46 protein-coding genes and 2 pseudogenes (1 of these 48 running past the window's edge) are annotated in these 57,671 nt (G+C 48.7%); 41 read left to right on the top strand and 7 right to left on the bottom strand.

Annotation, left to right across the window (positions count from 1 at the left end; all coding sequences use genetic code 11):
* On the top strand, nt 1-978 hold the 3' portion of the coding sequence (locus DW642_RS02730) for a putative polysaccharide biosynthesis protein (protein WP_117509200.1). The gene continues 648 nt to the left of window position 1, outside the view; only the last 978 of its 1,626 coding nucleotides appear in the window; the start codon falls outside the window, past its left edge; its stop codon occupies nt 976-978.
* A 229-nt stretch (nt 979-1,207) separates the two neighbouring features.
* Here the strand turns inward: DW642_RS02730 and DW642_RS02725 are convergent, their stop codons facing one another.
* Nucleotides 1,208-5,461, bottom strand: coding sequence for a 2-hydroxyacyl-CoA dehydratase (locus DW642_RS02725; protein WP_117509199.1), 4,254 nt, complete (start codon nt 5,459-5,461; stop codon nt 1,208-1,210).
* Between the two features lie 258 nt (nt 5,462-5,719).
* Here DW642_RS02725 and tgt point away from each other — a divergent pair, with 258 nt between their 5' ends.
* The 8 genes from tgt to DW642_RS02685 all read left to right on the top strand — a co-directional run bounded on the left by tgt (nt 5,720) and on the right by DW642_RS02685 (nt 14,714).
* Nucleotides 5,720-6,856: a tRNA guanosine(34) transglycosylase Tgt gene (gene tgt / locus DW642_RS02720; RefSeq protein WP_117509419.1), complete on the top strand. Its 1,137-nt coding sequence runs from the start codon at nt 5,720-5,722 to the stop codon at nt 6,854-6,856.
* Nucleotides 6,857-6,979: 123 nt separating this feature from the next.
* Complete coding sequence (gene yajC / locus DW642_RS02715) at nt 6,980-7,324, top strand: preprotein translocase subunit YajC (RefSeq protein WP_117509198.1); 345 nt, start codon at nt 6,980-6,982, stop codon at nt 7,322-7,324.
* Nucleotides 7,296-7,544 (top strand): hypothetical protein, encoded by a 249-nt coding sequence (locus DW642_RS15955; RefSeq protein WP_117509197.1) that lies wholly within the window; start codon nt 7,296-7,298, stop codon nt 7,542-7,544. Before yajC ends, DW642_RS15955 begins: the two co-directional genes overlap by 29 nt.
* A 63-nt stretch (nt 7,545-7,607) precedes the next feature.
* The gene (leuB, locus tag DW642_RS02705) at nt 7,608-8,693 is read left to right on the top strand and encodes a 3-isopropylmalate dehydrogenase (RefSeq protein WP_117509196.1); all 1,086 of its coding nucleotides are present in this window, start codon (nt 7,608-7,610) and stop codon (nt 8,691-8,693) included.
* A gap of 30 nt (nt 8,694-8,723) precedes the next feature.
* Nucleotides 8,724-10,385, top strand: coding sequence for a dihydroxy-acid dehydratase (gene ilvD / locus DW642_RS02700; RefSeq protein ID WP_055228625.1), 1,662 nt, complete (start codon nt 8,724-8,726; stop codon nt 10,383-10,385).
* Between the two features lie 210 nt (nt 10,386-10,595).
* Complete coding sequence (gene ilvB / locus DW642_RS02695; protein ID WP_117509195.1) at nt 10,596-12,284, top strand: biosynthetic-type acetolactate synthase large subunit; 1,689 nt, start codon at nt 10,596-10,598, stop codon at nt 12,282-12,284.
* A gap of 184 nt (nt 12,285-12,468) precedes the next feature.
* Nucleotides 12,469-13,551, top strand: a complete 1,083-nt coding sequence (gene serC, locus DW642_RS02690; RefSeq protein ID WP_117509194.1) for a 3-phosphoserine/phosphohydroxythreonine transaminase — start codon at nt 12,469-12,471, stop codon at nt 13,549-13,551.
* Nucleotides 13,551-14,714, top strand: coding sequence for a phosphoglycerate dehydrogenase (locus DW642_RS02685; protein ID WP_117509193.1), 1,164 nt, complete (start codon nt 13,551-13,553; stop codon nt 14,712-14,714). Before serC ends, DW642_RS02685 begins: the two co-directional genes overlap by 1 nt.
* Nucleotides 14,715-14,996: 282 nt before the next feature.
* Here DW642_RS02685 and cysS read toward each other — a convergent pair whose 3' ends face one another.
* Complete coding sequence (gene cysS, locus DW642_RS02680) at nt 14,997-16,445, bottom strand: cysteine--tRNA ligase (RefSeq protein ID WP_117509192.1); 1,449 nt, start codon at nt 16,443-16,445, stop codon at nt 14,997-14,999.
* 984 nt (nt 16,446-17,429) lie between these two features.
* On the opposite strand from cysS, the gene DW642_RS02675 reads away from it, so the two are divergent.
* From DW642_RS02675 to DW642_RS02650, 6 genes are all read left to right on the top strand, one after another.
* A complete protein-coding gene (locus DW642_RS02675) occupies nt 17,430-19,643 on the top strand; it encodes an ABC transporter substrate-binding protein (protein WP_117509191.1) in 2,214 nt (737 codons plus the stop codon).
* A gap of 119 nt (nt 19,644-19,762) precedes the next feature.
* Nucleotides 19,763-21,334, top strand: a complete 1,572-nt coding sequence (locus DW642_RS02670; protein ID WP_117509190.1) for an ABC transporter permease — start codon at nt 19,763-19,765, stop codon at nt 21,332-21,334.
* 6 nt (nt 21,335-21,340) lie between these two features.
* Complete coding sequence (locus tag DW642_RS02665) at nt 21,341-22,309, top strand: ABC transporter permease (RefSeq protein ID WP_055228618.1); 969 nt, start codon at nt 21,341-21,343, stop codon at nt 22,307-22,309.
* 13 nt (nt 22,310-22,322) lie between these two features.
* Nucleotides 22,323-24,071: an oligopeptide ABC transporter ATP-binding protein OppD gene (oppD, locus tag DW642_RS02660; protein WP_117509189.1), complete on the top strand. Its 1,749-nt coding sequence runs from the start codon at nt 22,323-22,325 to the stop codon at nt 24,069-24,071.
* 12 nt (nt 24,072-24,083) lie between these two features.
* Nucleotides 24,084-25,388 carry an ATP-binding cassette domain-containing protein gene (locus DW642_RS02655; protein WP_270423095.1) on the top strand — a complete coding sequence of 435 codons (1,305 nt, stop codon included), beginning with the start codon at nt 24,084-24,086 and terminating at the stop codon, nt 25,386-25,388.
* Nucleotides 25,389-25,707: 319 nt separating this feature from the next.
* Entirely contained in the window at nt 25,708-26,943 is a 1,236-nt protein-coding gene (locus tag DW642_RS02650; RefSeq protein ID WP_117509188.1) for a hypothetical protein, read from the top strand.
* On the opposite strand, the gene DW642_RS16740 is transcribed toward DW642_RS02650, so the two are convergent.
* The gene (locus tag DW642_RS16740) at nt 26,868-27,122 is read right to left on the bottom strand and encodes a DUF6783 domain-containing protein (RefSeq protein WP_416388104.1); all 255 of its coding nucleotides are present in this window, start codon (nt 27,120-27,122) and stop codon (nt 26,868-26,870) included. The two genes, DW642_RS02650 and DW642_RS16740, sit on opposite strands and share 76 nt — an antisense overlap.
* A 101-nt stretch (nt 27,123-27,223) precedes the next feature.
* Here DW642_RS16740 and glgB point away from each other — a divergent pair, with 101 nt between their 5' ends.
* The 15 genes from glgB to DW642_RS02575 all read left to right on the top strand — a co-directional run bounded on the left by glgB (nt 27,224) and on the right by DW642_RS02575 (nt 43,186).
* The gene (gene glgB, locus DW642_RS02645; protein WP_117509417.1) at nt 27,224-29,938 is read left to right on the top strand and encodes a 1,4-alpha-glucan branching protein GlgB; all 2,715 of its coding nucleotides are present in this window, start codon (nt 27,224-27,226) and stop codon (nt 29,936-29,938) included.
* Between the two features lie 3 nt (nt 29,939-29,941).
* Nucleotides 29,942-30,814 carry a mechanosensitive ion channel family protein gene (locus DW642_RS02640; RefSeq protein WP_055265441.1) on the top strand — a complete coding sequence of 291 codons (873 nt, stop codon included), beginning with the start codon at nt 29,942-29,944 and terminating at the stop codon, nt 30,812-30,814.
* 166 nt (nt 30,815-30,980) lie between these two features.
* A complete protein-coding gene (gene rimP / locus DW642_RS02635; RefSeq protein WP_022462927.1) occupies nt 30,981-31,448 on the top strand; it encodes a ribosome maturation factor RimP in 468 nt (155 codons plus the stop codon).
* 31 nt (nt 31,449-31,479) lie between these two features.
* A complete protein-coding gene (nusA, locus tag DW642_RS02630; protein WP_117509187.1) occupies nt 31,480-32,661 on the top strand; it encodes a transcription termination factor NusA in 1,182 nt (393 codons plus the stop codon).
* Between the two features lie 30 nt (nt 32,662-32,691).
* Nucleotides 32,692-32,970: an RNase P modulator RnpM gene (gene rnpM / locus DW642_RS02625; RefSeq protein WP_022462929.1), complete on the top strand. Its 279-nt coding sequence runs from the start codon at nt 32,692-32,694 to the stop codon at nt 32,968-32,970.
* Nucleotides 32,954-33,265 (top strand): L7Ae/L30e/S12e/Gadd45 family ribosomal protein, encoded by a 312-nt coding sequence (locus DW642_RS02620; RefSeq protein ID WP_055221524.1) that lies wholly within the window; start codon nt 32,954-32,956, stop codon nt 33,263-33,265. The genes rnpM and DW642_RS02620 overlap by 17 nt, the downstream gene beginning before the upstream one ends.
* Nucleotides 33,266-33,360: 95 nt before the next feature.
* Nucleotides 33,361-35,970, top strand: coding sequence for a translation initiation factor IF-2 (gene infB, locus DW642_RS02615; RefSeq protein ID WP_334291847.1), 2,610 nt, complete (start codon nt 33,361-33,363; stop codon nt 35,968-35,970).
* A 15-nt stretch (nt 35,971-35,985) separates the two neighbouring features.
* Complete coding sequence (gene rbfA / locus DW642_RS02610) at nt 35,986-36,372, top strand: 30S ribosome-binding factor RbfA (RefSeq protein ID WP_022462931.1); 387 nt, start codon at nt 35,986-35,988, stop codon at nt 36,370-36,372.
* Nucleotides 36,359-37,342, top strand: coding sequence for a DHH family phosphoesterase (locus DW642_RS02605; protein WP_117509186.1), 984 nt, complete (start codon nt 36,359-36,361; stop codon nt 37,340-37,342). Before rbfA ends, DW642_RS02605 begins: the two co-directional genes overlap by 14 nt.
* Nucleotides 37,343-37,414: 72 nt before the next feature.
* Nucleotides 37,415-38,341, top strand: coding sequence for a tRNA pseudouridine(55) synthase TruB (gene truB, locus DW642_RS02600; protein WP_117509185.1), 927 nt, complete (start codon nt 37,415-37,417; stop codon nt 38,339-38,341).
* Complete coding sequence (locus tag DW642_RS02595) at nt 38,338-39,273, top strand: bifunctional riboflavin kinase/FAD synthetase (protein WP_055265450.1); 936 nt, start codon at nt 38,338-38,340, stop codon at nt 39,271-39,273. Before truB ends, DW642_RS02595 begins: the two co-directional genes overlap by 4 nt.
* A gap of 286 nt (nt 39,274-39,559) precedes the next feature.
* Complete coding sequence (gene rpsO, locus DW642_RS02590) at nt 39,560-39,826, top strand: 30S ribosomal protein S15 (RefSeq protein ID WP_022462935.1); 267 nt, start codon at nt 39,560-39,562, stop codon at nt 39,824-39,826.
* Between the two features lie 208 nt (nt 39,827-40,034).
* Nucleotides 40,035-42,131: a polyribonucleotide nucleotidyltransferase gene (locus DW642_RS02585; protein ID WP_117509184.1), complete on the top strand. Its 2,097-nt coding sequence runs from the start codon at nt 40,035-40,037 to the stop codon at nt 42,129-42,131.
* 100 nt (nt 42,132-42,231) lie between these two features.
* Nucleotides 42,232-42,726, top strand: a complete 495-nt coding sequence (gene nrdG, locus DW642_RS02580; protein WP_055228610.1) for an anaerobic ribonucleoside-triphosphate reductase activating protein — start codon at nt 42,232-42,234, stop codon at nt 42,724-42,726.
* A 25-nt stretch (nt 42,727-42,751) separates the two neighbouring features.
* A complete protein-coding gene (locus DW642_RS02575) occupies nt 42,752-43,186 on the top strand; it encodes a dUTP diphosphatase (protein ID WP_022462938.1) in 435 nt (144 codons plus the stop codon).
* Between the two features lie 139 nt (nt 43,187-43,325).
* Here DW642_RS02575 and DW642_RS02570 read toward each other — a convergent pair whose 3' ends face one another.
* Nucleotides 43,326-44,291, bottom strand: coding sequence for an NYN domain-containing protein (locus DW642_RS02570; RefSeq protein WP_022462939.1), 966 nt, complete (start codon nt 44,289-44,291; stop codon nt 43,326-43,328).
* Nucleotides 44,292-44,549: 258 nt separating this feature from the next.
* On the opposite strand from DW642_RS02570, the gene DW642_RS02565 reads away from it, so the two are divergent.
* Nucleotides 44,550-44,759 carry a helix-turn-helix transcriptional regulator gene (locus tag DW642_RS02565; RefSeq protein WP_055228608.1) on the top strand — a complete coding sequence of 70 codons (210 nt, stop codon included), beginning with the start codon at nt 44,550-44,552 and terminating at the stop codon, nt 44,757-44,759.
* Nucleotides 44,756-45,547, top strand: coding sequence for a DUF3169 family protein (locus DW642_RS02560; protein WP_117509183.1), 792 nt, complete (start codon nt 44,756-44,758; stop codon nt 45,545-45,547). Before DW642_RS02565 ends, DW642_RS02560 begins: the two co-directional genes overlap by 4 nt.
* An 80-nt stretch (nt 45,548-45,627) precedes the next feature.
* Here the strand turns inward: DW642_RS02560 and DW642_RS02555 are convergent, their stop codons facing one another.
* A complete protein-coding gene (locus DW642_RS02555) occupies nt 45,628-46,998 on the bottom strand; it encodes an MATE family efflux transporter (protein ID WP_117509182.1) in 1,371 nt (456 codons plus the stop codon).
* Between the two features lie 554 nt (nt 46,999-47,552).
* Between DW642_RS02555 and DW642_RS02540 the strand changes: the two genes are divergently transcribed.
* The 6 genes and pseudogenes from DW642_RS02540 to DW642_RS02515 all read left to right on the top strand — a co-directional run.
* Complete coding sequence (locus DW642_RS02540) at nt 47,553-47,957, top strand: ATP-binding cassette domain-containing protein (RefSeq protein WP_117509181.1); 405 nt, start codon at nt 47,553-47,555, stop codon at nt 47,955-47,957.
* Nucleotides 47,958-48,111: 154 nt separating this feature from the next.
* Nucleotides 48,112-48,564, top strand: coding sequence for a GtrA family protein (locus DW642_RS02535; RefSeq protein ID WP_117509180.1), 453 nt, complete (start codon nt 48,112-48,114; stop codon nt 48,562-48,564).
* Between the two features lie 76 nt (nt 48,565-48,640).
* Nucleotides 48,641-48,940: a DUF1294 domain-containing protein gene (locus DW642_RS02530; RefSeq protein ID WP_055228600.1), complete on the top strand. Its 300-nt coding sequence runs from the start codon at nt 48,641-48,643 to the stop codon at nt 48,938-48,940.
* Nucleotides 48,941-48,971: 31 nt separating this feature from the next.
* Nucleotides 48,972-50,258, top strand: coding sequence for a DNA polymerase Y family protein (locus DW642_RS02525; RefSeq protein ID WP_117509179.1), 1,287 nt, complete (start codon nt 48,972-48,974; stop codon nt 50,256-50,258).
* A gap of 64 nt (nt 50,259-50,322) precedes the next feature.
* Nucleotides 50,323-52,185, top strand: a complete 1,863-nt coding sequence (locus DW642_RS02520; protein WP_117509178.1) for an AAA family ATPase — start codon at nt 50,323-50,325, stop codon at nt 52,183-52,185.
* A 32-nt stretch (nt 52,186-52,217) separates the two neighbouring features.
* Nucleotides 52,218-52,598 (top strand): annotated as a pseudogene (locus DW642_RS02515) (MFS transporter); the annotation flags it as partial.
* A 198-nt stretch (nt 52,599-52,796) separates the two neighbouring features.
* On the opposite strand, the pseudogene DW642_RS16735 reads toward DW642_RS02515, so the two are convergent.
* Both DW642_RS16735 and DW642_RS16465 read right to left on the bottom strand, forming a co-directional pair.
* Nucleotides 52,797-53,452: pseudogene (locus DW642_RS16735) on the bottom strand (SulP family inorganic anion transporter); the annotation flags it as partial.
* The gene (locus DW642_RS16465; protein WP_330410090.1) at nt 53,424-53,582 is read right to left on the bottom strand and encodes a hypothetical protein; all 159 of its coding nucleotides are present in this window, start codon (nt 53,580-53,582) and stop codon (nt 53,424-53,426) included. The pseudogene DW642_RS16735 and the gene DW642_RS16465, both read right to left, overlap by 29 nt.
* Nucleotides 53,583-53,863: 281 nt before the next feature.
* Between DW642_RS16465 and yfcC the strand changes: the two genes are divergently transcribed.
* From yfcC to DW642_RS02495, 3 genes are all read left to right on the top strand, one after another.
* A complete protein-coding gene (gene yfcC, locus DW642_RS02505; RefSeq protein WP_022462924.1) occupies nt 53,864-55,384 on the top strand; it encodes a putative basic amino acid antiporter YfcC in 1,521 nt (506 codons plus the stop codon).
* A 15-nt stretch (nt 55,385-55,399) separates the two neighbouring features.
* A complete protein-coding gene (iadA, locus tag DW642_RS02500) occupies nt 55,400-56,548 on the top strand; it encodes a beta-aspartyl-peptidase (RefSeq protein ID WP_117509177.1) in 1,149 nt (382 codons plus the stop codon).
* Nucleotides 56,549-56,700: 152 nt separating this feature from the next.
* Entirely contained in the window at nt 56,701-57,600 is a 900-nt protein-coding gene (locus tag DW642_RS02495; protein ID WP_117509176.1) for an endonuclease NucS domain-containing protein, read from the top strand.
* Nucleotides 57,601-57,671: the final 71 nt, after the last annotated feature.

Genomic DNA, 57,671 nt, shown 5'->3' with positions numbered 1-57,671 from the left:
CGGAAAAGCATTCTGCGAAAAGCAGCCAAAGACACACGCCACCGCGAAGAATCCTACCGCGAAATCTTTCAGGTACTCTTTCTGATGGTAACACCGGTCATCTTCACGACCTTTATTTATAACTGTAACGCTTACCTGGACAACTATCTGTTCTTTACCATTCTCGGATGGCACGGCGAAAACCAGAAAGCGCTGAACGCTGCATACGGCGAGTTTTCCAACTATTACGTTACGCTGATTAACGTCCCGCTTGCCATGGCAAGCGCATCCGCATCTGCGATGATGCCGGAGGTGTCTTCCTGCTACGCAACCGGTGACCTCGACGAGGCAAACGACAAAATTCTGGAAACGATCCGCCTGACCATGTTTATTTCCATTCCGGCTGCCGTCGGCCTTGGAGTCCTGGCATTCCCGATTACAGGCGTTTTGTTCCCGTCAAGTTCGAGCCTTTCCGGCAAACTGCTGATGATGGGTGCCGTATCGGTTGTCTTTTCTGCACTGTCTACCATTACCAACAGTGTCCTGCAGTCGATCGGGCAGCAGAAGAAAGCCTTGCACAATGCAGCAATTTCCCTTGGAATGGATCTCGTCGTCCTGGCGCTGATCCTTGCAGTTTTCCCAAAGACAAACATTTATGCCGTTGTCTTTGCAGGAATCCTGTTCTCCCTTAGCATGTGCGTATTGAATAACCTTTCGATCCGCAAACACCTGAATTTCCGCAATGAGTTCAAAAATACCTATGTAAAACCATTGATCGCAGCAGCTATTATGGGTGTTGTAACCTGGATTGTTTATTATGGTCTGTTCGCCATTACGAAGCGTCCATCGATCAGTATGCTGGCCGCAATTCTGATCGCAATCGTCGTATATCTGATTGCTTTTGTGGTTGTAACCGGTACGACGGAAGCAGAAATGCGCCGTATGCCGATGGGAACGAAGCTGGTAAAGGTTCTCCGCATCCTGCGGATTTACCGCTGAAAACAGAAGAGAAAATCCTGCTTTGCGGGATTCTCCGCCTGCGGCGGGCCGCTTTAGCGATAGAATTCCCCGCCGCCGCAGTGCGATCCTGCCCGGAGGGCTTATAACGGGGAATGTCAACGAAATTTCCTGTTATGTAAAAAAAGCTCCTGTCCGGAAAACAGAAAAAACTGTTTTCCGGACAGGAGCTTTTTTAAATATCGGAATAGAAAAATCAGTATGTAACTTCTTATGCGTCTTTCTCTCCGCCAGATTCCTGTTTCAGATTCTTATTTGCGGTAGAAAGCATCAGCTTAATACGGTTCAGCTGGTTAACCTCCGAAGCGCCTGGATCGTAGTCGACTGCCACGATATTTGCCTTCGGATACTCCTTGCGAATGGCTTTAATAACACCTTTACCGACAATATGATTCGGCAGGCACGCAAACGGCTGGATGCAGACGATATTGTAAACGTCGCTGTGGATCAGCTCCATCATCTCGCCTGTCAGGAACCATCCCTCACCTGTCTGGTTACCGCAGGAAACAATCGGAGAAGCATACTTCGCCAGATCCCGTACATCAGCCGGCGGATCAAAGTGTTCGCTCTTCTTGAACTCTGCAACTGCCGCGCTCCGCAGCCAGTTGATCAGCTTAATGCCCGTATTTCCGAGCATCGAAGAGCTCTTCTTGAATCCAAGGTGCTCTACCTTGAAATTCGTATTGTAGAAGCAATAGCAGAAGAAATCGATCAGATCCGGCACAACCGGCTCGGCGCCTTCGCTTTCGAGAAGCTCCGCCAGATGGTTATTGGCCGCCGGAAGGAACTTAACCAGAATCTCGCCGACAATACCGACACGCGGTTTTTTCTCGTCCGTAATCGGAATGTGGTCAAAGTCGCGGATCATCGTGCGGCAGATCTGTTTAAAACGGGTATGACTCAGGTGTTTGGAAGAAATGAAATCAATACAGATTTTCTCCCATTTCCTGTGAATCCGGTCTGTCGTGCCCTTTTTCTGCTCATAAGGACGCATCCGGTAGATACATTTCATCATGATATCACCGAACTCCGCCGCATAGCAGAGACGGATTGCAAGATCCGGTGTAATCTTGAAGCCCGGATTTTCTTCGAGACCGCTCAAGTTAATCGAGATGACCGGAATCTGCGTCATATCGGCCTTCTCCAGTGCACGGCGAATAAATCCGATATAGTTGGAAGCACGGCAGCCGCCGCCGGTCTGGCTCATGATGACGGCTACTTTATTCAGGTCATACTTGCCGGAGAGCAGCGCCTGCATAATCTGTCCGACTACCATCAGAGACGGATAGCAGGCATCGTTGTTTACGTATTTCAGGCCGACGTCGACCGCCTCTTTGTTGTCATTTGGAAGCACTTCCAGATGGTATCCGGCAGCATTGAATGCAGGCTGCAGAATCGAGAAGTGGATCGGTGACATCTGCGGGCAGAGGATCGTGTAATCTTTGCGCATCTCTTTTGTGAAGACCGGCTTCTGGATCGAGGATGGAACAATTTCACGTACCGCCTGTTTGCGGTCATGTGCACGCAGAGCGGCGAGCAGAGAGCGGACACGGATTCTGGCAGCGCCGAGGTTGTTGACCTCATCGATCTTCAGGCAGGTATAAATTTTACCGCTTCTGGTCAGAATCTCATAAACCTCATCGGTGGTAACGGCGTCGAGACCGCAGCCGAACGAGTTCAGCTGGATCAGGTCAAGATCATCGCGTGTCTTTACGTAGTTTGCAGCCGCATACAGACGGGTGTGATACATCCACTGGTCATTGACACGAAGCGGGCGCTCGAGCGGTGCAAGATGGGAAACAGAGTCCTCTGTTAAAACGCACAGACCGTAGGAGTTAATCATATCCGGAATACCGTGATGAATTTCCGGATCGATGTGGTACGGTCTTCCGGCAAGTACGATACCTCTGCGGCCGGTTTCTTTCATATACTGCAGCGTCTCTTCACCTTTTTTCTGCATATCACGTCTTGCAGCGGCGAGCTCCTCCCATCCGGCATGGACAGCGGCGCGGACCTCATCCTCCGGCAGGCCGGAAAATTCTTTTGCCAGGCCGTCGGCGAGAACCTTTTCACTCGTAAATGCGAGGAACGGATTGCGGAATGTGATGGAGTCGTCCTGGAGCTCATCCACGTTGTTTTTGATGTTCTCCGCGTAGGAAGTAACGATCGGGCAGTTGTAGTGGTTGATGGCCTCCGGGAACTCGGTACGCTCGTACGGGATACACGGATAGAAGATGAATTTTACGCCGTGGCGTAAGAGCCAGGTCACATGGCCGTGGGCCAGTTTCGCCGGGTAACACTCGGATTCACTCGGGATCGATTCGATGCCGAGCTCATAAATCTTGCGGCTTGAAGTCGGGGAGAGTACCACGCGGTATTTCAGCTGCGTGAAGAAGGTGTACCAGAACGGATAGTTCTCGAACATATTGAGGACTCTCGGAATGCCGACCTCTCCGCGGATTGCTTCATCCTGCGGCAGCGGCTGGTAGCCGAAGATTCGTTTGTATTTGTATTCGAACAGGTTCGGAATATGATCCTTGTTTTTCTCTTTTCCGATTCCGCGCTCACAGCGGTTTCCGCTGATGTACTGACGGCCGCCGGAGAATTTGTTGATGGTCAGACGGCAGCTGTTCGTACAGCCTTTGCAGTTTGCCATCGTGGTCGAGTATTTCAGCTCATTGATCTTTTCGATGGAGAGCATCGTAGTCTCCTGATCTGCCGAATAGCGCTCTCTTGCGATCAGCGCCGCACCGAACGCACCCATAATGCCGGCGATGTCCGGGCGGATGGCTTCGCAGTTGGCGATCCGCTCAAAGCTTCGAAGAACGGCATCGTTGTAGAATGTACCGCCCTGTACGACGATGTGGCGTCCCAGCTCGGTGGCATCGGAAACTTTAATTACCTTATACAATGCGTTTTTGATGACGGAGCAGGCAAGTCCGGCAGAAATATCAGCAACGGATGCGCCTTCTTTCTGCGCCTGTTTTACCTTGGAATTCATAAATACGGTACAGCGGGTACCAAGATCGATCGGGTGTTTTGCGAACAGTGCTTCGTGTGCAAAATCCTGTACACTGTAGTTCAGGGACTGCGCGAAGGTTTCGATAAAGGAACCGCAGCCGGAGGAACATGCTTCATTGAGCTGTACGCTGTCTACAGTGCCGTTTTTGATCTTGATACATTTCATATCCTGACCGCCGATGTCGAGAATACAGTCGACTTCCGGATCGAAGAATGCTGCGGCATAGTAATGAGAAATCGTTTCAACCTCACCCTCGTCCAGCATCAGCGCAGCTTTGATGAGTGCTTCGCCGTAACCGGTGGAACAGGACCAGGCGATCTGTGCGGAATCCGGCAGTTTGGAGTAGATTTCCTGGATCGCGCGGATCGAGGTGCCGAGCGGATTTCCGTGGTTGTTGCTGTAGAAGGAATACAGAAGAGCGCCATCCTCACCAACGAGCGCGGCTTTTGTGGTTGTGGAACCGGCATCGATTCCGAGATAGCAGTTTCCTTCGTAAGTGGAAAGATCAGCCGTTACAACATTGTTGACGCTCTGGCGGGCCAGGAATGCATCGTACTCCTCCTTGTCTTTAAACAGCGGTTCGAGACGGGCAACCTCAAAATCGATGGCTACTTTTTCTTCGAGCCGTTTTTTCAGCGCGAGAAGAGAAACCTCGGTCTTTCCCTCTGCATTCATTGCAGAACCGATGGCTGCAAACAGATGAGAGTTGTCCGGCACGATCGCGTGCTCGTCATCCAGTTTTAAGGTGCGGACGAACGCTGTCTTTAATTCCGAGAGGAAGTGCAGCGGGCCGCCAAGGAAGGCAACGTGGCCGCGGATTGGTTTACCGCAGGCAAGACCGGAAATGGTCTGGTTGACGACTGCCTGGAAAATAGAAGCGGCAAGATCCTCTTTTGTTGCACCGTCGTTGATGAGCGGCTGGATATCCGTTTTTGCGAATACACCGCAGCGGGCAGCGATCGGGTAGATGGCCTGGTAATGTTTCGCGTACTCATTCAGGCCGGTTGCATCGGTCTGCAGAAGAGAAGCCATCTGGTCGATGAACGAACCGGTACCGCCGGCGCAGATACCGTTCATACGCTGTTCGACATTGCCGCCTTCAAAATAGATGATTTTGGCATCCTCGCCGCCGAGCTCGATGGCAACGTCGGTCTGCGGAGCCAGTGCTTTTAACGATGTGGAAACTGCGATAACCTCCTGCGTGAACGGAATGCCAAGATGGTTGGCAAGCGCGAGTCCGCCGGAACCGGTGATGACGGGCTGCAGGGTCAGTTCGCCCAGTTTTTCGTGGGCTTCCCCGAGCAGATGGGCAAGTGTTTCCTGGATGTTTGCAAAATGGCGCTCGTAATCGGCAAAGAGAAGCTGGTTCTCTTCGTTGAGGATCGCAATTTTAACAGTAGTGGAACCGATGTCGATTCCAAGAGTATATTTTTTATCAGTCATGAATCAAACTCCTTTTATAATAAGAAACAATCTCAACACATTATACGACAAAAAATAAGGAAATACAATTGGAAAAAAGGCGATGTCTTATGAAAAAAGTATAAAGTCCTTGTGAAAAATGGAGAAAGCGGGAAAGAAAAAAGAGAGAAAAAAGAAAATTCAGGCATTGTCAAAAACAGATTTTGCCTGTATACTAAAAATAGTATGCCCTGCATGAAAACAGGAGGCAGGGATCATTGAGAAAGGATGAAAAGCGTTATGTATAAAATTCTGAAAATGGAAGGAAGAGCGAAGCGCGCCCATATGGAAACCGTGCACGGCAATATCGAAACGCCGGTATTCATGAATGTCGGAACTGCAGCAGCAATCAAGGGAGCTGTTTCCACCGAAGATCTCCAGCAGATCGGCACGCAGGTAGAACTTTCCAATACGTATCACCTCCATGTGCGCCCGGGAGATGAAGTCGTAAAGAAGATGGGCGGACTCCACAAATTCATGGTCTGGGACAAACCGATCCTGACCGATTCCGGCGGATTCCAGGTGTTTTCTCTGGCAGGCCTTCGGAAAATCAAGGAGGAGGGTGTCTATTTCCACTCGCACGTAGATGGAAGAAAGATCTTTATGGGACCGGAGGAGAGTATGCAGATCCAGTCCAACCTGGCTTCAACCATCGCGATGGCTTTCGACGAGTGCCCGTCGAGTGTGGCAGAGCGCCGTTATGTGCAGAATTCTGTCGACCGCACGGCGAGATGGCTGCAGCGATGCAAAAATAAGATGCAGGAGCTGAACCAGCGGGAAGACACGATCAACAAACATCAGCTTCTGTTCGGAATCAACCAGGGTGCGATTTATGAGGATATCCGCATTGACCATGCAAAACGGATTTCCGAGATGAATCTCGATGGCTATGCAGTCGGCGGTCTGGCAGTAGGAGAGAGCCACGAGGAGATGTACCATATTCTCGACGAAGTCGTTCCGTACCTGCCGAAAGACAAACCGACGTATCTGATGGGCGTTGGAACGCCGGCAAACATTCTGGAAGGCGTAGAGCGCGGCATCGATTTCTTCGACTGCGTATATCCGAGCCGGAACGGACGCCACGGCCACGTTTACACAAACCATGGAAAAATGAACCTGTTCAATCAGAAATACGAGCTGGATCCGCGTCCGATCGAGGAAGGCTGCCAGTGCCCGGCGTGCCGTCACTACAGCAGAGCCTACATCCGTCATCTGCTGAAAGCAAAAGAGATGCTCGGCATGCGGCTCTGTGTTCTGCACAACCTGTATTTCTATAACAATATGATGACAGAAATCCGGACCGCGCTGGACGAGGGCAATTTTGCTTCCTACAAACGGGCAAAACTCGCAGGATTTGAGGAATACGACAAAAAGTAATTGGGAAAGTATGAAATCTTTGGAAAATATCCGAAAAAGACTTGCCCATCGGTTCCGGATTGTGTATTATGATAGGTGTGTCTAAAGAACGGGATGTACTCTCGAATAACAGGAGGAAAGAAAATGTTTTTAGCAACAACAACAGCAGCAAACAGCGGTGTGATGAGCACTGGTATGTTAATTATGTGGCTGGTCATCATGTTCGGTATGATGTATTTCTTAATGATCCGCCCGCAGAAGAAAGAGCAGAAAAAACTGCAGGCAATGCTGAATGACCTCGCAGTCGGCGATGCAGTCATCACAACAAGCGGTTTCTACGGCGTAGTCATCGATATCACAGACGACGATGTCATCGTAGAGTTCGGAAACAACAAAAACTGCCGTATCCCGATGCGCAAAACAGCCATCACAGAGGTTGAAAAACCGGAGACAGCAGTCGTTGAAGAGAAAACAGAAAAGAAAAAATAATTTCACACGGCGAAAAGCCAGGAAAAACGCAGGTATTCAAAAAGAACGAATGCCTGCGTTTTTTTCGCCCCCGAAACTTCTTCGGCGGAACACGGCGAAAACGGGGAAAAATGCCGCGTATTTTTCTTTTAAATGGCAAAAAAGCAAAAAGATTATTGCGTTTCGTCCGATGCAAAGAAATTTCGTGTTGAAATTACCGGAAAAATGGCGTATAATTTAGAAATGCTATAGACGCAGAGAAAATAGAACGGTTTTTCAGCCGGAAGAAAAGAGGGAGAAAAATATGGAATACCGTATTGGATTAATTCACGGTGACGGAATCGGACCGGAAATTGTAAAGGAAGCAAAAAAAGTTCTGGACGCTGTCTGCGAGAAATATGGACATAAGTTTGAATATACCAACCTTCTGCTGGGCGGAGCCTCCATTGATGTGCACGGCGTGCCGCTGACAGATGAAACCATAGAAGAAGCAAAGAAATGCGACGCTGTCCTGATGGGCTCCATCGGAGGAGATGCAAAAACATCCCCATGGTACAAATTAAGCCCGGACAAGCGCCCGGAGGCAGGACTCTTAAAAATCCGGAAATCGTTAGGCCTGTTTGCAAACCTGCGTCCGGCTTACCTGTATCAGGAATTGAAAGATGCCTGCCCGTTAAAAGAAGAGATCATCGGCGAGGGCTTCGACATGCTGATTATGCGTGAACTGACCGGCGGCCTGTACTTTGGAGAGCGCAGCACTGTAGAAGAAAACGGCATCCGGAAAGCAACCGATACGCTGACCTACAGCGAGACCGAAATCCGCCGCATTGCAATCCGTGCATTCGACATCGCCATGAAGAGAAAGAAAAAAGTAACGAGCGTAGATAAAGCAAACGTTCTCGATTCCTCCCGTCTGTGGAGATCCGTGGTAGAGGATGTTGCAAAAGATTACCCGGAAGTTACCTTAGAGCATATGCTGGTCGACAACTGTGCGATGCAGATCGTCCACAATCCGTGCCAGTTTGACGTCGTTCTGACCGAGAACATGTTCGGAGATATTCTTTCCGATGAGGCAAGTATGGTAGCAGGCTCGATCGGAATGCTTTCTTCCGCCAGCCTGAAAGAGACAAAATTTGGTCTGTACGAGCCAAGCCACGGCTCTGCACCGGACATCGCAGGAAAGAACATCGCAAACCCGATTGCAACGGTTCTGTCCGCAGCCATGATGCTCCGCTATTCCCTGGATCTCGATCAGGAGGCAGAGGCAGTCGAAAATGCTGTACAGAAAATTTTAAAAGACGGATACCGGACCGTAGACATTATGTCTGAGGGATGTACCCAGGTATCTACATCCGAAATGGGAGATCTGCTGGTAAAAGCACTGGCATAAAACTGTAAGATAAGAAAAGAGGAAAAAATCATGAGAAGTGATGCTGTAAAAAAAGGAATCGCACAGGCACCACAGCGTTCTCTGATGCGTGCGCTGGGTCTGACCGAAGAAGAAATGAAAAAACCGCTCGTAGGAATCGTAAGCTCCTACAATGAGATTGTACCGGGCCACATGAACCTGGATAAAATTACAGAGGCTGTAAAAATGGGCGTTGCCATGGCAGGCGGAACACCAATCGTATTCCCGGCCATTGCAGTCTGTGACGGTATCGCCATGGGACACATCGGAATGAAATATTCCCTCGTTACCCGTGACCTGATCGCCGATTCCACCGAGTGTATGGCAATGGCACATCAGTTTGATGCCCTGGTATGTATCCCGAACTGTGATAAAAACGTACCTGGTCTTCTGATGGCAGCAGCAAGAGTCAATGTTCCGACCGTATTTGTCAGCGGCGGCCCGATGCTTGCCGGCCACGTAAAAGGCGAGAAGAGAAGTCTTTCGAGCATGTTCGAGGCAGTCGGCTCCTACGCTGCCGGAACCATGACAGAGGAAGACGTCTATGATTTCGAGTGCAATGCGTGCCCGACCTGCGGTTCCTGCTCCGGTATGTACACCGCAAACAGCATGAACTGCCTGACCGAGGTTCTCGGTATGGGCTTAAAAGGCAACGGAACGATTCCGGCGGTATACTCCGAGCGTCTGCGCCTGGCAAAGAGAGCCGGTATGCAGGTTATGGAGCTGTTAAAACAGGATATCCGTCCAAGAGACATCATGACAAAAGAAGCGTTCCTGAACGCTTTGACGGTTGATATGGCACTTGGATGCTCCACCAACAGTATGCTTCACCTTCCGGCGATTGCGCATGAGGCGGGCGTAGAACTGAATCCGGAAATGGCAAATGCCATCAGTGAGAAGACTCCGAACCTCTGTCATCTGGCTCCGGCAGGATACCACTATATCGAGGAGCTGAACGAGGCAGGCGGTGTTTATGCCGTTATGAATGAGCTGAACAAGCTGAATCTGCTGCACACAGAGTGTATGACAGTAACCGGAAAGACCGTAGGAGAGAACATCAAAGGATGTGTCAATAAAAATCCTGAGATCATCCGCCCGGTTGAGAATCCATACAGCAAGACAGGCGGTATCGCCGTTCTGAAAGGAAACCTGGCACCGGATACCGCAGTTGTCAAACGTTCTGCTGTTGTTCCGGAGATGCAGGTTCACGAAGGTCCGGCCAGAGTCTTCGACTGTGAGGAGGATGCCATCGAGGCAATCCGCGGCGGCAAGATCGTGGCAGGTGATGTTGTTGTGATCCGCTATGAGGGACCAAAGGGTGGTCCTGGTATGCGTGAAATGCTGAATCCGACTTCTGCCATTGCAGGTATGGGACTTGGTTCTTCCGTAGCCCTGATCACAGATGGCCGTTTTTCCGGCGCATCCCGCGGTGCATCCATCGGTCATGTCAGCCCGGAGGCAGCAGAAGGCGGTCCGATCGCGCTCGTTGAGGAAGGCGATCTCATCCGTATCAATATTCCGGAGCATAAGCTGGAAGTTGTCGTATCGGACGAAGAGCTGGCACGCAGAAAAGCTGCATGGACTCCGAGAGAGCCGAAAGTAACCACAGGTTATCTGAAACGCTACGCCAAGATGGTTTCCAGTGCAAATAAGGGAGCTATTCTGGAGTTCTAATTCAGAAAAACTATGAGAAACACGCTCTGCGAGTTTCTCATAGTTATCGCGGCAGTCGCCAAGGTCTCGTGCAAGCACGGACTTTGGCTCGTTGCCCGCGTAAATCATAAAATCATATCAGCCGTCCGAACGCGCTTTTTCTCGGATGGCTGATTTCATAAACAGATTTCATACACAAAGCGAAAAACATAAGGAAGGAATCATACAGACATGGAATTAACTGGATCACAGATTGTTATCGAGTGCCTGAAGGAGCAGGGTGTGGATACCGTGTTCGGCTATCCGGGCGGAACCATTTTAAATATCTATGATGAACTTTACCGTCATCCGGAAATCCACCATATCCTGACCTCACACGAACAGGGTGCTGCGCATGCGGCAGACGGATATGCGCGTGCTACCGGAAAAACAGGCGTCTGCATGGCTACAAGCGGCCCGGGCGCAACGAATCTTGTCACCGGAATTGCAACCGCCTACATGGATTCTACACCGATGGTAGCGATTACCTGCAACGTAGGAAAGGCACTGCTTGGAAAAGACAGCTTTCAGGAGATTGACATTGCGGGTGTCGCAATGCCGATCACAAAATACAGTGTGATTGTAAAAGATATCACCGTTCTTGCAGATACGCTGCGCCGTGCGTTTACGATCGCAAAGAGCGGAAGACCGGGCCCGGTTCTGGTCGATATTACAAAAGATGTCACAGCGGCAACGTATGAGTATGAGCCGAAGACTCCGGAAAAAATTGAACCGTTTACTGAGAGAATTACAGAAGAAGGCCTGGATCACGTCGTATCCCTGATTCAGGAGTCGAAACGCCCGTATATTTTCGTGGGCGGCGGCAGTATCATCTCCGGCTCGTCCGAGGAAGTGCGCGAACTGGCACACCGCATCCAGGCACCGGTCTGCGACACCCTGATGGGAAAAGGTGCGTTCCCGGGAACGGATGAGCTGTACACCGGCATGCTCGGTATGCACGGAACGAAAACATCGAACTACGGCGTGACAAAGTGCGATCTGCTGATCGTGCTCGGCGCAAGATTCTCCGACCGCGTCACCGGAAATGCCGCAAAATTTGCCAATAACGCAAAAATCGTTCAGATCGATGTGGATGCGGCAGAAATCAACAAGAATGTTGTTGTCGAGTCGAGCATCATCGGAGACGTCAAAGAGGTCTTAAAACGGCTGAATGCGAAGCTGGAGCCGATGCACCATGATGAGTGGATTGCAAAGATCAGGGAAATGAAAGAAAAATACCCGTTAAAGCATGAAGAGGGGCTTACCGGACCGTATGTGATCGAGGAGATCTATAAGGCAACGGACGGACAGGCAATTATCACAACGGATGTCGGCCAGCACCAGATGTGGGCGGCACAGTATTACCGCTATACGAAGCCGAGAACGCTTCTGACATCAGGCGGTCTTGGAACGATGGGCTTTGGTCTTGGAGCAGCGATGGGTGCAAAAATGGGACGCCCGGACAAGGTTGTCATCAACATCGCAGGAGACGGCTGCTTCCGTATGAACATGAACGAGCTGGCAACCCTTTCCAGACATAACATTCCGGTCATTGAGGTTGTTGTCAATAACCACGTGCTCGGTATGGTGCGCCAGTGGCAGACTCTGTTCTACGGAAAGCGGTATTCCAACACGGTTCTGCAGGATCAGGCAGACTTTGTGAAGGTTGCCGAGGCGCTCGGTGTAAAGGGAATCCGTGTGACAAAAAAAGAGGAGATGGGTCCGGCGATCCGTGCAGCAATCGAGAGCGGAAAACCGGCGCTGATCGATGTGTGGATTGACTGTGATGAGAAGGTATTCCCGATGGTTCCGGCCGGAGCACCGATCGAGGATGTTTTCGATGCGGAGGATCTGGCAAAAAAGGAGCAAGAAAAGGATTGACAGATTTCTGACAAAGGGGTATCATAGTTTCAACGTGGTAAAGCAATACCGTATTACCATATGAATTGCAGACTTGTAAGAAAAGATGTAAAGGAAATACATAAGATTACAATGGAAACCACCGGTATAGAAACGGTGGTTTCCAAGTAATATAAAGCAGTAAGAGAAACAGGAGGACAAAAAAATGAGCAGAGTCTATAATTTTTCCGCAGGACCGGCGGTTCTGCCAGAGGAAGTGTTGAAAGAAGCCCAGGAGGAAATGCTGGATTACCGTGGATGCGGCATGTCCGTCATGGAGATGAGCCACCGTTCCAAAGTATTCCAGAACATCATCGATGAGGCAGAAGCAGATCTTCGTGACCTGATGGGAATCCCGTCAAATTACAAAGTTCTGTTTCTTCAGGGCGGTGCCTCCCTGCAGTTTTCCATGATTCCGATGAACCTGATGAAAAACGGTGTCGCTGATTACATCGTAACGGGCCAGTGGGCAAAGAAAGCATACGCAGAAGCACAGAAATACGGAAAGGCAAACAAAATTGCCTCCTCTGAGGATAAAACATTTTCCTACATCCCGGACTGCAGCGATCTTCCGATCAGCCCGGATGCCGATTATGTTTATATCTGTGAAAACAACACCATTTACGGAACCAAATACAAAAAACTGCCGAATACCAAGGGCAAAACCCTGGTGGCAGATGTCTCCTCCTGTTTCCTCTCCGAACCTGTTAATGTCTCCGATTACGGCATCATCTACGGCGGTGTCCAGAAAAACATCGGACCTGCCGGAATGGTCATCTCCATTGTCCGTGACGATCTGATTACCGACAATGTCCTGCCGGGAGCACCGACCATGATGAAATTCAAAACGCATGCAGACGCAGGCTCTCTGTATAACACGCCGAACTGCTACTGCATCTACATGTGCGGCAAAGTGTTCAAATGGCTGAAGAAAATGGGCGGACTGGAAGTCATGAAACAGCGCAACGAAGAAAAAGCAAAACTGCTGTATGATTTCCTGGATCAGAGCAAGCTCTTCAAAGGAACCGTTGTACCGGAAGACCGTTCTCTAATGAACGTTCCGTTTATCACCGGAAATGCAGATCTGGATGCCAAATTCGTCAAAGAGTCCAAAGAAGCCGGACTTGAGAACCTGAAAGGTCACCGTACCGTCGGCGGTATGCGTGCAAGTATCTACAATGCAATGCCGAAAGAAGGTGTAGAAGCACTCGTAGCCTTCATGAAAAAGTTCGAGGAGGAAAATCTCTAATGTTTCAGTATCATTGCTTAAATCCGATTGCAGGCGTAGGCCTTGTAAATTTTAATGAAAACTATCAGCAGAGTGAAAGCCTGGAGGGAGCCGATGCGGTTCTCGTCAGAAGTGCAGCCATGCACGGTATGGAGCTGCCGAAAAGTCTTCTTGCCGTAGCAAGAGCAGGAGCCGGTGTCAACAACATTCCGCTTGCCGACTGCGCAGAGCAGGGTATCGTTGTATTCAACACACCGGGAGCCAATGCAAATGGCGTCAAAGAGCTGGTGCTTGCCGGCATGCTGCTTGCATCCCGCGATATCGCAGGCGGTATTGAGTGGGTGAAGAGCGACAAAGAAGACGGCGACATTGCAAAGACAGCAGAAAAACAGAAAAAGAAATTTGCCGGCTGTGAGATCAGCGGAAAGAAGCTCGGTATCATCGGACTTGGCGCGATCGGTCAGCTTGTAGCAAATGCAGCAACCCATCTTGGCATGGAAGTATACGGATACGATCCGTACATTTCTGTCGATGCGGCATGGAATCTGTCCCGTGACATCCATCACATCCAGAATGTAGAAGATATCTACCGTACCTGCGATTATATCACCATCCATGTTCCGCTGATGGACAGCACAAAAGGTATGATTAACAAGGCAGCGATCGATGAGATGAAAGACGGCGTGGTTCTTCTGAACTATGCAAGAGACCTCCTGGTTGATGAGGATGCTGTTCTGGAAGCATTAAAGGCCGGAAAAATGAAAAAATATGTGACTGACTTTGCAAACCCGAAGGTAGTCGGCGCAGAGGGAACCATCGTTACTCCGCATCTTGGAGCATCGACCAAAGAATCCGAAGATAACTGTGCTGTCATGGCGGTTAAAGAAATCCGTGATTTCCTGGAGAACGGAAACATCAAAAACTCCGTCAACTTCCCGAACTGTGATATGGGTGTATGCACAGGAGCAGGCCGTGTGACCATCTGCCATAAGAATATTCCTGGTATGCTGGGTGCATTTACCACCGTTATGGGTAACGCCGGTGTCAACATCAGCGACATGACAAACAAAGGTAAAGGCGATTACGCTTACACAATGATGGATCTGGAAAGCGAAGCAACAGAAGAGATCGTAAAAGCGCTGGAAGCAGTAGACGGCGTATTAAGGGTTCGTATTATTAAATAAAGAAACAGCCATCCGAAAGAAACAAAAAAGGCGGTATCCGGAAAATGGATGCCGTCTTTTTTTCGATGCCATGCATCCGAAGGAAGCCGCAAGCAGCAGGTGAAAAAGCATAAAAAAGAGAACTGCCGCATCAGAGCAGTTCTCTTTGGAAGAAGTTTAATAGAAAGTGCAGCCGCGTTTTCACAGGTAATATACTGGTCGGTTGTTGCTTTCAGCACATGAAATTCCCTGTTTCCTTCGTAGGAAATGAAGAAGAAAATCAGAGTTCCTCTTTCGTGCAGATCAGATCCGTTTCCAGACGGCTCCGCCGCGTACATCAGCAACTTCAATGCCCTGGGCTTTCAGGTCATCGCGGATTTTATCTGCTTCTGCAAAGTTTTTGGCTTTTTTTGCCTCATATCGTTTCAGAACGAGCGCATCAATTTCCGGATCTCCTTCACCGGTAATCTGATAGCCGGACGCGGTGGAAGCAGAAGTTGTCTTTGCAGCCTCCTTTCTCTTCGCATCTGCATGAGCGAGAAGGGAAAGACCGAGTACCTGATCGAAACTGTCGAGAAGCGCCAGCTTTGCAACATCATGCATGTCTGCTTTTAACACATCGTACAGCGTTGTGATGGCAAGCGAGGTGTTGAGGTCGGCATCGAGCGCTTTCTGGAATTTCTCTTTTAAAGCAGTCATAGAAGCTTCCTCGGCCGGTCCGTCTTTCGGGTCTAAAGCGGCGATGCGGGCGATCAGCTTGTCGTAGGCAATTTTGGCGTTGTCCAGGTTTTCCCAGGTGAAGACAAGCGCCTTACGGTAATGGGACTGGAGGCAGAAGAAACGGTAGACGAGAGGATCATAACCTTTTTCCTCAAGAAGAGAAACGGTTAAAAACTCACCTTTCGATTTCGACATCTTTCCAGTCGATGTATTCAGGTGATGCACATGGAACCACTGCGGGCACCAGGCGTGGCCAAGGTAGCTTTCGGACTGTGCGATCTCGTTTGTGTGGTGCGGGAATGCATTGTCTACGCCGCCGCAGTGCAGGTCAAGGTATTCGCCATTGTATTTCATGGAGATACCGGAGCACTCGATGTGCCATCCCGGATAACCGACGCCCCACGGGGAATCCCATTTCAAGGCCTGGTTCTCAAATTTGGATTTCGTAAACCAGAGAACGAAATCATTTTTGTTGCGTTTGTTTGTATCTTCCTCTACGCCCTCACGCACACCGACCGCGAGGTCATCCTCGTCGTGATCGTTGAATACGTAGTAGTGGTCGAGACGGCTGGTGTCAAAGTAAACATTTCCGCCGGCAAAGTAAGCGTAGCCGGTGTCCATCAGTTTTTCAATGATTTTGATATATTCGTCAATGCATCCCGTTGCCGGCTGTACGACATCCGGGCGCTTGATGTTCAGCTTTTTGCAATCCGCAAAGAATGCATCGGTGTAATACTGTGCGATTTCCATGACTGTTTTGTGCTCGCGCTTTGCACCTTTGACCATCTTGTCCTCGCCGGTGTCCGCATCGGAGCTTAAATGGCCGACATCGGTGATGTTCATGACACGGTTGACGTCGTAGCCTTCATAGCGGAGTGCCTTTTCCAGGACATCCTCCATAATATAACTGCGCAGGTTTCCGATGTGCGCAAAATGATAAACGGTAGGTCCGCAGGTGTACATTTCTACACGGCCCGGTGTGTGTGTCAGGAATTCAGCTTTTTTATGGGTTGCAGAATTATAAAGATACATAAAAGAAGTCTCCTTTTTTCTTTTCGTGCGGATACGGATGCAGAAGTGATGATACACAAGAAAGCAAAAAAGCGTCTGCTGTATCCGACAAGGATATCAGAGACGCCGCGTGCGGTGCCTGTTTTCCGTGTACTGCACTGGTTCCTTATTAAAATTAATATTAGCAGGATTTTTTTTTGCTGTCAATAGTCCGGAGACTGTCGAAGACAAAAAGTAAGAAAGTGTTACTGTTCACACGCTACTATCCCGCGAGGCGTTTTGGCATGAATATGCCAAAATCCCGAGACATACAGCGCGAATTTATGCGGTTAGCATAAATTCTGTGCATCGCGAAGCGTGTTACTGAGAACGGAGTGAACAGTAACAAGAAAGTGATTTCGGTGTGAGCGGTCTTCATGGAAGGCTTTGCTTTGTAAAAGAAGGAAACGAAAGTAAAAAACGAAAGTAAAAAACGAAAGTAAAAAACAGTATGACGCTCTTAAATAAGAAGAAATGTGATTTTCAGAAGTCTGTTTTTGCGTCCGGCAGGATTCTTTCCCGGAGCAAAATCTGAAACAAATACAAAAAGACAGTGCTGCAGAACGCAAATGGAAAGAAACAATTATTTGTGTAATCTTTTTTTATTCTAAAACCGAAGAATACAGGAAAATAGAAAAACAGCATCAGAACAATACCCAAAAAGAGGAAAATAGAGGATTTTGATGACTTTAAATGCAGTTTATACACTTTTCTCCTGCATCGGATATTGACAAACAGAGAGAGTTCTGGTTATAATGAACCCAGTTGTTTTTGGACAAACGGACAAATGTACGGGCATGAGGGATGAAGAAAACAAATCTTGTTGGACGCATCTCCTTTTTGTACTATTCGTTTTGATGTGGTAAAGTGCCAAAATGAAAAACGGTGGAATGGCGAAGCCGTTCCGGTAAATGTCCGGATGATGCAAAAACAACGCGAATCCATGAAAGGAGTTAGGAAGAAATTATGAAAAGAAAAATTGTAAGCGCATTACTTGTTATGAGTATGACTGCAAGCCTGGTTGCCTGTGGAAATTCCGGCAGCGGAAGTTCTGATCCGGCGGATGAGAGTGTAAGCGTAAGCAGCAGCGCATCTTCCGAAAGCAATGCAAGCGCATCTGCAAGCAGTGAGAGCGAAGCCGAGGCAGAGGAGTCCGAAATGCCGGAAGGATACGACGAGACCAGCACAGAGCTCTATAACGAGGCACTGGGCGATTTCAACGATGCACTTGCTACTGCAAAGGAAGCAGAAACGGTGGATGAGAGATATGCCCTGATGGCAGTTGCCGAGGGAAAACTGATGGAGTCCGCCATGATGTACCCGCTCACCTCAAGAGGTGGTACGTACGCGATGTACAGAATGGCTCCGCGCACCAAGGACTATACCCTTTGGGGAAGCGATAAGGACCGTTATCATCAGTATGTTGTAACAACTGACTTTATCAAGGCAGAAGATTACAACGAGATGAGAGCAAAATGGGATGAGCTTAAAGGAACAGGAACCTATGAGAGCTGGGTAAAAGAATATCTGGCAGGAAAAGGTTACACCTTAAAAGACAGCTTCTCCATGCCGTATGCGAGCGATCCGGTAACATGGGACGGACTTGCAACTTCCCGTGCGGCAGATACCGATGCGATCATCAATACCTATGACGGACTGATGGAGTACGATGTAGAGGGAACTCTGCAGCCGGCACTGGCAGAATCCTATGAAGTATCTGATGACGGACTGACCTATACCTTCCACCTTCGTAAAGATGTAAAATGGACCGATTCCCAGGGACGTGAAGTGGATACTGTAAAAGCAGATGACTTCGTGGCCGGAATGCAGCATATGTGTGATGCACAGGGCGGTCTGGAATACCTGGTACAGGGCGTGATCAAAAACGTATCCCAGTACATCAGCCGTGAAGTTACCGATTTCGACGAGGTTGGTGTAAAAGCTGTTGATGACTATACCGTAGAGTACACACTGGAAGAGCCATGCAGCTACTTCATGACCATGCTTGGCTACACCATCTTCATGCCGATGAGCAGAAGCTACTATCAGTCCCAGGGCGGTAAATTTGGTGCTGAGTACGATTCCTCCGCAGCAGATTATCAGTACGGAAAAGATTCCAACTCGATCGCATACTGCGGACCGTACCTGGTAACCAACGCTACAGCGAAAAATACCATCGTATTTAAACTGAGCGATTCTTACTGGAACAAAGACAACGTAAACATTAAAACCCTGACCTGGCTGTTCAATGACCAGTCTGATGTTACCAAAATGTACACAGATGCAAAAGCAGGTACCGTTGACTATGTAAACCTGAACACCTCCACTATGGAGACAGCAAAATCCGAAGGTCTGTACGACCAGTACGCAGTAGTTTCAGATACCGATGCTACTTCTTTCATGGCATTCTACAATATCAACCGTACTGCGACTGCAAATGCCAACGACGGAACAACAGCAAAGAGTACAAAGTCTGACGAAGAAATCCAGAGAACGAACAAAGCACTGCAGAACGTTCACTTCAGAAGAGCGATCAGCTTTGCAGCAGATCGTGGCGCTTACAATGCACAGCAGGTTGGCGAGGATCTGAAGTATACTTCCCTTAGAAATACCTTTACCCCGGGATATTTCGTAAGCCTGTCAAAAGACACTACCATTCAGATCAACGGAACCGACACAACCTTCCCGGCAGGCACCTACTATGGTGAAATCGTACAGAAACAGATCGACGCCGACGGCGTGAAGATCAAAGTATGGGATGCCGAAAACAAGACCAGCGATGGCTTTGATGGATGGTACAATCCGGAAAACGCAGTAGAAGAACTGAATACCGCAATCGAGGAGCTCGCAGAAGAGGGCATCACCATCGATGAGAGCAACCCGATCCAGATGGAATATCCATATCCGTCTGCAGTAGAAGTTTACACCAACAAAGCAAACTCCTACAAGAAATCAGTAGAGGCTGCCCTTGGCGGAAAAGTTGTGATCAATCTGGTTGATGCCGTAGACCTGGATGGATGGTACTATGCAGGATACTATGCAAACTATGGTTATGAAGCAAACTACGACGTATACGATGTCTCCGGATGGGGTCCGGACTTTGGTGATCCGTGCTCTTACCTGGATACCATGCTTCCGGACTACGAAGGATACATGACCAAATGTTTCGGTATCTTCTAATTTTGGAAAAGGTAAAATTGGAAAGATCAGAACAGTTGAAAGCCAATGAATAAACCGGCAGGGGGATGGGAACAAAAAAAGCCATTCCCCTGTCATATTGTGTTAAGGAATGAGAGAATATGACAAAATATCTTTTTAAGCGTTTGTTGCATGGCCTTGTTTCCGTAGTAATCGTTGTTGGATGCGTTATGACTATGATTTATTCTCTGATGGACCGAAATCTGATTTTCGCACAGGACGCCACCTATTCCCATCAGAGCAATAACCAGAAAAAGGTGTACAAATATCAGAAGTGGGAGACATACGGATATCTTGATTATGTAACCTATGCAGATTATTTGAACGCTCTCAAAGCAAAAGGCGAAATTGACGAGGATACGAGATCCAAAGCAGTAGCATTCGGAAGAACGAAAGACCAGGATTCAGAACTGGTATCTGAATATGTAAAAAAATTTACAGCTTATTATAAAGCAAAAGGTTACACCGTAAGAAGATACGATGCGATCATGATGGGTAAGAAAAAATATGCCAACGGCGGACAGCAGCAGCTGTTTGCATACAGGGATATTCCGCTTGCAACGCGTCTCGGAAAATATTTTTCCGGTTTGATTGACATCGACAGCATTCACGATGCTGCAAAGGTAGAAGGTAAGAGGGGGATTACATTTACCTTACACGATCCGGTATATGGGGGAAAGAAATTTTCACCGGCCATCATGGGAAATGGCACAACACACAAGTACTTGATGTACTTTGACTCAAAATTCCCATACTTCCATCAGAATATAATCACCATAAATTTAGGAAAGTCCTATTCCGTAAATGAGGGTGTGGATGTAGCACTGACCATGACCCGCGCGCAGGGATCCTACGTAAAATCGGAGATTACCTACCCAAGCGGTCTGGTGGAATACAGTGCAGACGATCTGCACAGCGCAACGTATATGAGCGAATCTCAGGATGCAAGCGCTGTTCATTCCGATCGGTTCACAGATGACTATACCAACGTGGATACAGTTAAGAGTGGTAAATCAAAAATCGGCTATTCCTTTGTAATCGGTATCATTGCCGTAATTCTTTCCTATCTCATCGCAGTGCCGCTTGGCATTCTGATGGCGAGAAAGAAAGACAAACTGGTTGACCAGCTTGGAACCATCTATATTGTATTCATTATAGCAGTACCTTCACTGGCCTATATTTTCCTGTTTAAGGCAATCGGAGGAAAAATGGGTCTGCCGACCACCTTTGACATGGATTCGAAGAGCAAGCTGATGTATATTCTGCCGATCGTTTCCCTGGCACTGCCGCAGGTGGCAAACCTGATGAAATGGCTGCGTCGATACATGATCGACCAGATGAACTCCGATTACGTAAAATTCGCAAGATCCGGTGGACTGACAGAGGGAGAAATCTTTACGAAACACATTTTGAAGAACGCAGCGATTCCGATCGTGCAGGGTGTTCCGGCGAGCGTACTGTTCGCACTGACCGGCGCCATCATCACCGAGCGTGTGTACGTAGTACCAGGTGCCGGTAATCTGCTGACCGAAGCAATCAGCAAATATGATAATGGTGTTATCGTAGGTGTTACACTGTTCTACGCAGTGCTCTCCGTGATTTCCATCATCCTGGGCGACGTTTTGATGTCCATGGTGGATCCGCGAATCTCATTCTCAACGAAAGACAGGTAGGGACTTATGAATTATGATTTAGATAAATTCGGTCTGTCTGAGGAAGAACTGTTTTCTCCTGTAGATAACAGCTCTCTGGAGTCTGAGAAAATTACGGCTCCGAGATATTCCTACTGGCATTCCGTGTTCCGCGTATTTTTTAAGAAAAAAATCAATATTGCCGTACTTTGCCTCCTGGGTGTGATTCTGCTGATGACGTATGTGTATCCGCTCTTTGTGGAGTACGACCGTTTCGCCAATCTGATGAACGGCGCGACAAAACATCTGTCTCCAGGCAAAGCATTGCAGCAGCTTGGATTCAATATTCACTGGATTTTAGGATCCGGTGCTTCCGGACAGTCGACATTTGACGCTGTCTGGTTTGGTTCCAGAATTTCAGTTTCCCTGGCGTTTATCTGTGCGCTCATCAACCTTTCGATTGGTGTGATTGTCGGATCTGTCTGGGGATTTTCGAAGAAGGTTGATGTCTTCATGATGGAGGTTTACAACATCATCGGAAATATTCCGTATGTACTTCTGATCTCCGTCCTGGTGCTTATTTTTTCTCCGAGCTTCTGGACCATGGTATTTGCACTGACCGTTACCGGATGGCTTGCCATCGCGTACTTTATCCGTACGCAGGTCGTTATCATCCGTGACAGAGAGTATAATCTGGCATCAAAATGTCTTGGAACTTCGATTTTCCGCATTGCGATGAAGAATATTCTCCCGTTTATGACATCTGTCATTGTTACTCTGGCGGCAACTGAGATTCCGTCCTACATCTCTTACGAGGTGTTCCTGGCTTACATCGGTATGGGACTTTCTGACATGTCTCTGGGAAGACTGATCTATGAGGCTGAGGGCGCCATGCTGACACCGGGATGGGGATTCGAATTCTGGAGTCCGGTTGTTGTCGCTTCAATCATCACCGTAGTATTATATGTAGTTGGACAGAACCTTGGAGATGCGTCCGACCCGAGAACACATATGTAGGAAGGAAAGCCGCATGGAAGATAAAAAAGTATTATTATCGATTAAGGACTTACAGGTAAAATTCCGTGTCCGCGGCCGTATCCTGACGGCAATCCGGGGCGTAACGCTGGATATTTACGAGAATGAGTCCATTGCTATCGTAGGAGAATCCGGTGCCGGTAAATCCGTATTCACGAAAGCGTTTGCGGGTATGCTGGACAGCAACGGTTTCATCGATCAGGGAGATATCATTTTCAATGATGACGAACTGAGTGATACGGTTGTTCCGCTGAATTCTTATGCGAAAAAGACCATCGCTTCTACCCTGGAAAAACTGAACGAGTATTCCAAACTGGAATATGGTTCAGAAGTATTTCTGAAAATGAAGGCGCTGGAGCAGGAAAAAGAAGAAAAAATGACGCTGAGCGAGGAAGAGCGCGAGAAAGCAGAGGCTGAAATCAAGGAACTTGTAATAAAGAGAACCGAACTTTTCAACTATAAGCAGACACTCGATACTTCCAAAGAAAAAGCGAAAGTCAAAGAGACATCCGCGGAGATTTCCAGACTGGATGGAGAGATTAAGGCTCTGCAGAAAGCAAAAGAGGAAAAAATCAAGGCTCACAAACAGGCTGCCATGAACGATACGGCATACAATCAGGCGTATGAGGCAAAAATGGCAGAGTACAAAAAAGAGTACGCCGGCCTGACAGCAAAAGAAATTACGGACGAGACGAGAAAGAGAAACGAGATTCTTGCCAAAGAGATCTATCTTTCTGTCGGACGTTATAAACTGCGTAAAAAGGTTCGCATGATCAAGAAGCTGCACGAGGCATTCAAAGCTGCGATGGAACGCGGTGTGGATCTGAATGACGAGCAGAAACGGAACAGCGTTTTCGACCAGGCAACTTTCCGTGTACGCTATCTGGATGAGACACCGGAGCGGCTTCATGGAACCTGTATCATTAACCTGGCAAAAATCCAGGATCCGAATGACTGGGGCCAGATCCGCGGTAAGAAAATTGCAACCGTATTCCAGGATCCGATGACTTCCCTGAACCCGATCATCACAATCGGAAAACAGATTACGTCTGTTATCATGAAGCATCAGAATGTCAGCGAGGTGGAAGCAAGAGCACAGGCGCTTGAGCTGATGGAAAAGGTTGGTATTCCGAACGCAGAGCAGCGTTTCGATGATTATCCGTTCCAGTATTCCGGCGGTATGAGACAGCGTATCGTTATTGCGATTGCACTTTCCTGCCGTCCGAAGATCCTCATCTGCGATGAGCCGACAACTGCGCTGGACGTTACGATTCAGGCACAGATCCTGAAGCTGATCAAGGATCTTCAGAAAGAGTACAACTACACCATCGTGTTTATTACCCACGACCTTGGTGTCGTAGCGAATATCGCAGACCGTGTTGCCGTTCTGTACGCAGGACAGATCATCGAGTTTGCGAACGTAGAAGAGCTGTTCTACGATCCGCGCCATCCGTACACCTGGGCGCTGCTTTCTTCCCTGCCGCAGCTTGCGGAGCGGAATACAAAGCTGTTTTCCATTACCGGTACGCCGCCGTCTCTGTACAATAAGATTATCGGAGACCCGTTTGCACCGCGTAACCAGTACTGTCTGAAGATTGATACTCTGGAGGAGCCGCCGATGTTCAAGGTAACGGATACCCACTATGCCAAGACATGGCTGCTGGATCCGAGAGCGCCGAAGACAGAAAAACCGGAAGCTATTCAGAATATTCACGAAAAACTGTTAAAAGCATATAACTTATAGGAGAGTTTGAAAGTGTCTACAAAGCAGGAAAGCAAGACCACTGTTTCGCATCTGCCGGAGCATGGTCCGATTGACGAAAATGGAAGAGAAATCTTACTGCAGGTAAAAAATGTAGATATCACTTTCGGCAAGGGCGATGACGCAGTCAAAGCGGTAAAAAATGCTTCTTTTGACATCTACAAGGGAGAGACCTTCTCCCTCGTAGGCGAGTCCGGTTCCGGAAAGACAACGATCGGCCGTGCGGTCATTCGTGTCAACCCGTGTTCCGCAGGAGAGATCCTGTATAAGGGCGTTAAAATTTCCGGTAAGATTCCGCATTCCCTGGACCGGGAGGTTATCCGAAACATTCAGATGGTATTCCAGGATCCGGCCGCATCGTTAAATGAGCGTGCGACGGTCGATTATATCGTATCCGAGGGTCTTTACAACTTCCATCTGTACGAGAACGAGGCAGACCGTGTGAAAAAGGTAGAGAACATGATCAACGAGGTTGGTCTTCTGCCAGAGCACCTGACCCGTTACCCACATGAGTTCTCCGGCGGACAGCGCCAGCGTATCGGTCTGGCCCGTGCCATGGTTATGGAGCCGGAGCTGGTTGTAGCCGATGAGCCGATCTCCGCACTGGACGTATCGATCCGTGCCCAGGTCCTCAATCTGCTGAAGAAATTCCAGAGAGAAAAACAGGTTACTTATCTGTTTATCGCCCATGACCTTTCCATCGTACGGTTCATTTCCGACCGTATCGGTGTTATCTACAAAGGAAATATCGTAGAGGTTGCGGACGCAGAGGAGCTGTTCAACTTCCCGCTGCATCCATACACCCATTCCCTGATCTCTGCGATCCCGATTCCGGATCCGCAGCTCGAGAAGAATAAGGTGCTGTACACCTATGACCCGTCCATTCACGATTATTCCGTGGACAAACCGGAATTCGTGGACATCGGACACAATCATTTTGTATATGGAAATAAAAAAGAGATCGAAGAGTATAAGGCACTCCGTGAGAAGGGAGAGCCGCTGCAGCCGATCACCATCCGAAAGCCTGGCGAGGAAGTAAAAGAGGAGAACCACGAGGTTCATCTTTCCAAGGCAGAAGATGAATTCCTGAAAACTCCGGTTCACGATACCGGAAGCGTCTGGTACAAAGTGCTGTCGTTCTTCTTCCCGATCATCGGTATCATCGCAGCGATGGTATACAAAAAGAAACAATACTATCACAACTACAAAGCATGCAAGCAGGGCGCGCTGTACGGATTTGCTGTACTTGCCGTGATTCTCCTGATCTTTATCATTGCATTGATTTTAGTTGCCCTATAGTGGACAGGAAAGAAAAAGTGGCCCGGAACCAGAAAAAAGGTTCCGGTGCCGCTTTTTTTGATTTACGCGAGCAACGAGCCAAAGTCCGTGCTTGCACGAGACCTTGGCGACTGCCGCGATAACTTGAGAAACTCGCGGAGCGTGTTTCTCATAGTTTACAGGAAACTTCGTTGAAATTTTCTGTAAATTAAAAAAGTTGTGGCTTCCGGAACGAAGTGCGAGATGAATTCCGTTCCGATTTTACTTGACGGGCGATGTGTTTTTTGGGACAATAAATCACAGCGGAAAAGGAAAATTAGAATGAAAGAGGAGCAAAAAAATGGGAAGAACAGTAAAAGATCCGAACAGACGGCTGCCAAAGCCGGTACAGAAGGTCTGGCTTTCCGAAAAAAATGTCGGACGGCGCATCCTGCTTGTAGTACTGCTTCTGGCGATTGGATCCGGTTTTCTGGTGTATGGTTTTATGAACTTTCTGCATGGAGATTCCGGCTGGCGTGAGATCAGTGTAAAGGCAGGCGCGGATTTGAACTGCGGTGAGGATTTTACCTTGAAATATAACGTTGGCGCAAGCGGGGTTTCTGCAGGCGGGGAGGCAAAGGCGCTTTCGCTGCTTTACACAGATGCGGCAGTGAAAGGCTACCGGCTTTTCAATATAGATGAGAGCTTTGAGGATGTGACAAACCTGTATGATATCAACCAGCATCCAAATGAAGTGCTGACGGTAGATCCGGTTTTATACGATGCACTGAAAAAAGTATCCGATGCCAATTGCCGGGAAATTTATCTGGGACCGCTGTATGCGTCCCTGGAAAATCTCTGCGCCAGCAATGATGATGCGGCTGCAGCGCAGTTTGATCCGAACCGGAACGATGCGGCAGCAGAAGAAACGGCAGCAGTTGCTGCCTTTACACAGAACCCGGATGATATTTCACTGGAGCTGTCAGGGGAAAACCAGGTCTGTCTGCATGTGTCAGACGCGTATCAGGCGTATGCCGCAGAGATGGGCTATACCGCATATCTCGACTTTTTCTGGATGAAAAATGCTTTTTTGATTGATTATCTGGCGGATACGATTCGTGGCGAGGGCTATCAGCTCGGCATTATTTCCAGTAAGGACGGTTTCGTGCGCTGTCTCGATGAGACGGGAGAAAAAGAGTACCGGTATCCGCTGTATCATCTTTCCGGGAACGAAATCCAGTCATACGGAACAATGACGTATGAAGGACCGAAAAGCATCGTGTTTTTCCACGCTTACCAGGCGGGCAGCCCGGATGCGTACCGCTATTACCAGTATCAGGACGGAACGATGCGCACGCCGTATCTTAGCGCGGCAGACGGAAAAGACCACACAGCAGCCTCCGAACTGATCGTCTATTCCGGTGAATATGGCTGTGCCAATACGCTGCTTGCAGCATTTTCTGATTATCAGGCCGAATCGCTTTCCAGGGAGTCCCTGGAAACACTGACTTCACAGAACATTTACAGTATCTGGTTTGAGAACGATGAGATGCAGACGACAGATGAAGATCTTGCCGTAATCGTAGGAAATGAATAAAAAACAAACCAGATTTGCATTGTACAATCGCAGTTAGGATGGTAGAATAAAAACAGAATTTGAAAAATCATTTCCACAATCTGCAAGCCCCACTTCGCGATCTGTTTTGACCTTATCCGGTTGCTGCAGACCGTTTGGGCTGAAAATGGGACTCGCAGCTCACGAAAAGCTTTTTTCAAACACGCTCTGGCATGAATGAGTGCTTTTTTATGCGATTTTGTATGGGGGAAGCAGCAGCGAGAGCACGTAAAATAAAAAAGGAGGGGTTATAATTTTGAAAATGGAAGAAAAATTATACGATTATATGGATTGGGCGGAAATAGAAGCCGTGGTCTATTCTGAGGAAAATCATCCAAGAGACATCTTGGGACCGCGCGTAACGGAGGATGGTATTTTGATTCAGGCGTTTTTCCCGGGTGCAACCCGTGCAGCCGTACATACGATCCGCGACGGAAAACAGACCGAGATGGTTTGCGAGGATGAGGCGGGATTTTTCGCTGTGCTGCTTCCGGGAAAGAAAATTCCGTCCTATACGCTGATCTACTGGGACGGCGACGGAAACCAGATGGAGCATTACGATCCGTATGCCTATCCGATGCAGTTCACCGAGCAGGAACAGAAACAGTTTGAAAACGGCATCTGCTATTCCATCTATGAGAAGCTGGGTGCACACCCGGTAAAGATCGATGGTATCAGTGGTGTTTACTTCGCTGTCTGGGCACCGAATGCGATCCGTGTCAGCGTTGTCGGGGATTTCAATAACTGGGACGGAAGAGCATATCAGATGAATCTTCTGGAGTCCGGGATCTATGAACTCTTTATCCCCGGTGTTCGCGCGGGCGACATCTATAAATATGAAATTAAGGCAAAGGGCGGTCTGACGTATCTGAAATCGGATCCATACGCGAATGCAGCACAGCTGCGTCCGAACAATGCGAGTGTTGTGGTTGATCTTGGAAAATATGCCTGGCAGGATGAGAACTGGATGAAGAAGCGTGGTGTCACACAGGGCGACAAAGCGCCGATTTCTGTTTATGAAGTGCATCTTGGCTCCTGGAAAAAACCGGACGATGGCCGTGAATTTTATAACTACCGTGAGATCGCTCCGATGCTGGCTTCTTACGTCAAAGAGCTCGGCTACACCCATGTAGAACTGATGCCAGTGATGGAGCATCCTCTTGACGAGTCCTGGGGGTATCAGGTAACGGGCTATTACGCACCGACAGCACGATACGGAACGCCGGATGACTTCCGCTATTTTATGGATACGATGCACCAGAACGACATTGGTGTTATTCTCGACTGGGTACCGGCACACTTCCCGCGCGATACCTTCGGACTTTCTGCGTTTGATGGAACGTGTCTGTACGAGCATTTTGACCCGAGACAGGGATCCCATCCACACTGGGGCACGCTGATTTACAATTACGGCAGACCGGAAGTAAAGAACTTCCTGATCGCCAATGCGCTTTTCTGGGCAAAAGAGTACCATGCCGACGGAATCCGTATGGATGCGGTTGCATCGATGCTGTATCTTGATTATGGCAAGCAGGACGGGGAGTGGGTCGCAAATATCTACGGCGGAAATGAGAACCTTGAGGCAATCGAATTTTTAAAACATCTGAACTCCATCTTCAAAAAAGAGTTCCCGGATGCGCTTCTTATCGCAGAGGAATCGACCGCATGGCCGAAGGTGACGGGAGAACTCGACGATGAAGGACTTGGCTTCGACTACAAGTGGAACATGGGCTGGATGAATGATTTTACGGAATATATGAAAAACGATCCGGTATACCGCGGGGCACATCACGATCAGCTGACTTTTTCTATGGTATATGCATACTCGGAGAAATTCATGCTGAGTCTGTCGCACGATGAAGTGGTTCACCTGAAAGGGTCTATGTATACCAAAATGCCGGGTACACCGGAGCAGAAAATGGCAAATCTTCGTCTGGCGTACGCTTATCAGATGGTGCATCCCGGAAAGAAGCTTCTGTTTATGGGACAGGAATTTGGACAGGAAAAAGAGTGGAATGAGAAACAGTCCCTGTCCTGGGAGCTTCTTGAGGACAAGGAACATCTGCAGTTAAAGAACTATATGGCAGCACTGCATGCGTTTTACAAGGCAAATCCGGCACTGTATCAGCTTGACGAAAAGCCGGAGGGCTTTGAGTGGATCAATGGCATGGAGTGGGAAAAGAATCTTCTGATCTTCCTTCGCAGAACAAGGAAGAAAGAAGATACGCTGCTTGTCGTATGCAACTTCTCGAATGTCGAGTACGATGATTTCCGCATTGGTGTGCCGTATCCAGGAAAGTACAAAGAGATGTTCAACAGCGATGCGGAAAGCTATGGCGGAACAGGCGTCGGAAATCCACGCGTGAAAATGTCGAAAAAAACAGAGTGCGACGAGCGGAAAAACTCGATTACCGTAAAACTCGCACCGCTTTCTGTTCAGGTATTTTCTTATACGAAGCCGGAGACGGGCGCTGCAAGCAATAAGAGCGCAAAGGCAAAAACTGCAGCGAAAGCGGCAGCAGAGAAGAAAACCGGAAAGAAGGGAAAACCGGCTGGAAAAACGGAAGAAGCAGTAAAAGCAGTAAAAGCAAAGAAAACAACAAAGACTGCCCAAAAAGCAGAGAAAAAGGTATCGGAAAAAACGGTGAAAACCGCAGAGAAAAAGCAGGGAACTACGACTGCGACAGAGAAGGTGGAGAAAGCCGTAAAGCAGGCGATCGACAGCAAACCGGTGAAAACGGTAGAGCAGACGGTGGACAAGCTGGTGAAAGCCGGAAAATCTGCAGCGGCAGAGGCAGCAAAAGCTGTGGAAAAATACCGCGCAGCCGCCGATCCGGAAAAGAAGCCGGCTACAAAGCCGGAAACAAAGCCGGAAACAAAATCAGAGGCAAAACCAGAGACAAAAACGAAAAAAAGCACAGGCATGAGTGAACTCGGCGAGGAGCTGCAGAGAAAATTCGAGACAGAGGAGAGATAACACATGGTGAATCTGACAGCGGCGGAACGCGTCTATGAATACTGGATCGACAAGGCCTCTTCGGCTGCCGATCTGGTGCTGAAGATCGTGTTTGCAGTAATTCTGTTTCTGGTTGCACGCAAACTGATCCTGTGGCTCTGTGGTCTGATCCGGAAAAACATGCGGCGTTTTCACACGGAGGAGGCGGTGGTCAGTTTCACCGTTTCCATGGTGAAATACAGTCTGAACACGCTGCTGGTGCTGACCATTATCGTTCAGCTCGGTATCGTATCCGAAGCGTCGATCGCAGCAGCTATCGCCTCCGCCGGCGTTGCCGTATCCCTGGCATTGCAGGGCGGTCTCTCGAACTTTGCAGGCGGGGTGATGATTCTGCTGCTGAAGCCATTTAAGGTCGGTGACTACATCATTTTTCCGGGCGAAGGTCAGGAGGGAACGGTTAAGAAGATTGAGATGTATTATACGACAATCAACAGCATCGACAACCGTACCATCATGATCCCGAACGCTAATCTGACGAACCACACCATCATCAACGTGACGGCGATGGACCGGAGAAAGCTGGAGATCAAAGTCGGCATTTCTTATGAGTCCGATATCAAAAAAGCGAAGGACATCCTGCGCCGCCTCGTTGAGGAGGAACCGCATTTTCAGTCGGAGGAACAGCAGTTTTTCGTAGATGAGCTGGGCGAGAGCGCGATTACGGTCGGTCTCCGCGCCTGGGTCGCAACGGAAAATTACTGGCCGGTCAAATGGAAAATGAATGAGCGCATCAAAGAAGAGTTTGACGCGGCGGGAATTTCCATCCCGTATAACCAGCTCGATGTCCACATCTGCCCGGAACCGGCGAACAAAAAAGCCGGAAAAGGCGATAAATAAAGGATATTTTGAAAATTAACCCTTGCAATTGCACGGAAAAGGTGCTATAGTAAAGTTGTTAATAAGTGACTGTTAAGGAGTGGACGATTTCGTCCACTCTTTCTTGTGTACAGGGAAATGAAAGAATTTTTCGAAAGTTTCCCTGAATCAAAAAGGTGGTGAGGATTTGAGCAGAAGAGAAGAATACGAACAGAAGGCAGAAGAACTGATCACTCCGATTGTAGAAGCCAATGGTTTTGAACTGGTGGATGTGGAGTATGTCAAAGAGGGCGGTACCTGGTACCTGCGTGCTTACATCGACAAAGAAGGCGGAATTACCGTGGATGACTGCGAAATCGTCAGCCGTGCATTTTCTGACCGGCTGGACGCAGAGGACTTTATCGATGACGCCTATATCATGGAGGTCAGCTCCCCGGGCCTTGGACGTCCGCTGAAAAAAGAGAAAGACTATAAGAGAAGCATGGGAAAAGAGCTGGAAATCCGGACATACCGTGCGATCGAGAGAAACCGGGAATTTTACGGAATACTCACCGCATATGATGATAACAGTGTGACCATTTTGGAGGAGGACGGAACAGAGCGCGTCTTCCAGAAAAGCGATATTGCATTGATCCGTTTAGCATTTGATTTCTAAACAGACGCAGATACAGGAGGAAAAGAGAAAAATGAATACAGAATTAATGGAGGCCCTTGAAGTTCTTGAGAAAGAGAAGAATATCAGCAAAGATACCCTGCTTGAGGCAATTGAGCAGTCGCTGATCCAGGCCTGTAAAAACCATTTTGGCAAAGCAGATAATGTAAAGGTAAGCATTAACGCCCAGACTGGTGATTTCAAAGTCGTAGCAGAGAAAACCGTTGTTGATCTGGTACAGGATCCGATCATGGAGATCGCCCTTTCCGATGCAAAACGTGCAGACTCCCGCTATGAACTCGGCGATATCGTTCCGGTAGAAATCAAATCCAAAGAGTTCGGCCGTATTGCAACCCAGAATGCCAAAAACGTCATTCTTCAGAAGATCCGTGAGGAAGAGCGTAAAGTTCTGTTTGATCAGTACTTCGAGAAAGAGCACGATGTGGTTACCGGTGTGGTACAGCGCTATGTGGGACGCAACGTCAGCATCAACCTCGGTAAAGTAGACGCTCTGCTGACCGAGAACGAGCAGGTCAAAGGCGAGAAATTTGAGCCGACCCAGCGTGTGAAAGTATACGTTCTGGAAGTAAAGAATACAACCAAGGGACCGAAGGTTATGGTATCCCGTACCCATCCGGAACTCGTAAAACGTCTCTTTGAGTCTGAGGTTTCCGAGGTTGCGGAAGGCATCGTAGAGATCAAGAGCATTGCCCGTGAGGCGGGAAGCCGTACGAAAATGGCAGTATGGTCCAACGATCCGAATGTCGATGCAGTCGGCGCATGCGTCGGTATGAACGGAAGCCGTGTCAACGCGGTTGTCAACGAGCTGAACGGCGAGAAGATCGACATCATCACATGGGATGAGAACCCGGCACTCCTGATCGAGAACGCACTGAGCCCGGCAAAAGTTATCTCCGTTATGGCAGACCCGGAGGAGAAGACCGCAAAAGTAATCGTTCCGGATTACCAGCTTTCCCTTGCCATCGGTAAAGAGGGACAGAACGCAAGACTTGCCGCACGTCTGACCGGATTCAAGATCGACATTAAGAGCGAGACCCAGGCACGCGAGGCAGGAGACTTCGACTACGTAGAAGAGGAATACGAGGAAGAGGACAATTACGATGAGTCCGCAGCAGAGGAGGAAACCATCTCTGCAGAAGAAAACTTCGACGAGAATGATGTAGAAACAGCAGAGAAAGCCGGAGACGAAGAGTAATTAAAATAAAAACAAAGGCGGGATGAGCATTTGAGTACAGTTCGTAAAGTGCCGCTGCGTAAATGCATTGGCTGCAATGAAATGAAAAACAAAAAAGAAATGATCCGCGTGGTGAAAACCACCGAAGGAACGATTGTTCCGGACACAACCGGAAGAATGAACGGACGCGGTGCTTATGTCTGCTCTCTGGAATGTCTGGGGAAAGCAATGAAAAACAAAGGACTTTCCCGTTCTCTGAAGGCAGAAATTCCATCAGAGGTTTATGAGCAGTTAAAGGAGGCATTTGCGAAGATTGAACAGTCAAAGTAAAGGATTATCCATGCTGGGCCTTGCCATGAAGGCGGGTAAGGTATCGAGCGGCGAATTTGCGACCGAGCAGGCCGTAAAGAGCGGCAGCGCATACCTTGTCATTCTGGCGGAAACGGCGTCGGCCAATACACAGAAGAAATTTCGCAATATGTGTGCATACTATAAAGTGCCATGCATTCTTTTTGGGGACAAAGAGCAGCTTGGAAGAGCCATCGGAAGAGAATACCGTTCTTCCCTTGCCGTATGTGAAGCGCATTTTGCAGAAAAAATAGCAGCATTGTTGGCAGAAGCGTAAGGCGTAAGGCCGGAAAGGTCGGTGGATGGATGCAGGAAACACGAAAACCGCAGAAAGAGGAGAAAAGATCATTGGAAAAGAAAGATACAGAAAATATGGAAATGAAGAAACCGGAAGAGCAGGCAAAACCGAAGAAAAAGAAAATTATTTCCGTTGTGCGTCCGCAGAACGCAACAAGTAAAGAAGCAAAAGAGTTCACAAAGAACCAGGGACAGAAAAAAGACCGTCCGTCCCGCGGAAACGGCCGTCCGGAAGGAAACCGCAATGGAAACGGAAGAAGCGAGGACCGTCCGAACCGTGGAAACGGAAACGGCGGAAATGGAGATCGTCCGAACCGCAATGGAGACCGTCCGCAGGGAGAGCGCCGTTTCAACAATAACGGAGACCGTCCGAACCGCAATGGAGACCGTCCGCAGGGAGAGCGCCGCTTCAACAATAACGGAGACCGCCCGAACCGCAGCGGAGACCGTCCGCAGGGAGAACGCCGCTTCGGCGGAAACAATGGAGACCGCCCGAACCGCAGCGGAGACCGTCCGGGAGGAGACCGCAATAACGGCGGAAGAAGCGGAAACGGTGAGAGAAGCGGAAGACCATTCGGTGAGCGTTCCGCACGTCCAAACGGAGGCAGACCGGGAAATAATGGCGGAAGACCGTTCGCAGGAAAGGATGATGATTCCCAGAATCAGAACCGCCGTCCGGGAGGAGACCGCCGCAGAACCGAGCATAAGAGCTCTGCAGGCGATACAATGAGCCTTGGCATCAAGAAGCCAGGCCGTGATACAGGAAGAAAAGAAAAAGACAAAAACAAAGATTCTTTAAGAGAAAATAAATTCAGTGAAGACAGAGGAAGAGGCGGAAACCGTCCGAACCAGGGACATCATCAGCAGTCCAGACTCCCGAAAGCGCTCCAGAAACCGGTCAACAAACCGAAACAGGAAGCTCCGAAGGATGAGGTAAAGGAGATTACCCTGCCGGAGAAAATGACTATCCGCGAGCTGGCTGAGAAGATGAAAATGCAGCCGGCAGTCATCGTAAAGAAACTGTTCATGGAAGGAACGATGGTTACCGTAAACCATGAGATCGATTTCGAAAAAGCACAGGAAATCGCGCTTGATTATAACATCATCGCTGAGCCGGAAGAGAAAGTCGATGTGATCGAAGAGCTCTTAAAAGAGGACGAAGAGGATGAAAAAGACATGGTTCCGCGTCCGCCGGTAGTCTGCGTTATGGGACACGTTGACCACGGTAAAACATCTCTTCTGGACTGCATCCGGAACACCCATGTCACCGACCGCGAGGCTGGCGGTATTACCCAGCACATCGGTGCATACACCGTTTCGATCAACAAACAGAAGATTACGTTCCTCGATACCCCGGGACATGAGGCATTCACTGCTATGCGTATGCGTGGAGCCAATGCAACGGATATCGCCATTCTCGTTGTCGCAGCAGACGACGGTGTGATGCCGCAGACCGTTGAGGCAATCAACCATGCAAAAGCAGCCGGCGTTGAGATCATCGTTGCGATCAATAAGATCGATAAACCAGGCGCAAACGTAGAGCGTGTAAAACAGGAGCTCTCCGAGTACGAACTGATTCCGGAGGACTGGGGCGGAAGCACCGTATTTGTTCCGGTATCTGCAAAGAACAACGAAGGTATCGACGATCTGCTGGAAATGATCCTTCTGACTTCCGAAGTGCTCGAGCTGAAAGCAAACCCGAACCGGAAAGCAAGAGGTCTTGTCATCGAGGCTGAGCTGGATAAAGGAAAAGGACCGGTTGCTACCATTCTGGTACAGAAAGGTACCCTGCATGTCGGCGATTACATCGCAGCAGGCGCATGCTCCGGTAAAGTCCGTGCGATGATGGATGATAAGGGACGCCGCGTCAAAGAGGCAGGCCCGTCTACTCCGGTTGAGATCCTCGGACTTTCCGATGTTCCGAACGCAGGAGAGATCCTCGTTCAGACCGATAACGATAAAGAAGCAAAGAACTTCGCAGCAACCTTCGTGGCAGAGAACAAGAAGAACCTGCTTGAGGAGACAAAAGCGAAGATGTCCCTGGATGATCTGTTCAACCAGATTCAGGAGGGTAACTTAAAAGAACTGGCACTCGTTGTCAAAGCCGATGTACAGGGATCTGTCGAGGCAGTAAAACAGAGTCTTGTCAAACTCTCCAACGAGGAAGTTGCCGTACGCGTCATCCACGGAGGTGTCGGTGCGATCAACGAGTCCGACGTTATGCTGGCAACCGCATCTTCCGCCATCATTATCGGATTTAACGTACGCCCGGATGCGAACGCAAAATCCATGGCAGAGCAGAACGGCGTAGACATCCGTCTGTACCGTGTCATCTACCAGGCAATTGAGGATGTTGAGGCAGCCATGAAGGGTATGCTTGAGCCGGTTTACGAAGAGAAAGTTATCGGCCATGCCGAGGTACGTCAGCTCTTCAAGGCATCCGGTGTCGGAACGATCGCCGGAAGCTATGTACTGGACGGAACGTTCCAGAGAGGCTGCAAAGTTCGAATCAGCCGCGAAGGAAACCAGATCTTCGAAGGAAATCTGGCATCCCTCAAACGTTTCAAAGACGATGTCAAAGAAGTGCGCTCCGGCTATGAGTGCGGTCTTGTATTTGAAGGATTCAACGATCTTCAGGAGTTCGATCAGGTCGAGGCTTATATCATGGTAGAAGTGCCGAGATAGAAATGAGGAATTAAGTTGAGAAAAAACAGTATTAAAAACACCAGGATCAACGGGGAAGTACAGAAAGAGCTTTCCAACATCATCCGGAACGAGATCAAGGATCCGCGCATCGGAATGATGACCTCTGTCACAGCGGCAGAGGTAGCGCCGGATCTGAAGACGTGTAAAGTATATATCAGTGTGTTTGGCGATGATGAGGCGAAGAAAGAAACCATCCGCGGCTTAAAGAGCGCGGAGGGCTTCATCCGCCGTATGCTGGCCAAGACCATTAACCTCCGCAATACACCGGAGCTGACCTTTGTCCTGGATGAGTCGATTGAATATGGCGTTACGATGTCGAAACTGATTGATGAAGTAACACACAAAGAAGACAAAAAGGATGAGGAAAATGAAGAAAATTGATGAAATTCTAAACGGAGTCTCCTGCATGGCCATCGCCGGACACGTTCGTCCGGACGGTGACTGCATCGGTTCCTGCCTGGGATTATACCAGTATCTTCGCGACAATCGGCCGGAGATTCAGGCAGATGTCTATCTTGAGGATCCACGGCCGGAATTTTCCTATCTTCCGGGCTTTTCTGAGGTAAAGACAAGCTGTGAAGAGAAAGCGTACGACCTTGTGGTCCTTCTGGATGTATCCAGCGAGGACCGCATCGGCGTTGCCGCACCGCTTCTTGCAAAAGCGGGAAAGACGATCTGCATCGATCACCATGTGACGAATACAGAATATTGCGAAATCAATCACGTAGAGCCGGATGCAAGCTCTGCCTGCGAGGTGCTGTTCGGACTGCTGGAGGAAGAAAAGATCTCCGAGCCGTGCGCCGAGGCGCTGTACACCGGTATTGTGACCGATTCCGGCGTATTCCAGTACAGCAGCACCTCTCCGCACACGATGCGGGTTGCGGCCGCTCTGATGGAAAAGGGAGTTCCGTTTACCAGAATCATCGAGGATGCATTCTTCAAGAAAACATACGTACAGAACCAGATTATGGGACGCACGCTGACAGAGAGCATCATGCTTCTCGACAAGCAGTGTATTGTCGGTATCGTGCGGAAGAAGGTCATGGACTTCTATGGCCTGACATCGGGAGATATGGACGGCATTGTCATCCAGTTAAAAAATACAGAAGGCGTTCACGTAGCGATTTTTCTGTATGAGCTGGAGCCGCAGGTCTTCAAAGTAAGCCTCCGCTCCGACGAGCTGGTTGATGTGAGCAAAATCGCAGCCGTATTCGGCGGCGGCGGCCATATCCGTGCGGCTGGCTGCACGATGTCAGGTTCTCCGTATGATGTAATCAACAATCTGACTCTGTATATCGAAAAACAGCTTCTTGCAGAAGAGGAAGAAGAGACGACAGAGGAAGAAGCATAAACAGGAAACAGCCGGGCGCAGAAAATATATCCACGCCCGGTTTTCTTGTGAAAAAGAGGGAGACAAAACAACATGATAAACGGAGTTCTGAACGTATGGAAAGAGGCGGGATTTACGTCGCATGACGTGGTTGCGAAGCTGCGCGGCATCCTGCACCAGAAAAAAATCGGCCACACCGGAACCCTAGACCCGGATGCGACGGGCGTGCTTCCGGTCTGCCTTGGAAAGGGAACGCGTCTCTGCGATATGCTGACCGATGAAACGAAGACGTATGAAGCGCTGCTTCACCTTGGAATCGCAACGGATACGCAGGACATGAGCGGAACCGTGACAGCAGAAGCGCCAGTGACCGTGACGGAAGAAGAGGTGCGGGACTGCATCGCCTCGTTTGTCGGGGAGCAGCAGCAGGTGCCGCCGATGTATTCCGCGCTGAAGGTTAATGGAAAGAAACTCTACGAGCTGGCGCGGGAAGGCATCGAGATCGAGAGGAAGGCCCGCACGGTGCACTTTTACGAGATCAGCATTCTGGAAGTGAAGCTTCCGCTGGTGCGCATGGAGGTAACGTGTTCGAAGGGAACGTATATCCGCACCCTGTGCCACGATATCGGCGAAAAACTGGGCTGCCACGGATGTATGGAGCAGCTGATCCGCACGAGAGTCGGCCAGTTTGACCGAAACGGAGCGCACACGCTTGACGAGATCGCAGCGATTGTCGGTGAGGGCCGCCTTTCGGAGATCCTCGTGCCGGTCGATGAAATGTTTGCCGCGCTGCGCAGCTTTGCGACAGCGGACGATCATGCGAAAAAGCTTGCGGAAAACGGAAATCCGCTGAAACCGGCGCAGATCCGCGAAATCGGGGAAACTGCTTCCGGCGGGGACTTCGCAGAAGACGAGGAGTTCCGCCTTTATCTCGATGGCGGAACGTTTGTCGGTATTTATCAATACAGACCATCACAAAACTTAACCAGACCGGTCAAGTTATTTCTGGAGAGAACATGAGATATCTAACAAAAACACTGGATTTTGATAGCAGAGGGGACAGCGTTGTAACCCTGGGAAAATTTGACGGCCTCCACCGGGGGCATATGCTTCTGATCCGTCGTGTCCTTGCAATCGGCAGAACGGAAGGACTGGAAACGGTTGTGTTTACGTTTGACGTGCCGCCGCAGTCGAAAGTGCAGCATGTCAAGCCGCATCAGCTGCTGACGAATGAGGAGAGAAGAGCCCGGCTCGAACAGCTTGGCATGGACTGCCTTGTGGAATGCCCGTTTGTGGATGAAGTGATGCACATGACGCCGGAAGCCTTTATCAAAGAGATTCTGGTGGATAAGCTGCACGCGAAAAAAGTTGTTGTGGGAAAGGATTTCGGTTTTGGCTACAAGAGAAGCGGCACAGCCGAAATGCTGAAAGAAATGGGCCCGTCCCTTGGTTTTGAAACCGAGATCATCGAAAAAGCAGAGGAAAACGGCCGCGAGATCAGCAGCACCTGGGCACGGGAAGAGCTGGAACAGGGCAATATGGAAGCCGTGAGCGGTCTGCTCGGCTACGATTACGCGGTTCACGGCGAGATTGTCCACGGTCATGCACTCGGCAGAACGATCGGCGTGCCGACCATCAATCAGATCCCGCCGGCAGAAAAGCTGCTTCCGCCGTTCGGCGTCTACGTTTCCGAGGTGAAAATCGAAGGAAAAATTTATTACGGTATCACAAACATCGGTGTTAAGCCGACGGTACAGGAAAAATTTACCGGCGTGGAGACGAATCTTTTTGACTGCAGCGAGGATCTCTATGGAAAACAGGCGGAGGTTTCTCTGTTAAAATTCCTGCGCCCGGAGCAGAAATTTGCTTCGATCGACGCGCTAAAAAACCAGCTCGATCATGATGTTGCGGCAGGAAAAAAATATGTAGAAAAAAAGTTCGCTCAGCAGTGAAACACTCGCTGTTTCGCTGCGTAAGAAAGTGATTCAGGTGTGGGCAGCTCTCCTTTTGCGAAGCAAAACTTAAAATGAGAGCTGCGAAAGTTACAGTTCGGAGAACTGTAACTACGTGAAAATTCATCGCGAAAACATCTGATTTTAGTATTTACAATTCGAAAAGCGTATGCTATACTAATCGAGTATGCGGGACAAAAAAGATCCCCGGACCCTGATTCAGAGGCAGGACACTCCGACCACTTCTTAGTCAGCGGTGCAATCAAAATAACAGGAGGAATTTAAAATGATTTCGAAAGAAAAAAAACAGGCAATCATCAAAGAGTATGCAAGAACTGAGGGAGATACAGGATCACCGGAAGTACAGGTAGCTGTTCTTACCGCAAGAATCGAGGAGCTCACTGAGCATCTGAAAGTTCACCACAAAGATCATCACTCCAGAAGAGGTCTTCTGAAAATGGTTGGTCAGAGACGTGGTCTGCTTGACTACTTAAAGAAAACTGATATTGAAAGATACCGTGCTTTAATCGAGAAGTTAGGAATCAGAAAATAATCAGCTTGGAACAACGGGCGGGATACATTTTCCGCCCGTTTCTTTGCTTGTAAGATCAAAGACAGCAAACGACATGGAGCCATTCTGGGCGCAGGAATTTTATCCGAGACCACTGAAAAACACATTGAAAGCTGCATCTTGTCCGTATTCCGGTGTGCTTTTCAGTTGTTTCGGAAATTCTGCTCAGAAGAAAAAAAGGAGATTATTTATGTACAAGAGTTTTTCTATGGAACTGGCAGGCAGAACCCTGACCGTAGACGTAGGCCGTGTAGCAAAACAGGCAAACGGCGCAGCATTTATGCATTATGGCGATACTGTAGTTCTTTCTACAGCAACCGCATCTGAGAAACCGCGTGATGGCATCGACTTCTTCCCATTAAGCGTTGAGTACGAAGAGAAGATGTACGCCGTTGGAAAAATCCCGGGCGGATTCAACAAAAGAGAAGGAAAAGCAAGCGAGCACGCAATTCTGACCAGCCGTGTCATTGACCGTCCGATGCGTCCGCTGTTCCCAAAAGATTACCGCAACGATGTTACCTTAAACAACATGGTAATGTCCGTAGATCCGGAGTGTGATCCGGAAGTAGTCGCAATGCTGGGTTCCGCAATCGCAACCTGCATTTCCGACATCCCGTTTGACGGTCCGTGTGCCATGACTCAGATCGGTATGATCGACGGCGAGTTCATCGTAAACCCGACTCTCGCACAGAAAGCAGTATCCGACCTGAAACTGACCGTAGCTTCCACCAGAGAGAAAGTCATCATGATCGAAGCCGGAGCAAAAGAGATTCCGGAAGCAAAAATGATCGACGCCATCTACAAAGCACACGAAGTAAACCAGGAAATCATCAAATTCATCGACAGCATCGTAGCAGAGGTTGGAAAACCGAAACACGCTTATGAGAGCTGCGCTATTCCGGAAGAGCTGTTTGCAGCGATCAAAGAGATCGTTCCTCCGGCAGAGATGGAAGAGGCTGTTTTCAGCGATGACAAACAGACAAGAGAAGAAAACATCCGCGTCATCACCGAGAAACTCGAGGAGGCATTTGCCGACAACGAAGAGTGGCTGGCAGTATTAGGCGAGGCTGTTTACCAGTATCAGAAAAAGACCGTTCGTAAGATGATCTTAAAAGACCACAAACGTCCGGACGGCCGTGCGATCACAGAAATCCGTCCTCTGGCAGCAGAGGTTGACATTATCCCGCGTGTTCATGGTTCCGCTATGTTCACCCGTGGACAGACTCAGATCTGCAACGTAACAACACTGGCTCCGCTTTCCGAAGCACAGAAACTGGACGGACTGGATGAGTTCGAGACCTCCAAACGTTATATGCATCAGTACAACTTCCCGTCCTACTCTGTAGGTGAGACAAAACCGTCCCGCGGACCGGGACGCCGTGAGATCGGCCATGGTGCTCTGGCAGAACGTGCCCTGGTTCCGGTACTTCCGACCGAGGAAGAGTTCCCGTACGCAATCCGTACCGTATCCGAGACCTTCGAGTCTAACGGTTCTACTTCCCAGGCAAGTATCTGTGCATCCACCATGTCTCTGATGGCTGCCGGTGTACCGATCAAAAAACCGGTTGCAGGTATCTCCTGCGGTCTGGTAACAGGCGAGACCGATGATGATTACCTCGTACTGACCGATATCCAGGGTCTCGAAGACTTCTTCGGCGACATGGACTTTAAGGTAGCTGGTACCCACGACGGAATCACTGCAATCCAGATGGATATCAAGATCCATGGACTGACCCGTCAGATCGTAGAAGAGGCGATTGCCAGAACGAAACAGGCAAGAGAGTACATCCTGACCGAGGTTATGGAGAAAACGATCGCAGAGCCGCGTAAGACGGTCGGCGAGTTCGCTCCGAAGATCATCCAGATGATGATCGACCCGCAGAAGATCGGTGAAGTTGTCGGCCAGAGAGGAAAGACCATCAACGCCATCATCGATGAGACCGGCGTAAAGATCGACATCACAGACGACGGTGCAGTTTCCATCTGCGGAACCGAGCAGGCTATGATGGATCAGGCAAAGAAATATATCGAGATCATCGCAAGCGACTTTACCGAGGGACAGATCCTGACCGGAAAAGTTGTCAGCATCAAAGACTTCGGTGCTTTCCTTGAGTTCGCACCTGGAAAAGAAGGTCTGGTACACATCTCAAAGCTCGCCAAACAGCGTGTTGAGAAAGTAGAAGACGTTGTCAGCCTTGGCGATGTTGTAAAAGTAGTCTGCATGGGCAAAGATAAGATGGGCCGTGTAAGCTTCAGTATCAAGGATGTTCCGGCAGACGCGAAATAAATAGATCTGCCAGACGATAAAGAGCGGGGAACACAGAAAAAGGGATCTGCAAAACGGTTCGTTTTTCTGTGTTTTCTTATGTCCAATAGGAGTGAAAGCTATGAGATACCATAATATAACGAAAGACGATATGCTGAACGGAGACGGCCTGCGCGTCGTGCTCTGGGTCGCCGGATGCGGTCATCACTGCAAGGGATGTCAGAATCCGATTACCTGGGATCCAAATGGCGGCATCCCGTTTGATGACGCGGCAAAGGCAGAAATTTTTGAACAGCTGGACAAGGACTACATTTCCGGCATCACCTTTTCCGGCGGAGATCCGCTGTATGAGGCAAACCGGGCGGATGTGACGGCTCTGGCAAAAGAGATCAAGGAAAGATATCCGAAAAAAGATATCTGGGTTTACACCGGATATGAGTGGGAATCCGTCTGTGATCTGGAACTGATGGATTACACGGACGTGGTTGTGGACGGCCGCTTTATTCTTGCCCAGAGGGACGTTACCTTGGAATGGAAGGGCAGCCCGAATCAGAGAGTCATTGATGTGAAAAAGACGAGAGCACGCGGCGAAGTCGTACTGTTCGGCGAGAAATAGACACAAAAAGAAAAGGAGACGCTTTATGGAAACCATTAAAATTCAGTATTTAAACGATGAAATTGAGCGCCTGCGCTATATCGACGGAAAGTCCGACTGGATCGATCTGCGCGCAGCAGAGGAAGTGGAGTTAAAGGCCGGAGAATTTAAGCTGATTCACCTCGGCGTTGCGATGCAGCTGCCGGAAGGCTATGAGGCGCATATTGTGCCGAGAAGCAGCACCTTCAAGAACTTCGGTATTATCCAGACGAACCACTGCGGTATCATCGATGAGAGCTACTGCGGACCGAACGACTGGTTCTACATGCCGGCGTATGCCCTGCGCGACACCGTGATTCATGTGAATGACCGCATCTGCCAGTTCCGCATCGAGAAACACCAGCCGACCATCGGCTTTGAAGAAGTTGACCACTTAAACGGCGAGGACCGCGGCGGAATTGGAAGTACAGGAAAAAGATAACAACAGACGAAATAAAAAGAGCCTCCGGGTGTCAGAAAATCTGACATTTCCGGGGGCTTTTTGTTGCGGGCACACCAAACATGTACATGGTATATCAAGCACGATCCGGATCCGGCGAATCTGGTTTATGTTTTAAATGCTATTGTTTCATCTGTACCGTATTGTTTGTGATTTTGAATTTTTTGAAACTGTTGATAAAACTTGAAATCCTGCTATATCCATACTGCTTCACATCGAAGCCCGGGAAACGGTTCCGCAGGGCATCGTGAATAATGCTGAGGTTGTCGATATGGCCTCCGTTGGAGCAGATCAGATCCGTGATACATTTTTCAATCTGCTGGCGCGATACGGTGTTCTGGCGTTCCTTTACGAGGTAATTATGACCGGTTTTCAGCACTTCGATATCGTTCATGCTTTCTAGAAACGTGGAAAGTTTGGAATAACCGTAATTTCGAACGTCAAACTCTGAGAATTTCTTCTGCAGGATACTGCCGATCTCACTAAGTGTCGTATTTTTTCCGTGATCATTGTTCTCTGTCAGTACACGGGAAACCGTCCGCTCGATTTCTGCCTTGCTTGTAATGGAAGGGGGTTCGTCCTGAGAAGTGCCGTAGCGCGCCGGATTTTCCGAGACAGCGGTAATCGCAGGGGAGATATCGTCCTCGTTCTGGGAAATGATTTCGAGAATTTTAAAGGCATCGCACGCAACGCGGAAGGAAGAAGGGGTTTTCTGCTCGCCCATGCCGAGCACAAACATGCCGGATTCACGCAGACGCTGCGCCAGCTTGGTAAAATCAGAGTCCGAAGAAACCAGGCAGAAGCCCTCCACATTTCCGGAGTAGAGGATGTCCATGGCATCGATGATCATTGCGGAGTCGGTTGAGTTCTTTCCGTTCGTATTGCTATACTGCTGGATCGGGTTGATTGAGTAGCGTAAGAGCTGCTCCTTCCAGCTTTTCTTCGAGATATCGGTCCAGTCCCCGTAGATTCTCTTGTAAGTAGCGACGCCCTGGTCCGAAACCTCGTCCAGGATATATTTGATGTATTTCGGGGAAACATTGTCCGCATCGATCAATACGGCAAACCGGCTGTCTTTCTGTTCCATAGATTCTGTCCTTTCTGCGGCTTGAATAGTTACGAAAATAGATACCTCTAGTTTAGTACATTTCAGCCCACAAATCAACTGGGAGTTTAACCGAATCAAGTAAGTCCCCTACTTCCATTGCGAATATCTGCTTGACAATGACAAAAAAACTTGTCAAAACTATTGACAAATAAAGTTGTCAATAGTAGAGTAGTAGATGACAAGAAAAGTTGTCAAATAGAGAGCTCATCTAAAAATAAAGTGAAAGGAGATACTGCGATGCCGCTGTACAATCAGTTAAAAGAGTACCGTTCGAAGCTTGGCATCAACCAAACCGACCTTGGAAAAATGGCGGGAGTATCGAGACAGACCATCAGCCTGATTGAGCGGGGAGACTATTCACCGTCGGTGACACTGGCATTAAAACTTGCAAAAATCTGTGAAGTAAAAGTAGAAGATATTTTTCAATATGAGGAGGATGAACCATGAAAGAAAAACAGGGGAACAAACCAAATTCCTACGGAAAGCTGACGAAGCGGATGCTGATTTATCTGGGAATCGGCGGAGTCTGCGGTTTTTTTGTCGGAATTTTTATGACGTTCGGTGTGAAAAATGGCATGAGTGATCTGAGCGATCTGGTCCGCCCGCTGGCACTGCCGATCATTGCGGTAATTTTCGTTGTAAGCATTGTCCTGATGGAATTTTACAGCCGGAAATTAAAGGATACGATGAAGCATCTCGAAGAAGCAGAGGATGAACAGTACGAAGTCTTAAGCTATGAAGAAGAGAAATACGGCGCGATGCTGATGAACTGCAATGTGATTTCGCAGGTCTGCGATATCATCGTGCTGACATTTACCTTTTCCCGTTCTTGGCTGGAAGAAGCATCGGGAAAAGAGCTCGCCGGATTCCTGGCAACCTGTGCTCTGTTTTGTATCAACTTCTTTCTCTATGGCTATTATCAGATGCGTTATGTAAAAATGGTTCAGGCAGCTCACCCGGAGAAGAGAGGCGATATGAACTCAAAAAACTTCCAGAAAGACTGGATGGCAAGTTGCGATGAGGCAGAAAAAGAGATGGTATATCAGAGTGCCTATAAGGCCTATATGGCGCTGGGCAAGATGATTCAGATCCTGCTGTGTGCGACGATGATCCTGCATCTGGTGTTCCATACCGGTATTCTCGCAGTCATTGTCGTGGGCGTCATTTATCTGACGATGACACTCACATATCATCGTTCCTGTGTAAGTCTGCAGAAAGCAAAACTGAATCTGTAATCCTGTAAATACAAAAAACTGCGTGGAATGCATTTCAGAATCGTGCATTCCGCGCAGTTTTGCGTTTGGTATGAAAAATGTCAGCTGATCGGAGCCGTCGGTATCTTTGAATTATACTTTTTGTCGATATCCTTCATGACAAACAGATACGAAACACCGGTAAAGACAGCTGCCGTCACCCAGGCTGCCGGGTCACAGAAGCAGGCGAGCGGATAGCTGATGACTTTTATGGCAATCACAGCTACAATAAGGCGCGCAAAGAGTTCAGAAACACCGCCCATCATAGGTAGAAAGCCGTAGCCGCAACCCTGCATTGCATTTCGGAAAATAAAGATGGTGCAGAGCGGTACATAAAAAAGAGCACACATATAGGAATAAGTCTTTGCCCATGGCATCATGGCGGCCATATCGACATCACCCGAGAAGAAGAGGGAAAGACATGGCTTCAGAAGAAGGAAGACGAGAACAGCGGCTGCGATCGAATATGTGATGGAAGTCAGAAGTGCAGCGCGAACTCCCTTTTTAATCCGTGGAATATCGCCCTTTCCGAAATTTTGCCCGCTGTAGGTTGCCATCGTCTGTCCCATTGCGGAAAAGCCCTGTGTGACCAGATTCTGCAGCTTACAGGCCGCCGTGAAAGCGGCAACTGCCTCCGAGCCGAACAGGTTAATGGCAGCCTGCATAATCATTGTGCCGGATGCGGTGATGGCAAACTGGAGTGCCATCGGAATGCCCATCGAGAGCTGATGGCGGGAATCTGCCGCATGAAGCTTCCAGTGGTGTTTTTCCGGCCACATATCCGGCATGGAGCGATAAATATAAAAAAGACAGAGCACAGCAGAAATTCCCTGGGAGAAAACGGTTGCATATCCGGCTCCCGCAACGCCCATTTTAAAACGAATGATGAGAAGCAGATCCAGAAGAACATTTAATACAGCCGAAAAAATCAGGAACATCAGCGGAGTCTGGCTGTTTCCTACTGCACGCAGATAGGAGGAAAGCAGATTGTAAAAAATCGTAGCGATCAGGCCACCGCAGATAATCATAATATAGGAATAAGCGTCCTGAAAAATATTTTCCGGTGTGTTCATGAGATGCAGCAGCGGCCGCATGGAGATCATGCTGAAGAACGTCAGGACAACCGTGAAAAGGAGAGCCAGTAGAATGCCGTTTGCCACACTTCGCTTTACTCCGCGCGTATCCTTTGCACCGAACCGTTGCGATGTCAGAACCGTAAAGCCTGCTGTGATGCCCTGCGCAAATCCAAGCACCAGGAACATAATCGTTCCCGTAGAACCAACTGCAGCCAGTGCATCCGCTCCGACATATCGGCCAACGATAATCGTGTCTGCCATGTTGTAGAGCTGCTGGAAAATGTTTCCGATAATCAGCGGCAGCGTAAACTGCAGAATGACCGGAAGCGGACTTCCCTTTGTCATGTCTTTTTCCATGAGAAAACCTCCTCGAAATGATGGTAAAATAAGTTTTATCTTCGCTTAAAACGAAAGTTATTTTATCACATTCTGAAGAGGTTGTCATATCCTTATTTTGACATTTTTTCTGCGAAATTTGACGAAGGGAAAAGTGAACGACTTGAATAGACAGTTATAAAAATTTGTCATATGCAGACTTTATTTTTTCCGCCATTTGCTGCAGCCTTTGCGCGCGTAGACCGAAAATACGAACTGCAAGATCACCGCAGGAAAGTATAGTTGCGCCGCCGTCAATTTCCGGATCGGAGGCAAGAAATTCCCGGATTTCCTCCAGAAGGGTATCTGCGTGCTCCGATCGTGAGAGAAAGAGATTTACGTCTCGAGTCCCTGCGAGTGTGAATACGCACCGATTGGAAATAAAGCATCGTTGATCTGAAGAAGATAAAAATTAAGTTCGGACATAAAAAGTCTCCTGAAAATCATAAGATACGGAATGAGCCTGCCCGCGAAAAGAGGTCGGCCCATTCTTCCGAAGGTACGGACAAAAACCGCATCAGTGATGATGGTTGTGGATGGATGCGGAAATCCGCTGGTCAAAATCGAGCTTTTTCACCTCTTTTTCTTCACCGGGCTCAAAACGGACCGAAGTTCCGGAGGGAAGAATCACCGGACTCATCGGAAAAAACGGAGCAGGAAAGAGCACGGCGATCCGCCTGATGCTCGGCCTTGTAAAAGCGGAAAGCGGAACGATCGAACTCTTTGGAAAACCGATCACAGAGATCACACTGCAGGACCGGCAGAAAATCGGTGTATCGCTGGCAGAGTCGGGCTTCAACGGGCAGTTTACGATCGCGGAGCTGCTTGGCACCATCACGGGAAACGTTCCTGGACAGGCGGGAATTTTTGCGGTAAGCATCGCAGTTGTGCTGATTTCGTATGGGATCAGTGTAAGATTTATGGAGAAACGGGAGATTTAGAGAAATTCAAAGACGCCGGATTTCATGTTTGTATGTGAAATCCGGCGTTTTTGACGTGAGGAAAAACAATACGGAAACTTGAAAAAACTGCCGTGATATGGTATTCTCATAGAGTCGTTGACTCGAAAATAATAGAAGAAACAAGAGGAAAAACATGAAGAAATTATTTGCACAGATTGTGAAATTCGGTATCGTCGGCGTTATCAGCTTCGGCATCGACTACGTGACCGGTCTTATTGTCCTGAATCTTGTGATGGCGCTGACTTCCAGCTCTTACTTTGAAGCGGCATCCCTCATCGGTTCCGTTGCCGGATTTACCGTATCGGTCATTGCAAATTACATTTTAAGCTTCAAATTTGTCTTTGAGCGGAAAGAAGAAATGAACAAAAAAGTCGAGTTCATCACCTTTGTCGTCCTTTCCCTGATCGGCATGCTGCTCAACAGTTTCCTGATCTGGATCGTCGTAGGCCCGATCTACGGCGGTAATGTTGCACTGCAGCAGAACATAGGCCATAACCTGATCTACACAATCGCGAAAGTATTCGCGACGGCGATTGTTATGGTATACAATTTTGTGACCAGAAAAATATTTCTGGAGAAAAAGTAATTTTGAAAAGAGTTTGAAAAAGGCAGCGCAGAAAAACGCTGCCTTTTTTGAAAAAAGAAAGGCTGGTGCGTAAAAAATGGAACATTCGATCTTACAGACAGTATTGTGGAGTTACCTGATTTGTATTAATATCATTACCATAGCAGTCTATGGAATCGACAAACGAAGTGCGGTGCGGGGAAAATGGAGAATCCGCGTTTCCACCTTGCTTGGACTTGCGGCAGCCGGCGGCTCGGTGGGAGCCTTGCTGGGCATGCACCTGTTTCATCACAAGACAAGAAAAAAGAAATTCACGATTGGAGTCCCGCTGATGCTGGCGGCGCAGATCCTTCTTCTTTTCTTTCTGGCAAAAGCAGGTCTGCTGTTTTTTGCATAGAGAGCAGCAGAATTTGAAAGAGGGTTAAAAAATGAGAGAAGAACAAACGAAGGCGACAACAGAACGCCTGATTTTTCACGTAGATGTCAACAGCGCCTTTTTATCCTGGGAGTCGGTGCGGCGGATCAAAGAGGGACTGCCGGATCTGCGGGACATTCCTGCCTGTATCGGCGGCGATCCGACGAAGCGGACAGGAATCGTTGTGGCAAAGTCGATCCCGGCGAAAAAATGCGGTGTCCAGACCGGTGAACCTGTGGCAATGGCACTGCGGAAATGTCCGAACATGGTCATTGTCCCGAGTGATTTCGACCTCTACGTCAGGTGTTCCCGTGCCTTCAAGAAAATCTGCGCCTCCTACACCCCGGTCATGGAATCCTTTTCGATCGATGAGGTATTCCTCGATATGACGGGAACTTCCCTTCTGTATCCGGACCCGATTGCGGCGGCGCACGAAATCAAGGACCGGATTTACGAGGAGCTTGGATTTACCGTCAATATTGGAATCTCCACAAATAAACTCCTGGCCAAAATGGCATCTGATTTCGAAAAACCAAACAAAGTACACACTCTGTTCCCAGAAGAAATCCCCGAAAAAATGTGGCCGCTTCCGGTACGCGAGCTGTTGTTCCTCGGAAAAGCATCCGAAAAGAAACTGATCGAGGCCGGAATCCGCACAATCGGAGACTTGGCGCATGCGCGCGAAGCGGATATTCAGACGCTGATCGGCAGGAAAAACGGCCATCAGCTCTACCAGTACGCCCGCGGCATCGATGATTCCCCTGTAAAAGCGCAGCCCGACGAGGCCAAAGGCTTCAGCGCCGAGACGACCTTCAACGAGGACATCATCTCCATCGAACAGGTGAATCCGATCCTTCTCGCCCAGTGCGACATCGTAGCCGCCCGCATGCGTCGGAAAAAGAAAAAATGCACCTCCGTTTCCGTAACGTTTCGCACTCTCGAGTTTCGAAACCGTTCACACCAGACCAAACTCCCCAATGCGACCGATGTGACAGATGAAATCTACCGCTGCGCCAAACAGCTCTTCCGCGAATCCTGGAAAGGCGAGCCCCTCCGCCTGATCGGCGTCGCCGTGACCGGTCTTACCGAAGACGATTTCGAACAGCTCTCCCTCTTCGAAGATCCCGAAAAGAAGGAGAAAAGCCGTAAACTCGATGCCGCCCTCGACGCGATCCGCCAGAAATACGGCAACGACAAAGTCACTCGCGCGAGCATCCTGAACGGCACACAGGGGATTGCGAGAAAAGCGAAGGCAGAGATGAAAAATGATGACAATATTCGGAAAAATATAAAACATTAATTGATATATTTCCGAAAATAATATAGAATAATCAGAAAGAAGAATGCCGGAAAGGAGGATACAGATGAAAAGCTGTAAAGAAATGGCAAAACAGTGGGGCGTTACAGAGCGTACCGTAACAACTTTCTGTAAAACAGGTAAAATTCCAGGTGTCGTAAAAGAAGGAAAGAGCTGGCGGATTCCAGATGGAGCAGAAAAACCTGCAGACGGCAGAGTACTGTCAGGAAAGTATGTAAAAAAAGAGGAAAAAGAAGCAAGAAAGCCACTCCCGATCGGAATATCGGATTACGTACGGGCACAGTCGGAATATTATTATGTGGACAAGACAGGAATGATCAAAGAATTTCTGGATCGAAAACCACTGGTATCACTGTTTACGCGGCCGAGACGATTTGGAAAGACGTTGAATATGGATATGCTTCGCGTTTTCTTTGAAATTTCCGATACAGATACCAGCCAGTATTTCCGGGACAAAGAAATCTGGAAATGTGGAGAAGAATACCGAGAGCATCAGGGAAAATATCCGGTTATTTTTCTGACGTTTAAAGATATAAAATTTGCGTCCTGGGAACTGACTTTTGCAAAAATTGCAGAGCTGGTACAGGAAGAGTTCGGCAGACATAAGGAATTGGGGATGAGTGAGAAACTGGAACCATACGAGAAGGATTATTTTCGGAAAATACTGGCAGGTCAGGCGAATGAAGTAGAGCTCTCCTCGTCTCTGCAGAAACTTTCCAAAATGCTTCATGAACATTATGGAAAAGCACCGATCATTATGATCGATGAATATGATGCACCGATTCAGGAAGGCTATTCGAAAAAGTTTTATGAAGAAATTGTTGGATTTATGCGGAATTTCTTTTCCGGCGCATTCAAAGACAACCGGCATCTGTCGTACGGTTTTTTAACTGGAATTCTGCGGATTGCACAGGAAAGTATATTCAGTGGTTTGAATAATCTGACGGTAAATTCCATTCTGGATGAGACATATGATAAATACTTTGGATTTACCCGTGCAGAAGTCCATAAAATGCTGCGGGATTACGGTGCTCTCGAAAAAGAAGCAGAGCTTAAAACCTGGTATGACGGATATCTTTTTGGCGCAGAAGAAATTTACAATCCCTGGTCCGTGGTCAACTATATTGCACAGGGGTGTATTCCAAAGGCATATTGGGTAAACACCGGAAAGAATGAAATTCTGGAAGAAGTTCTGAAGACAGCGACAGAGGATGTCATAGAGAAATTGTATGCATTGCTGCAGGGAGAGCGAGTGGTTGCGAGAATTGATCAAAATGTAGTGTACCGGTCACTGCTGGAAGAGCCCGCAAGTATTTATAGTCTGCTTCTGGTCGCCGGATATCTGAAGACACCCAAAAAAGAATTGCAGACAGACGGCGCTTATCTGTGCGAGGTATCTATCCCCAACCGGGAGATTGCGGCAGTTTACAAAGCCGAGATTGTATCCTATCTGCTGCAGATTGGAGCAGTAACGAGGACAACAGCAGATCAGATTGCGGAAAGTTTGTATACGAATGACGTGAAAAAGCTGCAGAGTGCGATTGCAGAATATATGGACAAGTCGATCAGTTTTTACGATGCGGGCGCAGAAGGTTTTTACCATGGACTGGTACTGGGACTGATTGCATTGCTGGATCAACAGTATAAAATCACATCCAACCGGGAATTCGGAGAGGGACGGTACGATATCAGCCTGTTCCCGCGAGAACTCCGGTATCCTGGCATTCTGATGGAACTAAAATGGAAAAAGGGGATTACAGAAGACACACTGAAAAAATTAGCGAAAGAAGCATTAAACCAGATTGAAACACAGCGATACGATACAGAAATGCGGCAGGAAGGGGTTACGGAAGTCATCAAACTTGGAATCGCCTTTTCTGGAAAAAATGTAAAAATTTGGACGGTATAAAAACAGGAGAAGACAAAACAGGGGGAAGCAAAATGAAAAAATTAACAACGGCAAAGATATGGCAGTTCGCAGCAGGCCAGTTTGGATGGGCGCTGCTGTCTGGTATCATATCGAACTGGCTGGTGTACTTTTATCAGCCGGATGAAACCGCAATCAGCCAGGGACAGACGGTATTCATACCGCAGGGGCTGGTGATTTTCGGGGTTTTTACCATCATTGGAGGGATCACAGCCTTCGGAAGAATTTTTGATGCATTCACTGATCCGATGATTGCGTCCTGGTCAGACCGGTGCACTTCAAAAAACGGACGGCGGATCCCGTTCTTAAAAGGCGCGTCCCTGCCGCTGGCACTTTCCACCGTGCTGGTGTTCTGGTCACCGGTGAATGAAAACAGCTGGATCAATGCGGCGTTCGGTGCAGCTGTATTCTGCGGCGCAGGCGGACTGATACTGATGTTTTACGATGAGAAAAAGATTAACTGCGTGATGAACGGAAAAGCATAGGTCAGTACTCAGCACGGCAGCCTTTTTTATGTGTAGAAGCTATCCGGCATAAAGGAGAAAGGATCACAGGTGATACAGACCAGATGCTGCGGCAGCTGCAGTTTCACATTATCTCGAAATCAGCTCCTCCGCATGCTTTAATGCATCCGAAATATTCGAACAGAAATTTTCTTCTCCGACAAGCTCCACAAAGCCGGATTTTTTCATCACCTTCATCGGCTGCTCATTCACATGAGAGAAGACGATGGTGATCCCTTTCGATTCGCAGAGCTTCGTCAGATTCTGGAGTGCATTCATGGCTGTACTGTCGATCGCCGGTACGCTCCGCATCCGGAGAACGAGACATTTTGTGAAATCCTTTACCACGATGTGCTCAATCGCATCCGCCGCGCCAAAGAAGAGCGGTCCTGTGATCTCGTATACACGGATTTCCAGCGGCAGCTTCTGCAGATGTTCATCCACCGCCGGGGAATCATCGTCTACATAGACCCAGCTGTCGGCGTGCGTCCGCCGTTTTTGATATTTGCCGCCGTTCTGGCAATCGCTCCCGTAGCCGGAATACCGCCGAAAAGCGCAGAAGCAATATTTCCAGCACCCTGTGCAATCAGCTCTGTATCCGAACGATGCTTGCTGTTGATCATGCCGTCCGCAACAACACAGGAGAGAAGCGACTCAATCGCCGCAAGCACCGCGATCGTAAACGCATTTGGAATCGCCGACTGAATCAGTTTCATGTCAAAAACCGGCAGATGAAGCGCCGGAAGCAAGAGCCAGTGCGATAGAAAGAGGAAGTGCAATGATCGCAACGATGATACCGGCAGTCACATCTTTGGCAAACTGCGCGCGGTCATAGGACTTCAGAGAAGTGAGTAGCATTGGTTTGAACGAATTCATTTGAAAAGCTCGCTTTCTGTATTAGATTTGTATTACTGTTAGAACAACTTTCCAAGTATAGCATAAGAGACGGGGAGCAGGAAACCCAAAAAGGAATTGTTTGTCTTTCTATACAATCATGTTATGCATGACATTGCACACAGCCGGCAGAAAAATCCGAATGGAAAATTTTTCTGTTACTTTTTTGATTTTTTCAGTGACTTTCCTCTATGATCTATGGTACACTAATCCATGCGTGTTAAAAACGAGAATAGAATATCAAATGGAGGAAATCTCAAAATATGAGCAAAAAGAAAGGCGAAGGCCTGAAATCATTCAACAGGGGATTTAACGTGCCGGATACCTACATTATCATCTTTTTTGTGGTGGTTATCGCGGCCGTCATGACTTTCCTCGTCCCGAAAGGCTATTACGAGACGGAGGATGTCACGTACCTGATGAACGGGGTAGAAAAGACCCGTACCGTCATCAAAGACGGAAGCTTCCAGTATCTGACCGATGCTGCAGGAAAACCGGTCACAGAAGGTGTTGCACTGTTCAGCGGCGACGGCGGAACCGGATTTTTCAATTATATGTATAACGGAATTATCAGCAGCTCCGCCATCGAAATCATCGCATTTCTGATGGTAGTCGGCGGCGCTTTCGGTATCATGATCCGCACCGGAGCCGTTGAAGCCGGTCTGATCGGCCTGATCCGTAAAGCAAAAGGAGCCGAAAAACTGCTGATCCCGGTCCTTTTCGTCCTGTTTTCCCTCGGCGGAGCCGTGTTCGGAATGGGAGAAGAGGCCCTTCCGTTCACCATGATCCTCTGCCCGCTGTTTGTCGCTGTCGGATACGACACCGTCATTGCCGTGCTTGTTACGTACGTGGCAACACAGATCGGCTTTGGATCTTCCTGGATGAACCCGTTTTCCGTCGGAATCGCACAGGGAATCGCCGGCGTTGACGTCTTCTCCGGCGCAGGTTTCCGTATGGTGATGTGGGTCGTATTCACCGCTCTTGGCTGCGGCATGACCATGTTCTATGCAGCAAAAGTCAAAAAGACCCCGGAAATCTCCGTTGCTTACGAAAGCGACCAGTATTTCCGTGATCAGAACGAAAAAACAGGCATCGACGAGGGCCATTCCTTCGGCATCGGCCATATCTTAGTTCTGGTAACACTGGCCGTTACCGTTGTCTGGGTCATCTGGGGCGTTATGGCAAAAGGCTATTACATGGCCGAAATCGCAACCCAGTTCTTCATCATGGGAATTGTGGCAGGTGTGATCGGTGTCATTTTCCATCTGAATGACATGAAAGTGAACGACATTGCCGTTTCCTTCAAAGACGGCGCAAAAGACCTGATCGGCGCAGCACTCGTTGTTGCGATGGCACAGGGCATCATGCAGGTGCTCGGCGGTTCTGATCCGACCACACCGACCGTTATCAACACCATTATGTACGGCATCTCACAGGCACTGGCCGGTCTTTCCGGTGCAGCCGCAGCCGTGCTGATGTATGTGTTCCAGTCGGTCTTCAACTTCTTCGTCGTATCCGGCTCCGGTCAGGCGGCGATCACCATGCCGATCATGGCACCGCTCGCGGATCTTCTCGGCGTATCCCGCCAGACATCCGTCCTTGCGTTCCAGCTCGGTGATGCCTTCACAAACCTGATCGTCCCGACCTCCGGCTGTCTGATCGGCTCCCTGGCGATTGCAAAAATCGAGTGGTCGAACTGGATCAAATTCATGTGGAAATTCTTAGGGATACTGATGATTGGAGCAGTCATTACGATTCTGATTGCGGTTGCCATTGGATTTTAAGAGGAGTGAGAGAAAATGATATTATTTCAGAACATAGACGTCTATGCGCCGGAACACCTCGGAAGAAAAGACGTTCTTACTGTGTATGATAAAATTGTCAAGATCGCAGATGCCGGCACGATAACGGCAGACGGCCTGCTCTCTGGCGCGGAGACCGTAGACGGAACCGGACTTGTCCTGACACCTGGCTTTGTTGACTGCCATGTTCACGTGCTCGGCGGAGGCGGTGAGGGCGGCTTTGCCAACCGCACCCCGGAGGCGACGATGGAAGGCCTGAACAAGTTCGGTGTGACAACCGTTGTCGGCTGCCTCGGAACTGACGGCATTGGCCGTGACATGTGCGCGCTCGTGGCAAAAACAAAAGGCCTCCGGGAGCAGGGCATGTCCGCCTGGTGCTACACCGGCAGCTATCAGGTTCCGGTGCGTACACTGACGGATGGAATTACGAAAGATATCATGATGATCGAAGAAATCATCGGAACCGGCGAAATCGCCATCTCGGACCACCGATCCTCACAGCCGACCTTCGAAGAATTCACCCGACTGGCAGCAGACACGCGCCTCGGCGGTGTTCTTTCCGGGAAAGCGGGAGTGATCAATGTCCACCTTGGCGACGGTGCAAGATGTATGGAGCTGATCGAACGCGTCATCAGCGAAACCGAAATCCCGGCCAGCCAGTTCCTCCCGACCCATGTCAACCGGAACGAGAAGCTGTTCCAGAAGGCAATTGAATACGCCGTAAAGGGCGGTGCGGTCGATTTCACCGGAAATGAAGAGATCGATTACTGGGAAACTGTCTGTGATGAAGTCCGCGTGTGCAAAGGAATCCGCCGCATGCTGGATGCAGGCGTGAATCCGAAACACATCACCATCTCATCCGACGGTCAGGGCAGTCTGCCGATCTTTAATGAGAAGGGAGAATTCCTGCGGATGGGCATGGGCCAGTCGAGCTGTTTGCTGAAAGAAGTAAAAGAATGCGTGGAGAAAGCGGGAATTCCGCTGGAAACCGCAATTTCGACGATTACGGCAAACCCGGCAGAGATCCTGTCACTGAAAGGAAAAGGCAAGGTCCGGGAAGGATATGATGCGGATCTTTGCGTACTGGATCAGGGACTAGAGATTCAGGAAGTCGTTGCACGGGGGAAGACGGTGTATCGGAAATAGCATATTGGTAATATTGGGAAAAGGTCACAGCTTTGCGGAGCTGCGGCCTTTTTTGATGGGAATGCCTGAGGAAAGAATGTTTTACAATAGTATTTTGTAAGAAGGTACGATATAATGAACATATATCTTGCGACAGGGAAGGAGAAACTGCAGTGTCGGAAATAAAACTTTTTGAGGTCGGAACGGTTGTGAAAGAGCGCACCTCTTCCACGGTAGTATTGGAGAAACAACTGCAAACAACGATAGAGCAGAACATGGAGACATTTTTCGGCGTTCGTTTTCTGAAAAGTGAATATATGATCACATCCGGAAGAATGGACAGCATCGGAATTGATGAAAATAATAGCCCAGTGATTTTTGAGTATAAGAGAAGCTCGAGCGAGAACGTAATTAATCAGGGATTATTCTATCTGGATTGGCTTCTGGATCACAAAGCGGATTTCAAACTGCTTGTGATTGAAAAATTGGGTATGGAAGTAGCAGACCAGATTGATTGGTCGGTGCCTTGTGTGATTTGTATTGCAAATGATTTTACGAAATACGACGTGCATGCAGTGAATCAGATGCAGAGGAATATCAAGTTGGTGAAATATCGGAAATATGGGGAAGATCTGTTGCTGTTTGAACATCTGAACACACCGGTGGCAAAGCCAGTAACGGAAACATCAACCATTTCAACAACAAGTAGTACATACACACAGAAAACACATTTAGAGAAGCTGTCATCAGCAAGCAGCCATTTCAAAACATTATATACGGCGCTTTGTGACTACATCGAATCGCTGGGAGACGATCTTGTTCCAAACCAATTGAAGCTGTATTTGGCCTATAAGAAAGTGCAGAACATTTTCTGCATTGAAATTTATAACAAACAGATCCTGCTCCGAATGAAACTCGACCCGGACACTGTTGAACTGGAAGAAGGATTCACAAGAGATACCCGCGGGATTGGACATTACGGAACGGGGGAGCTAGAAGTGTCAATCAAGACGGCAGAAGACTTTCAGAAGGCAAAGAAGCTGATTGATCGGGCGTATCAGGAGACGTTATAAAGCATGGTAAAAACTGGACTGTGATAGAATGAGAATGGTGTCGCAAGCCAAACTCAAAATCAAAGGAGGCG

Origin of the sequence: Blautia sp. AM23-13AC, assembly GCF_003435675.1 — a bacterium.
Lineage (GTDB): Bacteria > Bacillota > Clostridia > Lachnospirales > Lachnospiraceae > Fusicatenibacter > Fusicatenibacter saccharivorans.
The sequence above is the reverse complement of the archived record's forward strand: the minus strand, read 5'-3'. Positions and strand labels throughout refer to the sequence as shown.

What these genes read in the sequence shown, in the direction of transcription:
- DW642_RS02725 (WP_117509199.1), bottom strand. Translation starts at nt 5,461, where the DNA reads ATGACTGATAAAAAATATACTCTTGGAATCGACATCGGTTCCACTACT.
- tgt (WP_117509419.1), top strand. Translation starts at nt 5,720, where the DNA reads ATGTATAAAATTCTGAAAATGGAAGGAAGAGCGAAGCGCGCCCATATG.
- yajC (WP_117509198.1), top strand. Translation starts at nt 6,980, where the DNA reads ATGTTTTTAGCAACAACAACAGCAGCAAACAGCGGTGTGATGAGCACT.
- leuB (WP_117509196.1), top strand. Translation starts at nt 7,608, where the DNA reads ATGGAATACCGTATTGGATTAATTCACGGTGACGGAATCGGACCGGAA.
- ilvD (WP_055228625.1), top strand. Translation starts at nt 8,724, where the DNA reads ATGAGAAGTGATGCTGTAAAAAAAGGAATCGCACAGGCACCACAGCGT.
- ilvB (WP_117509195.1), top strand. Translation starts at nt 10,596, where the DNA reads ATGGAATTAACTGGATCACAGATTGTTATCGAGTGCCTGAAGGAGCAG.
- serC (WP_117509194.1), top strand. Translation starts at nt 12,469, where the DNA reads ATGAGCAGAGTCTATAATTTTTCCGCAGGACCGGCGGTTCTGCCAGAG.
- DW642_RS02685 (WP_117509193.1), top strand. Translation starts at nt 13,551, where the DNA reads ATGTTTCAGTATCATTGCTTAAATCCGATTGCAGGCGTAGGCCTTGTA.
- cysS (WP_117509192.1), bottom strand. Translation starts at nt 16,445, where the DNA reads ATGTATCTTTATAATTCTGCAACCCATAAAAAAGCTGAATTCCTGACA.
- DW642_RS02675 (WP_117509191.1), top strand. Translation starts at nt 17,430, where the DNA reads ATGAAAAGAAAAATTGTAAGCGCATTACTTGTTATGAGTATGACTGCA.
- DW642_RS02670 (WP_117509190.1), top strand. Translation starts at nt 19,763, where the DNA reads ATGACAAAATATCTTTTTAAGCGTTTGTTGCATGGCCTTGTTTCCGTA.
- DW642_RS02665 (WP_055228618.1), top strand. Translation starts at nt 21,341, where the DNA reads ATGAATTATGATTTAGATAAATTCGGTCTGTCTGAGGAAGAACTGTTT.
- oppD (WP_117509189.1), top strand. Translation starts at nt 22,323, where the DNA reads ATGGAAGATAAAAAAGTATTATTATCGATTAAGGACTTACAGGTAAAA.
- DW642_RS02650 (WP_117509188.1), top strand. Translation starts at nt 25,708, where the DNA reads ATGGGAAGAACAGTAAAAGATCCGAACAGACGGCTGCCAAAGCCGGTA.
- glgB (WP_117509417.1), top strand. Translation starts at nt 27,224, where the DNA reads ATGGAAGAAAAATTATACGATTATATGGATTGGGCGGAAATAGAAGCC.
- DW642_RS02640 (WP_055265441.1), top strand. Translation starts at nt 29,942, where the DNA reads ATGGTGAATCTGACAGCGGCGGAACGCGTCTATGAATACTGGATCGAC.
- nusA (WP_117509187.1), top strand. Translation starts at nt 31,480, where the DNA reads ATGAATACAGAATTAATGGAGGCCCTTGAAGTTCTTGAGAAAGAGAAG.
- infB (WP_334291847.1), top strand. Translation starts at nt 33,361, where the DNA reads ATGGAAATGAAGAAACCGGAAGAGCAGGCAAAACCGAAGAAAAAGAAA.
- DW642_RS02605 (WP_117509186.1), top strand. Translation starts at nt 36,359, where the DNA reads ATGAAGAAAATTGATGAAATTCTAAACGGAGTCTCCTGCATGGCCATC.
- truB (WP_117509185.1), top strand. Translation starts at nt 37,415, where the DNA reads ATGATAAACGGAGTTCTGAACGTATGGAAAGAGGCGGGATTTACGTCG.
- DW642_RS02595 (WP_055265450.1), top strand. Translation starts at nt 38,338, where the DNA reads ATGAGATATCTAACAAAAACACTGGATTTTGATAGCAGAGGGGACAGC.
- rpsO (WP_022462935.1), top strand. Translation starts at nt 39,560, where the DNA reads ATGATTTCGAAAGAAAAAAAACAGGCAATCATCAAAGAGTATGCAAGA.
- DW642_RS02585 (WP_117509184.1), top strand. Translation starts at nt 40,035, where the DNA reads ATGTACAAGAGTTTTTCTATGGAACTGGCAGGCAGAACCCTGACCGTA.
- nrdG (WP_055228610.1), top strand. Translation starts at nt 42,232, where the DNA reads ATGAGATACCATAATATAACGAAAGACGATATGCTGAACGGAGACGGC.
- DW642_RS02575 (WP_022462938.1), top strand. Translation starts at nt 42,752, where the DNA reads ATGGAAACCATTAAAATTCAGTATTTAAACGATGAAATTGAGCGCCTG.
- DW642_RS02570 (WP_022462939.1), bottom strand. Translation starts at nt 44,291, where the DNA reads ATGGAACAGAAAGACAGCCGGTTTGCCGTATTGATCGATGCGGACAAT.
- DW642_RS02565 (WP_055228608.1), top strand. Translation starts at nt 44,550, where the DNA reads ATGCCGCTGTACAATCAGTTAAAAGAGTACCGTTCGAAGCTTGGCATC.
- DW642_RS02560 (WP_117509183.1), top strand. Translation starts at nt 44,756, where the DNA reads ATGAAAGAAAAACAGGGGAACAAACCAAATTCCTACGGAAAGCTGACG.
- DW642_RS02555 (WP_117509182.1), bottom strand. Translation starts at nt 46,998, where the DNA reads ATGGAAAAAGACATGACAAAGGGAAGTCCGCTTCCGGTCATTCTGCAG.
- DW642_RS02540 (WP_117509181.1), top strand. Translation starts at nt 47,553, where the DNA reads ATGGATGCGGAAATCCGCTGGTCAAAATCGAGCTTTTTCACCTCTTTT.
- DW642_RS02535 (WP_117509180.1), top strand. Translation starts at nt 48,112, where the DNA reads ATGAAGAAATTATTTGCACAGATTGTGAAATTCGGTATCGTCGGCGTT.
- DW642_RS02530 (WP_055228600.1), top strand. Translation starts at nt 48,641, where the DNA reads ATGGAACATTCGATCTTACAGACAGTATTGTGGAGTTACCTGATTTGT.
- DW642_RS02525 (WP_117509179.1), top strand. Translation starts at nt 48,972, where the DNA reads ATGAGAGAAGAACAAACGAAGGCGACAACAGAACGCCTGATTTTTCAC.
- DW642_RS02520 (WP_117509178.1), top strand. Translation starts at nt 50,323, where the DNA reads ATGAAAAGCTGTAAAGAAATGGCAAAACAGTGGGGCGTTACAGAGCGT.
- DW642_RS16465 (WP_330410090.1), bottom strand. Translation starts at nt 53,582, where the DNA reads ATGAATTCGTTCAAACCAATGCTACTCACTTCTCTGAAGTCCTATGAC.
- yfcC (WP_022462924.1), top strand. Translation starts at nt 53,864, where the DNA reads ATGAGCAAAAAGAAAGGCGAAGGCCTGAAATCATTCAACAGGGGATTT.
- iadA (WP_117509177.1), top strand. Translation starts at nt 55,400, where the DNA reads ATGATATTATTTCAGAACATAGACGTCTATGCGCCGGAACACCTCGGA.